Annotated in this window: 54 protein-coding genes and 2 tRNA genes; 22 read left to right on the top strand and 34 right to left on the bottom strand. The window is 60.6% G+C overall.

Annotated elements, in window-relative coordinates; genetic code table 11:
- Positions 1-244 precede the first annotated feature (244 nt).
- Both ACTHLA_RS07545 and ACTHLA_RS07540 read right to left on the bottom strand, forming a co-directional pair.
- Positions 245-964: a 4'-phosphopantetheinyl transferase family protein gene (locus tag ACTHLA_RS07545; protein ID WP_440186807.1), complete on the bottom strand. Its 720-nt coding sequence runs from the start codon at positions 962-964 to the stop codon at positions 245-247.
- 1 nt (position 965) lies between these two features.
- On the bottom strand, positions 966-1,496 hold the full coding sequence (locus ACTHLA_RS07540; protein ID WP_440186805.1) for a hypothetical protein: 531 nt from the start codon (positions 1,494-1,496) through the stop codon (positions 966-968).
- Positions 1,497-2,004: 508 nt separating this feature from the next.
- Between ACTHLA_RS07540 and ACTHLA_RS07535 the strand changes: the two genes are divergently transcribed.
- The 4 genes from ACTHLA_RS07535 to ACTHLA_RS07520 all read left to right on the top strand — a co-directional run bounded on the left by ACTHLA_RS07535 (position 2,005) and on the right by ACTHLA_RS07520 (position 7,076).
- On the top strand, positions 2,005-4,347 hold the full coding sequence (locus tag ACTHLA_RS07535; RefSeq protein ID WP_440186803.1) for a glycoside hydrolase family 31 protein: 2,343 nt from the start codon (positions 2,005-2,007) through the stop codon (positions 4,345-4,347).
- A gap of 17 nt (positions 4,348-4,364) precedes the next feature.
- Positions 4,365-5,906: a carboxylesterase/lipase family protein gene (locus ACTHLA_RS07530; RefSeq protein WP_440186801.1), complete on the top strand. Its 1,542-nt coding sequence runs from the start codon at positions 4,365-4,367 to the stop codon at positions 5,904-5,906.
- A gap of 118 nt (positions 5,907-6,024) precedes the next feature.
- Positions 6,025-6,747 carry a DUF6625 family protein gene (locus tag ACTHLA_RS07525; RefSeq protein ID WP_440186799.1) on the top strand — a complete coding sequence of 241 codons (723 nt, stop codon included), beginning with the start codon at positions 6,025-6,027 and terminating at the stop codon, positions 6,745-6,747.
- Positions 6,744-7,076 (top strand): transposase, encoded by a 333-nt coding sequence (locus ACTHLA_RS07520; protein WP_440186797.1) that lies wholly within the window; start codon positions 6,744-6,746, stop codon positions 7,074-7,076. Before ACTHLA_RS07525 ends, ACTHLA_RS07520 begins: the two co-directional genes overlap by 4 nt.
- A 416-nt stretch (positions 7,077-7,492) precedes the next feature.
- On the opposite strand, the gene ACTHLA_RS07515 is transcribed toward ACTHLA_RS07520, so the two are convergent.
- The 6 genes from ACTHLA_RS07515 to ACTHLA_RS07490 form a co-directional block, all read right to left on the bottom strand.
- The gene (locus ACTHLA_RS07515; RefSeq protein WP_440186795.1) at positions 7,493-8,749 is read right to left on the bottom strand and encodes a tyrosine-type recombinase/integrase; all 1,257 of its coding nucleotides are present in this window, start codon (positions 8,747-8,749) and stop codon (positions 7,493-7,495) included.
- Positions 8,750-9,066: 317 nt separating this feature from the next.
- Entirely contained in the window at positions 9,067-10,617 is a 1,551-nt protein-coding gene (guaA, locus tag ACTHLA_RS07510; RefSeq protein WP_440186793.1) for a glutamine-hydrolyzing GMP synthase, read from the bottom strand.
- 17 nt (positions 10,618-10,634) lie between these two features.
- Positions 10,635-11,936, bottom strand: coding sequence for an RsmB/NOP family class I SAM-dependent RNA methyltransferase (locus ACTHLA_RS07505; protein WP_440186791.1), 1,302 nt, complete (start codon positions 11,934-11,936; stop codon positions 10,635-10,637).
- A gap of 9 nt (positions 11,937-11,945) precedes the next feature.
- A complete protein-coding gene (locus ACTHLA_RS07500) occupies positions 11,946-12,338 on the bottom strand; it encodes an MAPEG family protein (protein WP_440186789.1) in 393 nt (130 codons plus the stop codon).
- Between the two features lie 21 nt (positions 12,339-12,359).
- Positions 12,360-13,817, bottom strand: a complete 1,458-nt coding sequence (gene guaB / locus ACTHLA_RS07495) for an IMP dehydrogenase (protein ID WP_440186787.1) — start codon at positions 13,815-13,817, stop codon at positions 12,360-12,362.
- Positions 13,818-13,916: 99 nt separating this feature from the next.
- Positions 13,917-14,642 (bottom strand): RlmE family RNA methyltransferase, encoded by a 726-nt coding sequence (locus ACTHLA_RS07490; RefSeq protein WP_440186785.1) that lies wholly within the window; start codon positions 14,640-14,642, stop codon positions 13,917-13,919.
- Positions 14,643-14,742: 100 nt separating this feature from the next.
- Between ACTHLA_RS07490 and ACTHLA_RS07485 the strand changes: the two genes are divergently transcribed.
- From ACTHLA_RS07485 to tgt, 5 genes are all read left to right on the top strand, one after another.
- Complete coding sequence (locus ACTHLA_RS07485) at positions 14,743-15,102, top strand: hypothetical protein (RefSeq protein WP_440186783.1); 360 nt, start codon at positions 14,743-14,745, stop codon at positions 15,100-15,102.
- Between the two features lie 70 nt (positions 15,103-15,172).
- The gene (locus ACTHLA_RS07480) at positions 15,173-15,640 is read left to right on the top strand and encodes a peptidylprolyl isomerase (protein WP_440186781.1); all 468 of its coding nucleotides are present in this window, start codon (positions 15,173-15,175) and stop codon (positions 15,638-15,640) included.
- 129 nt (positions 15,641-15,769) lie between these two features.
- Positions 15,770-16,180 (top strand): hypothetical protein, encoded by a 411-nt coding sequence (locus ACTHLA_RS07475; protein WP_440186779.1) that lies wholly within the window; start codon positions 15,770-15,772, stop codon positions 16,178-16,180.
- A gap of 31 nt (positions 16,181-16,211) precedes the next feature.
- Positions 16,212-17,270 carry a tRNA preQ1(34) S-adenosylmethionine ribosyltransferase-isomerase QueA gene (gene queA, locus ACTHLA_RS07470; RefSeq protein ID WP_440186777.1) on the top strand — a complete coding sequence of 353 codons (1,059 nt, stop codon included), beginning with the start codon at positions 16,212-16,214 and terminating at the stop codon, positions 17,268-17,270.
- Positions 17,267-18,388, top strand: coding sequence for a tRNA guanosine(34) transglycosylase Tgt (gene tgt, locus ACTHLA_RS07465; protein ID WP_440186775.1), 1,122 nt, complete (start codon positions 17,267-17,269; stop codon positions 18,386-18,388). The genes queA and tgt overlap by 4 nt, the downstream gene beginning before the upstream one ends.
- Here the strand turns inward: tgt and ACTHLA_RS07460 are convergent.
- A complete protein-coding gene (locus ACTHLA_RS07460) occupies positions 18,379-19,176 on the bottom strand; it encodes a hypothetical protein (RefSeq protein WP_440186773.1) in 798 nt (265 codons plus the stop codon). The genes tgt and ACTHLA_RS07460 overlap by 10 nt on opposite strands.
- A gap of 183 nt (positions 19,177-19,359) precedes the next feature.
- On the opposite strand from ACTHLA_RS07460, the gene ACTHLA_RS07455 reads away from it, so the two are divergent.
- Positions 19,360-19,436, top strand: a tRNA-Lys gene (locus ACTHLA_RS07455).
- 71 nt (positions 19,437-19,507) lie between these two features.
- On the opposite strand, the gene hspQ is transcribed toward ACTHLA_RS07455, so the two are convergent.
- Positions 19,508-19,840: a heat shock protein HspQ gene (hspQ, locus tag ACTHLA_RS07450; protein ID WP_440186771.1), complete on the bottom strand. Its 333-nt coding sequence runs from the start codon at positions 19,838-19,840 to the stop codon at positions 19,508-19,510.
- Between the two features lie 272 nt (positions 19,841-20,112).
- Between hspQ and ACTHLA_RS07445 the strand changes: the two genes are divergently transcribed.
- Positions 20,113-21,339 carry a Ppx/GppA phosphatase family protein gene (locus tag ACTHLA_RS07445; protein WP_440186769.1) on the top strand — a complete coding sequence of 409 codons (1,227 nt, stop codon included), beginning with the start codon at positions 20,113-20,115 and terminating at the stop codon, positions 21,337-21,339.
- Here ACTHLA_RS07445 and ACTHLA_RS07440 read toward each other — a convergent pair.
- Positions 21,329-21,634: an SCP2 sterol-binding domain-containing protein gene (locus tag ACTHLA_RS07440; RefSeq protein ID WP_440186767.1), complete on the bottom strand. Its 306-nt coding sequence runs from the start codon at positions 21,632-21,634 to the stop codon at positions 21,329-21,331. The two genes, ACTHLA_RS07445 and ACTHLA_RS07440, sit on opposite strands and share 11 nt — an antisense overlap.
- A 91-nt stretch (positions 21,635-21,725) precedes the next feature.
- On the opposite strand from ACTHLA_RS07440, the gene ACTHLA_RS07435 reads away from it, so the two are divergent.
- Entirely contained in the window at positions 21,726-22,919 is a 1,194-nt protein-coding gene (locus ACTHLA_RS07435) for an NAD(P)/FAD-dependent oxidoreductase (RefSeq protein WP_440186765.1), read from the top strand.
- A gap of 8 nt (positions 22,920-22,927) precedes the next feature.
- Here ACTHLA_RS07435 and ACTHLA_RS07430 read toward each other — a convergent pair whose 3' ends face one another.
- From ACTHLA_RS07430 to rplJ, 8 genes are all read right to left on the bottom strand, one after another.
- Positions 22,928-23,134 carry a helix-turn-helix transcriptional regulator gene (locus ACTHLA_RS07430; protein WP_440186763.1) on the bottom strand — a complete coding sequence of 69 codons (207 nt, stop codon included), beginning with the start codon at positions 23,132-23,134 and terminating at the stop codon, positions 22,928-22,930.
- Between the two features lies 1 nt (position 23,135).
- Positions 23,136-23,585, bottom strand: a complete 450-nt coding sequence (locus ACTHLA_RS07425; protein ID WP_440186761.1) for a hypothetical protein — start codon at positions 23,583-23,585, stop codon at positions 23,136-23,138.
- A 121-nt stretch (positions 23,586-23,706) separates the two neighbouring features.
- A complete protein-coding gene (gene rpoC / locus ACTHLA_RS07420) occupies positions 23,707-27,885 on the bottom strand; it encodes a DNA-directed RNA polymerase subunit beta' (RefSeq protein WP_440186759.1) in 4,179 nt (1,392 codons plus the stop codon).
- Between the two features lie 90 nt (positions 27,886-27,975).
- Positions 27,976-32,049 (bottom strand): DNA-directed RNA polymerase subunit beta, encoded by a 4,074-nt coding sequence (gene rpoB / locus ACTHLA_RS07415; protein WP_440186757.1) that lies wholly within the window; start codon positions 32,047-32,049, stop codon positions 27,976-27,978.
- Between the two features lie 348 nt (positions 32,050-32,397).
- On the bottom strand, positions 32,398-33,264 hold the full coding sequence (locus ACTHLA_RS07410) for a hypothetical protein (RefSeq protein WP_440186755.1): 867 nt from the start codon (positions 33,262-33,264) through the stop codon (positions 32,398-32,400).
- An 11-nt stretch (positions 33,265-33,275) separates the two neighbouring features.
- Positions 33,276-34,028, bottom strand: a complete 753-nt coding sequence (locus ACTHLA_RS07405; protein WP_440186753.1) for a hypothetical protein — start codon at positions 34,026-34,028, stop codon at positions 33,276-33,278.
- 165 nt (positions 34,029-34,193) lie between these two features.
- A complete protein-coding gene (gene rplL, locus ACTHLA_RS07400) occupies positions 34,194-34,580 on the bottom strand; it encodes a 50S ribosomal protein L7/L12 (RefSeq protein ID WP_440186751.1) in 387 nt (128 codons plus the stop codon).
- 51 nt (positions 34,581-34,631) lie between these two features.
- On the bottom strand, positions 34,632-35,150 hold the full coding sequence (gene rplJ, locus ACTHLA_RS07395) for a 50S ribosomal protein L10 (protein ID WP_440186749.1): 519 nt from the start codon (positions 35,148-35,150) through the stop codon (positions 34,632-34,634).
- A 555-nt stretch (positions 35,151-35,705) separates the two neighbouring features.
- Between rplJ and ACTHLA_RS07390 the strand changes: the two genes are divergently transcribed.
- Positions 35,706-36,320: a tRNA-(ms[2]io[6]A)-hydroxylase gene (locus ACTHLA_RS07390; RefSeq protein WP_440186747.1), complete on the top strand. Its 615-nt coding sequence runs from the start codon at positions 35,706-35,708 to the stop codon at positions 36,318-36,320.
- Here the strand turns inward: ACTHLA_RS07390 and ACTHLA_RS07385 are convergent.
- Positions 36,284-37,657 (bottom strand): MFS transporter, encoded by a 1,374-nt coding sequence (locus tag ACTHLA_RS07385; protein ID WP_440186745.1) that lies wholly within the window; start codon positions 37,655-37,657, stop codon positions 36,284-36,286. The two genes, ACTHLA_RS07390 and ACTHLA_RS07385, sit on opposite strands and share 37 nt — an antisense overlap.
- Before the next feature lie 121 nt (positions 37,658-37,778).
- On the opposite strand from ACTHLA_RS07385, the gene ACTHLA_RS07380 reads away from it, so the two are divergent.
- A complete protein-coding gene (locus ACTHLA_RS07380) occupies positions 37,779-38,675 on the top strand; it encodes a LysR family transcriptional regulator (protein WP_440186743.1) in 897 nt (298 codons plus the stop codon).
- A gap of 59 nt (positions 38,676-38,734) precedes the next feature.
- Here the strand turns inward: ACTHLA_RS07380 and rplA are convergent, their stop codons facing one another.
- From rplA to ACTHLA_RS07340, 8 genes are all read right to left on the bottom strand, one after another.
- A complete protein-coding gene (gene rplA / locus ACTHLA_RS07375; protein WP_440186741.1) occupies positions 38,735-39,421 on the bottom strand; it encodes a 50S ribosomal protein L1 in 687 nt (228 codons plus the stop codon).
- A 10-nt stretch (positions 39,422-39,431) separates the two neighbouring features.
- Positions 39,432-39,860, bottom strand: coding sequence for a 50S ribosomal protein L11 (gene rplK / locus ACTHLA_RS07370; RefSeq protein ID WP_440186739.1), 429 nt, complete (start codon positions 39,858-39,860; stop codon positions 39,432-39,434).
- A gap of 136 nt (positions 39,861-39,996) precedes the next feature.
- Positions 39,997-40,581: a transcription termination/antitermination protein NusG gene (gene nusG, locus ACTHLA_RS07365; protein ID WP_440186737.1), complete on the bottom strand. Its 585-nt coding sequence runs from the start codon at positions 40,579-40,581 to the stop codon at positions 39,997-39,999.
- Between the two features lie 22 nt (positions 40,582-40,603).
- Entirely contained in the window at positions 40,604-40,897 is a 294-nt protein-coding gene (secE, locus tag ACTHLA_RS07360) for a preprotein translocase subunit SecE (protein WP_440186735.1), read from the bottom strand.
- A 114-nt stretch (positions 40,898-41,011) separates the two neighbouring features.
- Positions 41,012-41,087, bottom strand: a tRNA-Trp gene (locus tag ACTHLA_RS07355).
- Between the two features lie 115 nt (positions 41,088-41,202).
- Complete coding sequence (locus ACTHLA_RS07350) at positions 41,203-42,411, bottom strand: endo-1,4-beta-xylanase (protein ID WP_440186733.1); 1,209 nt, start codon at positions 42,409-42,411, stop codon at positions 41,203-41,205.
- Between the two features lie 54 nt (positions 42,412-42,465).
- Positions 42,466-44,466 (bottom strand): DUF3857 domain-containing protein, encoded by a 2,001-nt coding sequence (locus tag ACTHLA_RS07345; RefSeq protein ID WP_440186731.1) that lies wholly within the window; start codon positions 44,464-44,466, stop codon positions 42,466-42,468.
- A 110-nt stretch (positions 44,467-44,576) separates the two neighbouring features.
- Positions 44,577-45,404 (bottom strand): GIN domain-containing protein, encoded by an 828-nt coding sequence (locus ACTHLA_RS07340; protein WP_440186729.1) that lies wholly within the window; start codon positions 45,402-45,404, stop codon positions 44,577-44,579.
- Between the two features lie 152 nt (positions 45,405-45,556).
- Between ACTHLA_RS07340 and ACTHLA_RS07335 the strand changes: the two genes are divergently transcribed.
- The gene (locus ACTHLA_RS07335) at positions 45,557-46,375 is read left to right on the top strand and encodes a carbonic anhydrase (protein ID WP_440186727.1); all 819 of its coding nucleotides are present in this window, start codon (positions 45,557-45,559) and stop codon (positions 46,373-46,375) included.
- On the opposite strand, the gene ACTHLA_RS07330 is transcribed toward ACTHLA_RS07335, so the two are convergent.
- Both ACTHLA_RS07330 and ACTHLA_RS07325 read right to left on the bottom strand, forming a co-directional pair.
- Positions 46,372-47,262 carry a hypothetical protein gene (locus tag ACTHLA_RS07330; protein ID WP_440186725.1) on the bottom strand — a complete coding sequence of 297 codons (891 nt, stop codon included), beginning with the start codon at positions 47,260-47,262 and terminating at the stop codon, positions 46,372-46,374. The genes ACTHLA_RS07335 and ACTHLA_RS07330 overlap by 4 nt on opposite strands.
- Before the next feature lie 61 nt (positions 47,263-47,323).
- Positions 47,324-48,127 carry a hypothetical protein gene (locus ACTHLA_RS07325; RefSeq protein WP_440186724.1) on the bottom strand — a complete coding sequence of 268 codons (804 nt, stop codon included), beginning with the start codon at positions 48,125-48,127 and terminating at the stop codon, positions 47,324-47,326.
- 200 nt (positions 48,128-48,327) lie between these two features.
- On the opposite strand from ACTHLA_RS07325, the gene trmFO reads away from it, so the two are divergent.
- Positions 48,328-49,752 carry a methylenetetrahydrofolate--tRNA-(uracil(54)-C(5))-methyltransferase (FADH(2)-oxidizing) TrmFO gene (trmFO, locus tag ACTHLA_RS07320; protein ID WP_440186722.1) on the top strand — a complete coding sequence of 475 codons (1,425 nt, stop codon included), beginning with the start codon at positions 48,328-48,330 and terminating at the stop codon, positions 49,750-49,752.
- Positions 49,753-49,774: 22 nt separating this feature from the next.
- Complete coding sequence (locus ACTHLA_RS07315) at positions 49,775-50,500, top strand: DUF1353 domain-containing protein (protein ID WP_440186720.1); 726 nt, start codon at positions 49,775-49,777, stop codon at positions 50,498-50,500.
- On the opposite strand, the gene ACTHLA_RS07310 is transcribed toward ACTHLA_RS07315, so the two are convergent.
- From ACTHLA_RS07310 to ACTHLA_RS07300, 3 genes are all read right to left on the bottom strand, one after another.
- Positions 50,497-51,168 carry a squalene/phytoene synthase family protein gene (locus tag ACTHLA_RS07310; protein WP_440186718.1) on the bottom strand — a complete coding sequence of 224 codons (672 nt, stop codon included), beginning with the start codon at positions 51,166-51,168 and terminating at the stop codon, positions 50,497-50,499. The two genes, ACTHLA_RS07315 and ACTHLA_RS07310, sit on opposite strands and share 4 nt — an antisense overlap.
- Positions 51,169-51,246: 78 nt before the next feature.
- Positions 51,247-53,460: a S9 family peptidase gene (locus ACTHLA_RS07305; protein ID WP_440186847.1), complete on the bottom strand. Its 2,214-nt coding sequence runs from the start codon at positions 53,458-53,460 to the stop codon at positions 51,247-51,249.
- 134 nt (positions 53,461-53,594) lie between these two features.
- Complete coding sequence (locus ACTHLA_RS07300) at positions 53,595-53,837, bottom strand: putative signal transducing protein (protein WP_440186716.1); 243 nt, start codon at positions 53,835-53,837, stop codon at positions 53,595-53,597.
- Positions 53,838-53,981: 144 nt separating this feature from the next.
- On the opposite strand from ACTHLA_RS07300, the gene ACTHLA_RS07295 reads away from it, so the two are divergent.
- From ACTHLA_RS07295 to ACTHLA_RS07275, 5 genes are read left to right on the top strand one after another with little or no spacing between them, the layout of a single operon-like run.
- Positions 53,982-54,887, top strand: a complete 906-nt coding sequence (locus ACTHLA_RS07295) for an ABC transporter ATP-binding protein (RefSeq protein WP_440186714.1) — start codon at positions 53,982-53,984, stop codon at positions 54,885-54,887.
- Positions 54,887-55,129, top strand: coding sequence for a hypothetical protein (locus tag ACTHLA_RS07290; RefSeq protein ID WP_440186712.1), 243 nt, complete (start codon positions 54,887-54,889; stop codon positions 55,127-55,129). Before ACTHLA_RS07295 ends, ACTHLA_RS07290 begins: the two co-directional genes overlap by 1 nt.
- Before the next feature lie 60 nt (positions 55,130-55,189).
- Positions 55,190-55,606 carry a hypothetical protein gene (locus tag ACTHLA_RS07285; RefSeq protein WP_440186710.1) on the top strand — a complete coding sequence of 139 codons (417 nt, stop codon included), beginning with the start codon at positions 55,190-55,192 and terminating at the stop codon, positions 55,604-55,606.
- A 1-nt stretch (position 55,607) separates the two neighbouring features.
- Positions 55,608-56,087 (top strand): DUF2975 domain-containing protein, encoded by a 480-nt coding sequence (locus ACTHLA_RS07280; RefSeq protein ID WP_440186708.1) that lies wholly within the window; start codon positions 55,608-55,610, stop codon positions 56,085-56,087.
- On the top strand, positions 56,087-56,323 hold the full coding sequence (locus tag ACTHLA_RS07275; protein WP_440186706.1) for a helix-turn-helix domain-containing protein: 237 nt from the start codon (positions 56,087-56,089) through the stop codon (positions 56,321-56,323). The genes ACTHLA_RS07280 and ACTHLA_RS07275 overlap by 1 nt, the downstream gene beginning before the upstream one ends.
- Before the next feature lie 187 nt (positions 56,324-56,510).
- Here ACTHLA_RS07275 and ACTHLA_RS07270 read toward each other — a convergent pair.
- A partial coding sequence (locus tag ACTHLA_RS07270; protein ID WP_440186845.1) for a hypothetical protein occupies positions 56,511-56,581 on the bottom strand: 71 nt, incomplete at its 5' end.

Below are 56,581 nucleotides of genomic sequence, written 5' to 3'. Positions count from 1 at the left end.
GATTGGTATGTCGGCGTTGACATCGCTGTCAAGGGCAAATCTCATCCTTTGATTGCAACCGAAACAAAATTCAGCTTTAAATTTTATATCCATTTGAAATTTGTAAGATTTTTTGCGCCAATTTCTTGTCAGAAATGGCCGAGCCGGTTGAATGAATGTGTGCCGCTGGATTCAAATATTTTACGAATAAATCGTCAGCGTAAGTGAATTCATTAATGAAATCAGAACTTAAAGAATTCGGACATTATTGTTTGTAACAGACCACGCCGGCCAGGACTCCTCCCCCTACGGCTTCCCATCGCCCGTCAAAGCGGTATTGCAGCGGCTTTCGCCAGTTGGGTAAATCGAAGTGTAAAGATCGCCTGCAGGCCACGTCGATAGCAGGCGAGCCAAATCTGACACGCACATCATGAAAATCCAGGAAGCTCCCGAATATCGGATACCAGGCCTTGAAAAAGGCCTCCTTGGCGCTGAAAATAATTCGAAGCGCTAATCCGTCGTCCTTCAGAATTTCCGACGCAAGGACAAGTTCATCGCTCGTACTGACATATCTCTCCAGATGTTCACCTTCGATGGGTGCGAATTCCACATCCAATCCGATGCTCATCAAATCACCCTTCTTGGTGACAACCGCCGCGCATACCTCACCGGAATGACTGATTGAACCCGCGATACCGTCCGGCCAGACCGGCGTTCTATCCGCTCGCATTGAAATCGCGCAGTTGTCGACACCGAACGACGTCATAGCCTTTCTTGCAAGGTGGCGGCCCGCTGCGAATTCAAGGCGTCGCTTTAAAGAAGCGTTTCTCAGTGCCAGCTCCTCTTCCGGAAACAGTGGCCCCTGGAATTCGACAATGCGACCGGCGGCGACAACGACCTCCTTAGGGAATAATGCCCCAGATTCCAGCGCCGCTATCACAGCGCCCGGACCATTACCGATAGTTTCCCTGCGAAGAGATTCCACGTCAGGCAACCGTTCCGACCCCGATAGCCTCCAAAGGATACTTGCTATGTCGCGTCAGCGGTTCAATCGCATAAATGAAATCAGCGCCATCAAGCTCGCGGCGGGCAAATTCGGCCTGCGCCTCCTCATGCTCCACCATGTGATCGCATACCGCGGCCTCGCCCAAGGCGCCGCGTAACCGGGCCGCTTCAGCATATCTCCGGTAGTGCGGCAGCAGGTCTTCTGTCGCAATCTTGAAAATAACCTCCATGCCTTCGCGCCAGGACATTGCGTTCATCGTCGCCGCCAAAGATGCCCCCATTGTACGAATCTCCTCGAGTTCAACTATGCTCATGCCGACGGCGAGCAGGTGCCGACGCAGCCAGGCCTTTGTTTCCGTCTCCAATTGAAGAAGGTATGAAAGCTTCAATTGAATATCAGGCATGTTCGTGGATGCGATAAGAGCGGAATAAACAGCTTCACCCAGAACCTCGCCATTGTAAAACATCTCCAAACCTTCTTTGTACTCGTACGTCCGAAGCTTTTCTTCCATTAGGTTCCCCTGTCCTTTTAGTTACTTTTGTTCAATCCCCTCAACCTGTTAAGCCGTTCAGATGTCATGACGGCTTCAGGTAATTCCGGCATCCATTTTAGGAGCCGTATTACACTAATGCAATTTTGCATATGAATATTATTTTTACAAACAACCGCCCCGCACATAGTAGAAAAACCGCCTTCGGCGGATATCGCTTAACGACAAAACTTAAGTACTTATGCCTTAATAAGCGTGATAATCATTCGAAAGAGCCAAGAAAAATGAACTCACAGTTCTTTCTGGCAGCTTAATATATATTATTTCTCAAATTAATACAGAGAAATATATGCACAATACATACCTTTACACAAATTTATTTTCCTGATTTTTTTTCACATTTAAAAATTAGCGCCTTGACCTTTTATAAGGGGCGTAGAATTTAGAATTTATATGATTACATCTTGACGGCAAGAGCGTGCCGGATAAATTGCAAAAAAATGATAACGCTATCAGCGGGAGAAGTTCCATGCGTCACGTAAAAACCGCCCTGTTCGGGCTGGCGTCCTCACTTGCGCTGGCCGCCGCCGCGCACGCCGCGCCGATCGCGACGCTGGACCGCGACGGCGCCTGGGTCAGCGTTGAGGCTTACGGCCCGAACGTGATCCACGTCACCATCGCTGTTAACAAAGACGAGGCGCTGGAAGACCCCGGCTACGGCATCTTGGCCGACCACGCCGACAATGCAGACTTCAAGGAGACCAGCGACGCCAATGGCGATTCGTTCGCGTCGAGCGCCCTCACCCTGCACGTCAATCCTGCGCCCGCGCCGCATGTGCCAAGTACAATGGAGACATTGTTTTTTCCGACTCTCTCCCCTGTAGGGTTGCAGGTAGCGAATGCCAAGGGAACGACGATCCTCGACATGACCGGCTGGGAGATGGCGCCGCACGACGTTAGCGGCGAACACACCTATCAGGTCGGTGCTGATTTCAGCGCACCCGCCGACGAACATTATTACGGCATGGGCCAGAACCAGGAATCGCTTGGGTCGCTCGATCTGCGCGGGCGGGTCATCGACTGCAAGCACTGGTACGACGCGCCGGCGGGTGAGCAGGTGTGCGTGCCGTTCATGGTGTCGTCCAAGGGGTATGGGATCATCTGGGACAACCCGTCCGATACGCGCTTCATTGCTGGAATCAACGGCAAGATGAAGTTCCAGTCCAATGTCGGCGAACGAGTCTCCTTCTTCGTCGTGGTCGGCGATACGCCCGAAGAGATCTATTCGGCCTATGCGCGCGTCACCGGCAAGACGCCGATCCCGCCCAAGTCCGCCTTCGGCCTGATCCAGTCCAAGGCGCGTTACGATAGCCAAGCTGAGATTTTACGCGTCGCCAATACCTACCGCCAGAAGGGCTATCCGCTCGATATCATGGTGCAGGACTGGTTCTACTGGACGCGCATGGGACAGATGGATATCGACCCGGCGCAGTTCCCCGATCCTGACGCCATGAACAAGCAGTTACACGATATGGGCCTGCAATCGGTCGTCTCGATCTGGCCTCGCTTTCAGACCTCCGGGCGCTATTACAACCGACTGGCCGCCAAGGGCTATTTCCTCGAGGACAAGGACGGCAAGCCGGTCGATGGCCTGCCCTTCCGTTCCGACCGCGCCGGCGCCTTAATCGATTCGACCAATCCAGACGCCCGCAAATGGTTCTGGGATCATGCGCGCGACAATATTCTGTCGCACGGTTACGATTACCCGTGGCTGGATGAGACCGAGCCGGACCTCGTGCCGGATGGCTATTTCTATTCCATCGGATCGGGCGATCGCTATCACAACGTCTTCCCACTTCTGCATGTCGAGGGATTTGAGGAAGGCATGCGCCAATGGAAGCCGAACAAGCGCGTCCTGATCCTGGCGCGCGCCGCCTATCTCGGCTCGCAGCGCACCGGCGCGCTCTTCTGGTCGTCTGACGTTGACGCCACCTGGGAGGCTCTGAAGCGTCAGATTCCGACCGGGCTGAACATGACCGCGTCCGGCATCGCCTATTGGGGTAATGATATTGGTGGCTGGCAAAACCTGCCCGCCACCTCCAGCGCGACGAAGCCGTTGCTGGTCGATCCCGCCGGAGCAGAAGATGTGATCGGCAAGGACACGGAATATCCCGAACTTCTCACACGATGGTTCGAATACGGCACCTTCCTGCCAACCTTGCGTCTGCACGGCAGCCGCAAGCACACGGAAATATGGGCCACCGGCCCACAGGCCGAAGCCATCATGGCCAGGTATGACAAGCTACGCTACGAACTGTTGCCCTACATCTATTCCAGCGCCAAACACACCTATGATACGGGCGCGCCCTTCATGCGCGCCCTGTGGATGGACTTCCCGAACGATCCCAAGGTCGCTGATATCGGCACCGAGTACATGTTCGGTCCGGCCTTCCTGGTCGCACCGGTGACGGAACAGGGTCAGACGGAGAAGAACGTCTACCTGCCTGCCGGAACCGACTGGTACAATTACTGGACCAATGAAAAGGTTACCGGCGGTCAATGGGTGAAGGTCGCCTCGCCGATTGATGAGATCCCGCTGTTCGTCAAGGCCGGTTCCATCATCCCGTTCGGTTCCGACATTCCCTCAACCGCAACAAAGCAAAGCATCACATCCTTGAAGGTCTATCCGGGCACCGACGGGACGTTCAGCCTCTATGACGACGACGGCCACACCTACGACTACGAAACCGGTAAAGGGACGATGATCACGACCCTGACCTGGGACGACGCCAAGGGTGTTTTGTCGGCAACCGGCACCGACAAGATATTTGCCAAGAACGCGCCGGGACTGACGCAGATCATGGCAAAATAACAATAAGGGATGTGACGATGAAATACCTATCCACAACGGCGCTCATTGCCGCTTGTATGACCTTCCTTACCGGCGCATCAGCTTTCGCTGGTCAACCAACTGATCCGATTGCGGTAACTGGAGGTCAGATTGTTGGATCGGATGACGGCGCTCTGAGAACCTGGCTCGGGATTCCTTTCGCGGCCCCACCGGTTGGAAAGCTACGCTGGCGGGAGCCCCAACCTGTTGTGCCCTGGACCGGCATCAAGACCACGCAGACCTTTTCACCGGCTTGCGCGCCAAATGCGGACTGGCTTCCCAATGCGAAAAGCGAAGATTGCCTATATCTGAACGTATGGGCGCCGGAAAACGCAAAGAATTTGCCCGTCATCGTCTGGTTTCATGGTGGCGGCTACTACGGCGGCACTGCTGCACAACCCGTTTTTGACGGCGCAAATCTGGCGAAGCACGGGGCCATAGTTGTGACGCTCAACTACCGTCTCGGCATTTTCGGCTTCTTTTCCTATCCGGAATTAAGTGCTGAGTCACCTTACAAGACCTCCGGCAATCAGGGAATAGAGGACCAGATCGCGGCGCTCAAGTGGGTCAAGGCCAATATCGCCGCATTTGGGGGCGATCCCGAACGCGTCACGATTATGGGCGAGTCCGCCGGCGGTGAAACCGTTGGCATTCTGGTCGCCTCGCCCGAGGCGAAAGGTCTGTTCCAGCGCGCGATTGCCGAAAGTGGCAATGACGCATTGCCCATTGACCCTAGTGAAAACGATCAGTTCGATCTTAGCGTCGCTGAGAACAAAGGTGTCGACTTCGCTTCTGCTGTCGGCGCTAAAAGCTTGTCCGACTTGCGCGCGATGAGCGTGGAGGATTTGAAGAAACAAGCCTGGTCTCCGCGCACGGTCGTCGACGGCCATGTTTTGAAAGAGGATTTGACAACGGTCTATCGCCTCCACCATCAAAACGACGTCCCGCTTTTGGTCGGGTGGAATGCCGAAGAAGGAAAGGATCTCGCGCCTGAAATCTTGGGAACCAGCGAGTTCACCGCAGCCAACTTCCACGCTCTCGTCAAGAAGCTTTTGGGCTATGAACCCAACCAGGCCCTGCTCGCCGCGTATCCGGCTCAAACGGACGCTCAAGCCAAAGCATCGTTAAATCAACTCACCAACGACTGGTGGGGCTGGCGCATGTGGTATTGGGCCGGTCTCCAGGCGAGATATGGAGCATCCAAGCCCTATATCTACTATTTCGCCCATTATCCCGCTCAGGCCGAGCCCTGCTATTACGGATGCGGGATCGGTCATGGCGCGGAAATCCAGTATGTGTTCGACCATCTGGACTGGGAACAACGCCCCTGGACCGCACAAGACCGCAAACTGGCGTCGCAACTTGCCCAGACATGGGTCACCTTCGCAGCGACCGGAGCGCCCGATGCAGAAGGTTTACCGACCTGGCCGGCCTTTGATGGTTCAGACGCCTCGATTTTCAGAATTGGGGGCGAGCAGGATTTGGCGAAATACGGAAAGTTGCCGGAATTTTCATTATTCCCGCAACCGGCCGAGAACTGATCCGCACTGACGGGATGGTCCTTAGAGCATATCCGGGGCCATCCTCAGCGCGCTGACGTTGTCACTCAACCAGAACATTTGAAATGATCGACCCCATAGGCGCGATCAAGGAGGGGGCATGAAATCTATCATCGTAAAAATCGACTATTTCGGGCGGTTTCCCGACTGGTTCCCGCTTTTTTTGGAATCTTGCAGAACCAATCCGAGTCTCTCTTGGCATATCCATACCGATTGCCCGCTGCCCGAGGTCTATCCCCCCAACGTCAAGTTCACGACCATGTCCTATGACAGCTATTGCGAAATGGTCAGCGATGTCCTGGGAGTGAGGTTCAAACCTTACCATCCATACAATATAGTCAGCTTGAAGCCAATATTCGGCACCATTCACCGAGATATTGTAAGCGGATTCGACTTTTTCGCATGTAGCGATATCGATTTAATATATGGAGATATCCGAAAAATCTATACGGATAACGTCCTTACTCATAACGTCATATCGAGTCACGCCGGTATCCTAAGCGGCCACTTTGCATTATTCAAAAACGAGGCGTGGATTTGCGAGGCGTACCGTCGCATTCCGCGCTGGCGTGAAATCCTCGAAAATCCATATTACGTCGAATGGAAAGACTTGATCGACGAAGCGCACATGACAGCGATGTTTTCCTCAAATGCGAAAACCCGAGAGGACTTTTTTAAGCTCTGCGGCACTGCGGCGCCCAATGCAGAATATTACGAGAACAACTTCTTTCAGGAACAGTGGTCCACCCCCTTTACTGTCAAGGGCGGAGCAAAAGTCTGCCACCGGGGCGGCGTAAAAGTAGGCCCACAGGCAAGAAGGTGACCGTTGGCGAAGACAAGGCCTATGACGCTGCAGCGCATGGCGAAGCCTTACGTAAACTTGGCGTGGAGCCGCATGTCGCCCGCAATAACGCCACGACGAAAACTGGCAAGACGCGAACGACGATCATCGACGATGCTACGGCAAAAAGCGACGGTTACGGCATGTCACAGATGCGACGAAAGATGATCGAGTGTATGTTTGGTTGGGGCAAACAGCACGGCACCATGCGAAAGACTAAGCATCGCGGAATTAAGGCCGTAGCTGGAGACTTTCTGCTTAATCTCATAGCCTACAACCTGATCCGCATACCCACATTGGCAAAACTGTAGGAGAAGTCTGACCGAAATCAGGAAAACAAACGACAACCTCGAAACAGCGGGCAAATGAAAACCGCCCAATGAGCCTGACCACCGCGTAAAAACGTGAAAAGCCAAAGGCAAATAGCTTTTTCAGCAGACTGCTAGAGCAGATTTCTATCGGTTTGAATCATCACCGTTCTTAGCCTAGCGTCAAACGGCCAGACAGAAGGCCAGATCACCAAGCTGAAGCTTGTGAAGCGCCAAATGTACGGCCGAGGCAAGATCGATCTTCTTCAGGCGCGGTTGGTGGACGCCTATTGAACGCAACCTGTACCAAAATTGCGTCAGAGCCCTTTTTGCACGCCGATCCACAGATACAATGCCGAAGGGGCCGATGATTACGGATGAACTTACCCAAAGAATCACCGAACATCTGACGCATTCGGTCAATCGTACGTCCCCGGCGACAACAACTCCATCGTGGGCGGAAAGATTGTCGGCGCGTATTTTTGTCCGGCAATCCAGGCGTCAACAATATTGGACCATTCCTGCATCATGTGCCGTCGTTGGTGCTCGTATTCCGCTTTGTTGTAGACGCCACGCGACGAGCGACCGTCTTCATGCGCCAGGCATTTTTCGATCCAGTCGCTGTTGAACCCCAACTCGTTCAGGAGCGTCGAGCCGGTTCGCCGCAGATCATGCACCGTGAAAGGCTCGAGCGACAGGCCTTCCTTCTTGGCCCTAACCACAACGGCAGTCGTGATCCGGTTGAAGGTTGCACGCGACATGGGCGCGTCGGCATCGTAGCGAGATGGCAACAGGTAGCGCGAATTGCCAGAGCAAGTCTTCAGCGCGATCAGAATGTCCAGCGCCTGCTGTGACAGATAGATGTTGTGCGGACGGGACCGCTTCATCCGTTCCTTCGGGATAGACCAGACAGCATTCTCGAAATCGACCTCATCCCAGACGGCATCCTGCAATTCGCTTTTGCGGACCATCGTCAAGAGAAGCAGCTTCATGCCGAGGCGGATGGTCGGAAGGGTTGGGACATGTTCCAACTGACCGAACATGATCCGGATTTCCGATGGTGACAGCGAACGATCACGGGCGACAAACTGAGCAATCGATGCCGGACCAACATCATCGGCGGGATTATGGACTTTCTCGCCATGAAGGATCGCGAAGGCATAGATCTGTTTGACGATGTCGCGGACGTGAATTGCCACCGCCGGTGCGCCGCGTTCCTTCACTTTCGTGCAAAGCGCCCGCAAATCTTCAGCCGTGATCTCTGTCAGAAACCGCTTGCGAAACTTCGGTAAGATGTCTCGTTCGTAGATGGCGCGACGCATGGCTTTGGTACTCTCGGCCATCCGGCCTTCCTGGAGCCATCGTTCGCCAAATTCGCCGAAGCTCCTGGCTTCCTTCAATTTCCGTTTCGCGCTCTGCTTCTCGATTGCCGGAGAGCGCCCCTCCTGAACGGCCTTTTTGGCTTCGAGGAGCTTTTCGCGAGCCCGCGCCAGTGACACTCCGGCTGGCCCGTATCGCCCGATGACGACCGTTTCGCGGCGACCGTTCAGACGGTAGTCGAAGCGGAATGTCATCGTCCCCGAAGGCTGGACCAATAGGTACATTCCATCCCGGTCCGTCACCTTGTAGCTTTTATCTTTTGATCTCAATGACTTGATAGCTGCATCGGTCAACATTTCGGCCTCCTGAATCCGGTAAAACAAGGAGGAAAACCACCAAAAAGTCCGTCAGCACTTTTTGAGCCCTTTTCCTGAAAATATTTTATTTATTTTCAATGAGATAAGATCAAAAAAAGACCGTCAGCGGCTTCCATTCCGCTGACGGTACTTTCAAAAGGTCAATTGATCAAGCGTAGGCAGTCCGTCGGAAAGTACGTCACTCGTGACGCTTACCCCTCGATAGTCCGCGAAAGTCGATGACAGAATTTTCGTTTTATATCATTGACTTAATGGATATTCCAGCGTATCGTAGGGTATGTTTGAGTGGGCCTGAATCATTCCCACTCAATCGTGCCGGGGGGCTTAGAGGTCACGTCATAGACGACGCGGTTGACGCCGCGGACCTCGTTGACGATGCGCGTAGCGCAGCGACCCAGCACGGGCCAGGGGAATTCATAGAAGTCGGCGGTCATGCCGTCCGATGAGGTGACCGCGCGCAGGGCCAGCACGTCCTCATAGGTGCGCGCATCGCCCATGACGCCGACCGTCTTGACCGGCAACAGCACGGCGAAGGCCTGCCATATCTGATCGTAGAGGCCTGCCTTGCGGATTTCCTCAAGATAGATGGCGTCGGCGTCCTGGAGTGTTTTGACCTTCTCCGGCGTGACCGCGCCGGGGATGCGGATGGCCAGGCCCGGTCCTGGGAACGGATGGCGACCGACAAATTGTTCGGACAGGCCCAGTTCACGGCCCAGCGCCCGCACCTCGTCCTTGAACAGTTCGCGCAACGGTTCGACCAGTTTCAGCTTCATATAGTCGGGCAGGCCGCCAACATTATGGTGCGACTTGATCACCGTCGAAGGTCCGCCGTGCGGCGACACGCTTTCGACCACGTCAGGATAGAGGGTGCCCTGCGCCAGAAATTCAGCGCCCTCTATCTTGGCGGCCTCGGCGTCGAACACGTCTATGAACAGCTTGCCGATGGTCTTGCGCTTGGTTTCAGGATCGGCCACGCCCGCCAGCGCGCCGAGGAACAAGTCCTGCGCCTGCACATGCACCAGCGGGATATTGTAATGATCGCGGAACAGCGACACGACCTGCTCGCCTTCGTTCTTGCGCAACAGGCCGGTATCGACGAACACGCAGGTCAGTTGCTCGCCAATGGCTTCGTGGATCAGCACAGCGGCGACCGAGGAATCGACCCCGCCGGACAGGCCGCAGATCACCCGGCCCGTACCGACCTGAGCGCGGATCTTCGCCACCATCTCTTCGCGGAAGGCGGCCATCGACCAGTCGCCCGCAAAGCCCGCGATCTCAAACAGGAAGTTGCGGATCATGTCCGTGCCGCGCGCCGTATGCACGACTTCGGGGTGGAACTGCACGGCGTAGAATTTGCGCGTCTCATCCGCGATGGCGGCGAAGGGCGCGCCTTCGGAGGTGGCGATGACCTCGAACCCTTCGGGAATAGCGGTGACACGGTCGCCGTGGCTCATCCAGACGGTTTCGCTTTCGCCCGGCGCCGACAGGCCCTTGAACAAGGGCGACCAGGATTTGACCTCAATCTCGGCGCGGCCGAATTCGCGGTCGTGGCCGGACTCGACCTTGCCGCCCAGCAGTTCGCACATCAGTTGCTCGCCATAGCAGATGCCGAACACAGGCAGGCCCTTGGCGAACAGATCACCGTCGATGCGTGGCCCTGAGTCCACCACGCTGTGCGGGCTGCCCGACAGGATGACGGCCTTCGGTCGCAGCTTTTCAAGCGCCTCCGCAGCCTTGGTGAACGGGTGGATTTCGCAATAGACGCCGCATTCGCGCACCCGGCGCGCAATCAGTTGCGTCACTTGCGATCCGAAATCAATGATCAACAGGGCTTCATGGTGTGACATGAGTTGACTTTCGTAGCTTACTGGCGTCGCCAGGCGGACAGGAAGAAGCCGTCCGTATGCGTCTTGTGCGGGCTGAGGCTGAGCCTATGCCCCATAAAATTGAGATGTGTCGAGTCGAAAGCGCGCGCATCGGCCAGACCTTTGAGATCAAGCGGCGTAAAATCGGCATGGCCCACCTCGAACGCGTCGGCGCTTTCCGCGTTTTCGTCGTCCAGCACCGAGCAGGTGACATAGACCAGCCGTCCGCCGGGTTTTACGCAACGGGCGGCGCGGTTCAGAATTTGCACCTGCAAGACATGCAGGCGGCGCACCTCATCCTCGGTCAGGCGGTGCGCTTCTTCCGGGTGACGCCGCCAGGTGCCGGAGCCGGAACAGGGCGCATCGACCAGCACGAGGTCGGCGCCCTTCAGCGGCTCCAGCAGGCTTTCGTCGCCGGGGTCGCTGAAATGCACGAAATGGGCGCTCTGACCGGCGCGCGCCAGACGCGGCTCGATGGCGCGCAGGCGTTTTTCAACGACATCGCAGGCCCATATTTCGCCATTTCCCGCCATCATTTGCGCTAAGGCAAGCGTCTTCCCGCCCCCGCCCGCGCAAAAATCCACCACCTTTTGCGCACCCGGCAGCACGCCCGCCCCTGCGATAAAGGCGGCCAGTTGCGAGCCTTCGTCCTGAATTTCAACGAGGCCGCTCTGATAGGCGTCGAGCTTGACCAGATTGGGCGGCGGCTCGGATGGCAGGCGTATGCCAAAGGTCGAAAACGGCGTCGGCTCCGGCGATAGCCCTTCCGCGCGCAGGGCTTCCAGCATGGCCTCGCGCGTCGTACGCAGCCCATTGACGCGTAAGTCGATAGGGGCGCGTGGCGACATCAGCGCCGTTGCCTCCGCCGCCCAGTCATCGCCGAACTGGCGCTGGAAGCGTTCGACCACAAACTCTGGCAGGCCAGACCGAACCCAGTCCGGCGCATCGCCCTCGCCCGCCGTCAGACGCTTGCGCTCCGCATCGGTCAGCGGCGCCGGACCATAGCCCTGCCCGCTGAACAGGGCTTCGATCTCGTCCATCGGCAGGCCGTCAATAAGGGCCAGCGAGCCCAGCACCATAGCACGGCCCGCCCCCCGCTCCGAGACCTGCATCGCCCACAACAGGCGTTGCTTGGCGCGCAGGCAGCGATAGACCCTGTCGGCGATCGCGCGTCGGTCCTTGGAGCCTGCATAGCGGTTGGCCTGTCCCCAGCTTTTCAGCATCGCCTCGGCGGTGGCGCGCGTACCCGCAAGCTGGTCGAGGATCTCGGCGGCGGCTTGTAAACGGGCGGCTGGAGTCAAACGAAAATCCTAAATAAAAATAGCCAAAAGGCACATGACGACACCCGCCAAGGACGCCATCCAGACCAGGGAACGGACGCCGACAACGCCAAAGGCGTAGAGCGGGATATAGAGGATGCGCGCCGCCAGATAGAGACGCGCGCCCCAGAGAGACAGGTCCGAAGACCTGTGCATAAAGGCCAGAGCGATCACCGCCACGGCGAAAATGATGAAGGTTTCTCGGAAATTGGCGAAAGCGCGCTCAAGCCTCCCGGCTAGCACGCCCTTATCGAACGGCGTATCGCGCGGGCCGGCGTTCCACATCAGATAGCCTTTGCGCGACGCCGCCGCCATGGGCGGCAGGACGAGCATGACGAGGCCCAGAACAGCCGCCCAGACCAAAACCCAGAGTTCATACGTCATGCTCATCTCCATTAAAAAAACCTATTGGCGGTAGTTCGGCGCCTCCCGCGTGATCATCACGTCGTGGACATGGCTTTCGCGCAGGCCCGCACCGGTGATGCGCACGAAACGCGCGCGCTTCTGAAACTCTTCAACGGTCGGCGCGCCGACATAGCCCATAGCGGCGCGTAAACCGCCGACAAGCTGATGCACGACCGGACCGATTGGTCCCTTGTACGGCACCTGCCCCTCAATGCCTTCGGGCACCAGCTTCATGGAATCGCGCACCTCTTTCTGGAAGTAGCGATCTGCCGAGCCCGACGCCATCGCGCCGACGCTGCCCATGCCGCGATAAGATTTGTACGAACGGCCCTGATAAAGGATCACCTCGCCCGGCGCTTCTTCTGTGCCCGCGAACATCGAGCCCAGCATAGCCGTCGAAGCGCCCGCCGCGATGGCCTTGGCCAGATCGCCCGACAGCTTGATGCCGCCGTCAGCGATGATCGGCACGCCCGAGCCTTCCGCCGCGCGCACGCTGTCCATTATGGCGGTCAGTTGCGGCACGCCAACGCCTGCGACCATGCGCGTGGTGCAGATCGAACCCGGCCCGATGCCGACCTTGACCGCATCGGCGCCTGCGTCGATCAGGGCGCGCGTCGCCTCGTAGGTCGCGACATTGCCCGCGACGATCTGGACCTTATTGGTTTCCTTGCGCAGGCGCATGACCGCCTGCGACACGAGGCTGGAATGGCCATGCGCTGTGTCGATCACCACCACGTCGGCGCCCGCCTCGACCAGCGCCATCGAGCGCTCGAACCCGGCGTCGCCGACCGTCGAGGCGCCGCCGACCAAAAGGCGGCCCGACGAATCCTTGGCGGCCAGCGGATAGGCCTGCGCCTTCTCCATGTCCTTGACGGTGATCAGGCCGACAGCGCGATAGGCGTCATCGACGACAATGATGCGTTCGATGCGGTGGCGCGCCATCAGGGCGCGGGCTTCTGACTGATCGACGCCTTCACGCACCGTAATCAGGTCGTCCTTCGTCATCACCTCGGCGGCGGTCTTGGAGCCATCGCTCTCGAAGCGGATATCGCGGTTGGTCAGAATGCCGACCAGCTTGTTTGTGTCGCGCTCGACCACCGGAAAACCGGAGATCGAGCGGCGGGCGATAATGTCGCGCACCTCGGCCAGCTTTGTGTCCGGGTGAATGGTGATCGGATTGATGACCATGCCCGATTCAAAGCGCTTCACCGCGCGGATCTCGTCGGCCTGCTGCTCGTTGGTCAGGTTGCGGTGAACGATGCCAAGACCGCCTGCCTGCGCCATGGCGACAGCCAGGCGCGCCTCGGTCACCGTATCCATAGCCGAGGACACCAGCGGAATGTTCAGATTGAGCGTGCGGGTAAAGCGGGTTTTCGTATCGACCGAGGTGGGCACCACATCCGAGGGACCGGGCTCCAGCAAAACGTCGTCGAAGGTTAAGCCTTCGCGTATATCCATAAGGGACTCTCCATTTTGCGGGTTGTTCCTATGGGAATCGACCGGACAGGTAAAGACCCGGCGGAAAAATAATTGTTTCAGACGGTAAGAATAGCGCGATCAGCCCTTAAAGCCTGTCGCCACGATATAGATTTCGGATGAATCGGCGCGGCTCGATTTTGGTTTGAAGTGCTTGACCGCTTCGAACCGCAGTTTCAATTTGAGCAACAGGTCTTCGGTCTCGCCCCCCTGAAACGCCTTAGCCGCAAAGGCGCCGCCGGTCTTGAGGTTGTCGAGCGCAAAATCAGACGCCAACTCCAGCAGGCTCATGATTTTCAGGTGATCGGTCTGGCGATGCCCGACCGTGTTGTGCGCGAGGTCGGACAGCACCACATTCGGTTTGTCGCCCAGCATCTGCATCAGGCGTGGTCCGATGGCGGGATCGGTGAAATCGGCTTCGATCAGTTCAGCCCCCGGCACCGGATCGACGGGCAGGAGATCGACTCCGACAACCCTGGAGGCGCCGCGCTGGATCGCCACCTGCACCCAGCCGCCCGGCGCGCAGCCGAGATCGACGACCTTGGCGCCGCGATGCAGCAGGTGAAAGCGCTCATCGAGTTCGATCAGCTTGAAGGCCGCGCGCGAACGCCAGCCCTCGGCCTTGGCCTTTTGCACATAGGGGTCGTTCAGTTGCCGCTCCAGCCATTTGGCCGAGGACGCCGTGCGCGTCTTGGCGGTCTTGACGGCGGTGTGGCCCTTGGCGCGACCGGACAGATTACCGCCCGTGGGCGGCTTAATCATACGGCGGCGCGGTTCATCTTCGGCTGAGGGCGGTTTGTTACTCATACGCCACTCTATACCGGCAATTGTCGTCACAGCGCAAAACAGAATTTCGCCAGAGGCTGCGATAAGGTAGGCTGTTATGCAGCCGTAAGGAGAGTCGCGCATGAGACGCACCGCCCTGATCTTAGTCGCCGCGACCTGTCTGACCTTGACCGCCTGTAATGGAGCGCCCGCCGACCAGCCCTCGCAGGCCGTCGCGCCAGCCGCCGCCAGCGCAGCGACAATGGACGAAGCCGCGCCGCTTGCGGTCTCCACCTCTTCGGCGTCGATGGCGGGAACCTGTCAGGCGCAGATCGGAGACGCCGCCGCGCAAAGACTGGTCGAGCGCTGCCTCGCCGTCTCGCCCGCCACGCATCCGCCCTGTAATGCACAAAACACCTGCGAGATAATCCAGGGTGAGATCGACCGCGCCTGCGCCCTGTACGGACCGGACGAGACAAAGCCCAAGGAATGCGCGGCTTGACGCTTAGGGTTTGTTTTCGGACATAGGATCGCCTATGTGAGGGCGACACGCTTTCCCAACAGGAGTTTCCATGTCCGAAGATCCCGAAAACACCCTGATCCTGACGCTCGACACCGGCCCGGTGACGATCCGCCTGCGCCCGGACCTGGCGCCCAACCACGTCGCGCGCATCAAGGAGCTGGCGCGCGAGGGGTTCTATGACGGCATCGTCTTCCATCGCGTCATCCCCGGCTTCATGGCCCAGGGCGGCGACCCGCAGGGTCAGGGCTTCGGCGGTTCGGGCAAGAAGCTCAAGGCCGAATTCAACAACGAGCCGCACGTACGCGGCGTCTGTTCGATGGCGCGCTCGCAGAACCCGGATTCCGCCGACAGCCAGTTCTTCATCTGCTTCGACGACGCGCGTTTCCTCGACCGCCAATATACGGTCTGGGGTCAGGTCACCGACGGCATGGAACATGTGGACGCCCTGCCCAAGGGCGAGCCGCCGCGCACCCCCGGCAAGATCGTCAGCATGAAGGTGCAGGCGGACCTGGCTTAAGGCTTGAAGCGGGCCGGTCGCGACAGAACGGCCCGCTTCCCTTACCAAATCCATTGCGAAAGGCCAGCTAACGGCGCGTTAAAGACTTTTGTGAGACTATGCTTCTCCACAAATGAAGTCAGCCACGCCATGTCCTTGCGTCCCCGCGTCAGCCTGTCCGTCGACAAGACTTTGAACATCCTGACCCTTCGTTATATCGGCGATCTGGATGGCGCCGCCCTGTATGCGCAACTGCTTGAGCAGTTTCTACAGCTTGGCGATCCGTGGATCTATGATTTGATTGTCGATTTTTCGCGTTATGACGGCGTCATGACGGCGCATGACAGCGAAAGCTTCGCCAAGATATGGGCGAACCTTGCCCGCGGCCGCGATGCGGGTCGGCTGATGGCGATTGTGACGCGCGATCCGCTTATTGCGGCGCGCCAATCCATACGCGCCAGCATATTTCCGAATTTCCTCATCGACGTTTTTAACGATTGCGCCGAAGCGCAGAGTTGGATTCGCCAGTTTCGCAATCCCCCGCGCGCGGTTTGCGCTTGACCTAGGCAGCGTTTACGCGTTTGACGGCGCGATGCGCATTTCCGACTTCGATTTCCACCTGCCTGAGGACCGTATAGCCCTGCGCCCGATGCAACCGCGTGAGGCTGCGCGACTGCTGCGCGTCGATGGCGATAACCTGACCGATGCTCAGATTGGCGATATTGGCGGCTTTTTACGGCCCGGCGATTTGCTGGTCGTCAACGATACGCGCGTCCTGCCGGTGCAGTTGCACGGCCGCCGCGTCCGCGAAGACGGCGGCGTTGCGCTGGAGGCAACCCTGATCAAGGCGCTGGACGGCGCGCGATGGCAGGCCTTCCTGAAGCCCGGACGACGGGTGAAGTCCGGCGACCGCGTGACCTTCGGCGATGCGACTTGCGACTTGCAAGCCGATGTCGAGACCAAGGGCAATGACGGTGTTTACACCCTCGCCTTTCGCCATACCCCAGACGTCGTTCTGGAGCGCCTGCATACGATCGGCACCATGCCCTTGCCGCCCTATATCCGCTCAAAACGGCGCGAAGACGAGCAGGATAAAACCGATTATCAGACGGTGTTCGCGCGAGAGGAAGGCTCCGTGGCGGCGCCGACCGCAGGCTTGCATTTTACAACTGAACTTCTGAAAAGGCTTTCAGCACAAGGTGTTGGGATCGAACATATCACCCTGCACGTTGGCGCAGGCACCTTCCTGCCCGTCAAGGTCGAGGATACGGACGATCACCTTATGCACGCCGAATTCGGCGTGGTGAGCGCGGACAGCGCCGCCCGCATCAACGCCGCGCGCGCTGCGGGCGGTCGCATTATCTGCGTCGGCACCACCTCTTTGCGCTTGCTGGAATCGGCCTGCGATGACCAGGGCGTCATTCATCCATTCGCAGCGGAGACATCCATCTTCATCACGCCGGGCGTGCGCGTGCGCTCGTGCGACCTGCTGATGACCAATTTTCACCTGCCGAAATCAACCCTGTTCATGCTGGTGTGCGCGCTGGCGGGAACAGACATCATGAAACTCGCCTATGCGCACGCGATTGCAACCGGCTATCGCTTCTTCTCCTATGGCGACGCCTGCCTGCTGACGAACACATCCCGATGAGTAGCTTTCCTTTTGAAATTCACGCCTCGCAAGGCCAAGCGCGCACGGGCGTTCTGAAAACCCCGCGCGGCGATGTTCCGACTCCTATCTTCATGCCGGTCGGTACGGCGGCGACGGTCAAGGCGCTGACGCTCGACATGGTGCGACAGGCGCATGCGAAAATCATCCTCGGCAACACCTATCACCTGATGCTGCGCCCCGGCCCAGAGCGCGTGGCGCGGCTAGGGGGGCTGCACAAATTCATGGGCTGGGACGGGCCGATCCTGACCGATTCCGGCGGCTTTCAGGTCATGAGCCTGTCGAACATCTCGAAAGTCACGGAAGACGCCGTCGCTTTTCGCAGTCATATCGACGGCTCGAAGCACATATTGTCGCCGGAGCGTTCTATCGAAATTCAGGCTGACCTGCTCGGCTCGGATATTGTGATGCAGCTAGACGAATGCGTATCCTGGCCCGCCGAGGAAAAGCGCGCTCAGGAAGCGCTGCAATTATCGGCGCGCTGGGGCCTGCGCTCAAAACAAGCGTTTGGGACGCGCGATGCGCAGGCCCTGTTCGGCATCCAGCAGGGTTCGACATTCGAGCATCTGCGCCGCGAATCGACGGAACGCCTGCTCGACATCGGCTTTGACGGCTACGCCATCGGCGGCCTGGCGGTCGGCGAAGGCCATGAGGCGATGTGCGACACGCTCGACTATGCCGCCCCGCTGCTGCCGTGGGAGCGTCCGCGCTATCTGATGGGGGTCGGCAAGCCGCTCGACCTGCTTGAGGGCGTGGCGCGCGGTGTCGATATGTTCGACTGCGTCCTGCCGACGCGCTCAGGCCGCCACGGTCAGGTCTGGACCTGGGACGGACCGATCAATATCAAGAATGCGCGTTTCGCGGAGGACGATTCGCCGCTCGATCCAGCCAGCGACTGCCCGGCCAGCCGCGACTATTCAAAAGCCTATCTTCACCATCTGGTGCGCGCTGAGGAGATCCTGGGCCAGGTGCTGCTGTCCTGGCACAATATCGCCTTCTTCCAGGCCCTGATGATCCGCATGCGCGCGGCGATTCGCGAAGGGACGTTCGATACGCTGCGTCGCGATCTGAAAGCGCGCTGGCAAACCGATCAGCGGTAGCGGCGCCGGGTCGGCTTACGCTTTTTCTCCGGGTCGGGCTGCGTGGTCGGCGCGGGTTGCGCCTGCTGAGCGTCCGTATAGGTCTGGACATAGACGCGCGGCTTGAACCAGGACGGCGCGGCGGGCGGGGCGCAATTCTTGTTCATGCCGACCCCTTTGAGATAGGCGCGCCGCACCTTACCGGCCTGAATCGCCGTATCGACCTCACGCTCATGCCGTTCGGCGCCGGTCATTTTGCGCACAATGCCGCGAAAAGGAATAATGCTGCGGCTGGCGCTGCGCACAGCGCCGACGGCGGCGTCTCCGGCCATACGCTGACCTTTTTCGGTCATGCTGGGATCGCCTTTCGGCGTTGGCGGCTCGTCAAAATCGGCGCCAAGCAATGTGTCCAGTTGCGCCACCTCGCCCGCAATGGCCTCGCAGGTGTCAAGGCCGGTCAGATCATAGGGCTTGGTGATCGCGCTTTGCAGAATCGCAGGGATCGCCTGCCGCTTCAGGTTCAGGTCTTCCAGCGGTGCGGTAAAGGCGTCGCCCCAATTATTGTCCTGCTGGGTGCTGGAGCGCATCGTCCCTTCTTCACTACCGCTTTCGGCGTCCGGGGCGCTTGTCGCCTGTGGCGCTGCGGGTGATTCGTTAATTCGATAATGGGGTTTTGACGCGCAGGCCGACATCGCGACCATGCTGACCAGCGCCACCGAAAACAAGCCGATGCGGACAGCGCCGTAACTCAGGCTGCGCGCCGCATCGTGCATTTTCCATCCCCCAACGCTCTCAGGCCTAAAGCCCATGCACCGCCTCCGGCCAATCATGCGTCTGTTATACCGCAGGTTCAGCGTAAAAAAGCAATATCCAAAATTTAGGGGATTTTGCTATCCCGCGCTTGCGAAACAGAAAAATCCCCTCTATGTCGTCCGTCACGCCCTGTTGAGCGCGGCTCTGACCGCATCGGAAGGCGCTATCGTCCTTGCTGTGAGCCCGTAGCTCAGCCGGCTAGAGCATCTGACTTTTAATCAGAGGGTCCTGGGTTCGAGTCCCAGCGGGCTCACCAAGGACAGACCTTCCAGATAATTTTTGTCCATACCGGCGTGGCCAAATCATGGCCATTGCATGTCGTCAGCGTCAATTCGACAAGCGGCTCTTGGGCACGTAGCGACCTTCGCAGAAACGCTCGAACAGCAGGCCGACCTGCGGATGCTCCAAAGGCTTGCCCGTTTCGTCAGGACTGAGATTGCCTTCCGAGGCATAGGCGACGTAGGCGCTTTCGCCATTGACGGCCAGCAGATGATAAAAGGGCTGGTCCTTTTCGGGTCGTACGCTCTCTGGAATCGCCTGCCACCATTCGTCGGTATTGGCGAACTTCGGATCGACATCGAACACGACGCCGCGGAATTCGAACAGGCTGTGCTTGACCACCTGACCGATTCCGAACTTGGCTGCGCGCTGTTCTGTCATGCCTGTTTCACTCCCTTGACGCCGCCATCATGACCACAGGCCTGGCGGCGCGCACCGCCCTTCCCCCTTCGGTTGTCGTCTTTACAGCTTTTCGTGCGCCGCCTGAGAGACAGCTTATGGCCTCTCGTCCACAGTCGTCGGAATTCATGGCGAATTTTCGGTTGGCAGCGCGGCGCGCACGACCTAGAGTGACTTGGAAAGCAATCCGACCGAGCGCCGGTCAACGGTCTTATGCCGTCAGAGATTGCGTAAGAATCAGCGGGGTATGAGCCATGTCCGGGGCTCCCTCAAAGCGACGACGGCGTCGAGGCGCCCGGCGTCCAGCGGTCGCCGTTCAAACGCGCGACGCCATCGCATCGTCGTCTCCGACGCCGCATGTCGCCGAATCGAATCAGCCGGTTTTTGCCGCGCTCGATCTCGGCACGAACAATTGCCGCCTGATGATCGCCGCCCTGCACAATGGCCATTTCCGTATTGTCGAGGCTTTTTCACGCATCGTCCGGCTCGGTGAAGGTTTGACCCACAGCGGTCAACTCAGCGAAGCCGCCATCGAGCGCGCGCTCAGGGCGCTCAAAATCTGCGCCGAGAAAATCGAGAAGCGCGGCGCCGTCCGCGTGCGCGCCGTCGCGACTCAGGCCTGCCGCATCGCGCGCAACGGCCAGCCGTTTCTCAACCGCGTCGAGCGCGAGACCGGTTTGAAGCTGTCGATCATATCGCCGCAGGAGGAGGCGCATCTGGCGGTCATGGGCTGCGCCTCGCTGCTGGAGCCGCATGAGCTGCAACCTGCGCCCAAGGCGGCGCTGGTGATCGACGTCGGCGGCGGATCGACGGAACTGAGCTGGGTCGAGATCGACGCGCCGCGCGCCGACCTGCCATTGCATGGCGTCTCGGCGCAAAAATCGGCGCAGATGAACGCCCTGCGCGCCGTGCGGCGTCCGCCGCGTCCGCGCTACTGGATTTCCATGCCCGTCGGCGTCGTGACCCTGGCCGAACGCTTCCCGGAGCCCGCCGACGGCGCGTTCCAGGACTGGTTTGAAGCCATGGTGGCGGCGGTGACGCGCGAAATTCAGGATTTCACCGCGCCGGAGCCGCTGCGACCGCATTTCGACGCCGGGGCGGCCTATATTATCGGCACATCGGGCGCCATCACCTCGCTGGCGGGACTGCACCTGCAATTGGAGCGCTATGATCGTTCCAGGGTCGATGGCCTGTGGATGCAGCGCGCTGAGGTGCAGACGGTGATCGACCGGCTTTTGCGGATGGGTCATGCCGGACGCGAACAGGAGCCGTGCATCGGACGCGATCGCGCCGATCTGGTGCTGGCGGGGGCCGCCATTCTGGACGCTGTGGTGCGACTATGGCCCTGCGAACGTCTGCGCGTCGCCGACCGGGGCCTGCGCGAAGGGCTGCTCCTGTCGATGGCCAGACGCAACCCCAAGCGGCGCCGCCGGCGTAAACCGGCGGCGCGTCAGGTCGCCGAGGCGGAGATCAGCTCTTGAACAGAGGCGCCAGACGCTGCGCCACACTGAGGTCGCCCTGGATTTTCATCTTGCCGGTCATGAAGGCCATCATCGGGTCCAGAGCGCCGGCGGCCAGCGCCTTCAGATCGTCCATGGTGATCTGGATCGTGGTGTCGGCGGGGCCGTCTTCGTTGGAGACGATGTTCGGCACCTTGGTGGCGTCGATCAGGATCTTGCCCGCGTCGCCGAAATCGACCTTGACGGTCTTGCCGAGGCCGGAATTTTCACCGACGGCGGCGGCGATTTTCTGAGTAATGGTTGCGAGATCGGACATGCGCCTCTCCTGTTGAGCGTGAAATGTGATAGCTGACCTTAACGTAAGTTTTTAGTCGGGCAAGTTGATTGCGGCGACATGAGGCGAAAATATGGTGACCGAAGCAAAATTCGACGTCGTCGTGATCGGCGCCGGCGCCGCCGGACTGATGTGCGCCATCGAAGCGGCGCGACGCGGACGCCGCACGCTGGTCATCGACCATGCCGCCAAACCGGCGGAAAAGATTCGCATCTCCGGCGGCGGCAAGTGCAATTTCACACATCTGGAAGCGACGCCGAAGACCTATCTGTCCCAGAATCCCGCCTTCTGCATCTCGGCGTTGAAGCGCTTTACGCCCTGGGACTTTCTCGACCGGGTCATTCGACGCGGCATTCCCTATTACGAAAAGACCAAAGGGCAGTTGTTCTGCGAGCGTGGCGCGCAGGATATTATTGACATGCTGCTCGATGATCTGCGCAGCGCCGGAGGCGTTCTGTGGCTCGCGACGGCGGTTGTGCGGGTCGGACGCGAGGGGGGCGGCTTTCGCTTGCAAACTGCACGCGGTGACGTGCGCGCCGAAAAACTGGTCATGGCCAGCGGCGGATTGTCCATCCCTAAAATGGGCGCCACCGGCTTCGCCTATGATATTGCGCGCCAGTTTGGACACGAGGTTGTCGAGACGCGCGCCGGACTGGTTCCGTTTATGCTCGGCGAGGATTGGCTCAGACGTTTGAACGGCCTTTCGGGCGTCGGACTTGACGCCGAGGCCCGCGCAGGCGGGACGGCGTTTCGCGACGGTTTTCTGTTCACCCATCGCGGCTTGTCCGGTCCGGCTGTCCTGCAGATTTCAAGCTACTGGCGACCCGGCGAGAGCGTCGCCATCGACCTGACACCCGGCGTCGATGCGGCGCAATGGCTGCGGGCGCGCAAGGCCGAACGCCCTAAGGCCGCGCTGGCCACCATCACCGCCGAGGCCTTGCCGAACCGGTTGGCCGAACGCTGGCTGGAGATTTTCGACCTGCCCGCTCAGGCGCGCATGGCCGACCTGCCGAATGCGACGCTTGATGCGTTCGCAGGCGCGCTGAACCGCTGGACGTTGACGCCCATGGGCACGGAAGGTTATCGCACGGCGGAAGTGACGCTGGGGGGCGTCGATACGCGCGCCCTCTCCTCGCAAAGCATGGAGAGCCGCATCGTTCCGGGCCTCTATTTCATCGGCGAATGCGTCGATGTCACCGGTTGGCTGGGCGGTTATAATTTCCAGTGGGCCTGGTCGTCAGGCTGGGCGGCGGGTCAGGCGGTGTAACGGCGGTCTCAATCGTCATCTTCAAGATAGAACAGGTCTTCGACGGCGACGGCGAAGACCTGCGCCAGTTTCAGCGCCAGCAGGGTTGACGGCGTGAACACCTCGTTCTCGATGGTGTTGATCGTTTTGCGCGACACCTGCGCCATGACGGCCAGATCGGCCTGAGTCCAGCCACGCGCTGCGCGATGGTCCTTCAAACGGTTACGCAGCCGCACATCAGTTCCTGTAAAATAAGCCGTAGGTCAGGGACGGCGCGGCGACGCCGAGCGCCATAAGCGCCAGCAGGGCCTGCCGCAGGTCGATGGCTACAAACCAACTGAGCGTATAGAGGGCGGCAAGCGGAAGCAGCAACAGCCAATACCCCGTCTGAAAGGCGCGGATCGTCAGCCCCTGCGTCCGCTCGTCGTCGATTAGCGCGCCCAGATCGCGACGGCGGCGCGCATGGCGGATGGTCCACAGGATCGCCAGGAGGCTGATCAGCCAAACCGAGAAGGCCGCCGCCTCCTCCAGCAGCCATAGGCCGCGATGCGCCTGATCGGTCTGGCCGCTTGTCATGCCCATACCCAGCATCCAGCCCGCATAGCATAGGGCGTTGACGATCAGCGCCGCGCGGCGGAAATTCGCCAGCCGTTCAGCTTGATGCAGCAATGTCTCATTATCGGACATGGCGTTCTCCATAAATATCACCCATGGGTTACATGTAACCTATAGGTGATATATCGTCAAGCATAAGAAAACCCCCGAAGCCGAGGCTTCGGGGGTTTTCTATGATTAGCCTTTTGCGTGTTTACTCCGCCGAAGGCGCTTCCAGCAGTTCCGCCGGGAGCGGCTCCATCGCTTCTTCGCGCTGATGCGACAATTGTTCGTCGCGCTTCAGGGCGATGCGTTGCAGCGAGCGCAGGTAGGCGCCGGTGCCCGCCGGGATCAGGCGGCCCACAATGACGTTCTCCTTGAGGCCGTCCAGAGTGTCGATCTTGCCCTGCACCGAAGCTTCGGTGAGAACGCGCGTCGTTTCCTGGAACGAGGCCGCCGAGATGAACGAACGGGTCTGCAAGGACGCCTTGGTGATGCCGAGCAGGACGGGCTGCGTGAGGGCCGCACGACCGCCGCGCTTTTCCGCCTTGAGGTTCTCAGCGTCAACCTCGGCCTTGTCGAGATGGTCACCCTTGATCAGGCCGGTGTCGCCCGCATCGAGGATTTCGACCTTTTGCAGCATCTGGCGCACGATGACTTCGATGTGCTTGTCGTTGATCGGCACGCCTTGCAGACGATAGACCTCCTGCACCTCGTTGACCAGATATTCGGCCAGCGCCTCGACGCCCTGAATGCGCAGCAGATCGTGCGGATCGGGGTTGCCGTCGATGATGTAGTCGCCTTTCTGGATGTAGTCGCCGTCGTGGACCGAGATGTGCTTGCCCTTCGGGATCAGGAACTCGACCGCTTCCGAACCGTCTTCCGGCGTGATCTTGATGCGGCGCTTGTTCTTGTAGTCGCGACCGAATTCGACGCGGCCATCCATTTCGGCGATGACGGCGCAATCCTTCGGACGGCGGGCTTCGAACAGTTCGGCGACGCGCGGCAGACCACCGGTGATGTCGCGGGTCTTGGCGCCCTCGGTCGGCATACGGGCCAGAATGTCGCCCGGCTTGACCTCATCGCCGTTGCCGACGGAGAGAATAGCCCCGACCGGCAGCATGTAGCGGGCGTCACCGCCGTTAGACAGCTTCTTGTACGCCCCCGCCTCATCGACCAGGCCCATCGCCGGACGCAGCTCAGCGCTGCGCGACGAGGCGCGGTAATCGACCACGACGCGGTTGGAGATGCCGGTCGCTTCGTCGGTTTCCTCGCGGACGGTGGCGCCGTCATTGAGGTCTTCGAAGCGCACCTTGCCGCCGACTTCCGTGATGATCGGCGTGGTGTACGGATCCCATTCGACCAGACGCTGACCCTTCTTGACCGACGCGCCGTCCTGGACGCGCAGGCGACCGCCGTAAGGGGCCTTGTAGGTTTCGCGATCCTTGCCGTCGACCACGATCGTGATGATCAGGTTGCGCGACATGGAGATCAGGTCGCCATGCGAGCCGCGCACGGTCGGCGCCGCCGACAGCTTCACGACGCCGTCCGAGGTGGTTTCGTAGAAGGACTGCTCGGCCACCGAAGCCGTGCCGCCGATGTGGAAGGTCCGCATGGTGAGCTGGGTGCCCGGCTCGCCGATCGACTGCGCCGCAATGACGCCGACCGCTTCGCCCATGTTCACGCGGGTGCCGCGCGCCAGGTCGCGACCATAGCAGGCCGCGCAGGTTCCGATTTCAGCTTCACAGGTCAGAACCGAACGCACCTTGACCGACTGCACGCCGGACGCTTCGATCACGTCCACAACGTCTTCGTCGATATAGGTGTCGGCGGCGACCACGACTTCGCCATCAGCGGTCTTGACGTCTTCCGCCGCGGTGCGGCCGAGGACGCGCTGACCCAGCGAGACGAGGACGTCGCCGCCTTCAACCACCGCCTTCATGGTGATGCCGCGGGTGGTGCCGCAGTCCGTCTCCATGATGATGCAGTCCTGCGCCACGTCGACGAGACGACGGGTCAGGTAGCCGGAGTTGGCGGTCTTCAGCGCGGTGTCCGCGAGGCCCTTACGGGCGCCGTGGGTCGAGTTGAAGTATTCCAGAACCGACAGGCCTTCCTTGAAGTTGGAAATGATCGGCGTTTCGATGATCGAGCCGTCCGGCTTGGCCATCAGACCACGCATCCCGCCGAGCTGCTTCATCTGGGCTTGCGATCCGCGGGCGCCGGAGTTGGCCATCATGTAGATCGAGTTGATCTCGGCTTCGCGACCGTCCGTGGTCATCAGCTTGCGGCTGATTTCCTTCATCATTTCGTCGGAGACGCGGTCCGTAGCCTTCGACCAGGCGTCGACGACCTTGTTGTACTTTTCGCCCTTGGTGATCAGGCCGTCGGCGTATTGCTGCTCGTATTCCTCGACCAGCGAGCGCGTCTCATCGACAATGCCCTTCTTGGTTTCGGGAATAACGATGTCGTCCTTGCCGAAAGAGATGCCGGCGCGGGCGGCTTCCTTGAAGCCCAGCGCCATCATCTGGTCGGCGAAGATCACCGTCGCCTTCTGGCCGCAGTGGCGATAGACGATGTCGATCAGATTGCCGATTTCCTTCTTGGTCAGGGTCTTGTCGAGGACGCGCAGACCGATGGAGGCGTGGTGCGGCAGCAGGGCGGCGATCTTCATGCGGCCCGGCGTGGTGTCCACGACCTTGGTGCGCACGACGCCGTCCGAATCCATCTGGGTGAAGCGGCACTTGATCTTGGCGTGCATCGACACCGAACCGTTGTCCAGCGCCTGCTGGATTTCGTTCAGGTCGCCGAACACCATGCCCGCGCCCGGCTCATTGTCCTTGACCAGCGACAGGTAGTAGAGGCCCAGCACGATGTCCTGCGACGGCACGATGATCGGGCGACCATTGGCGGGCGACAGGATGTTGTTGGTGGACATCATCAGCACGCGCGCTTCGAGCTGCGCTTCCAGCGACAGCGGCACGTGAACGGCCATCTGATCGCCGTCGAAGTCGGCGTTGAAGGCCGAACAGACCAGCGGGTGAAGTTGGATGGCCTTGCCCTCGATCAGCTTCGGCTCGAACGCCTGAATGCCGAGGCGGTGCAGAGTCGGGGCGCGGTTCAGCATGACCGGGTGTTCGCGGATCACCTCTTCGAGGATGTCCCAGACCTGCGGCTGCTCGCGCTCGACCATGCGCTTCGATTGCTTGACGGTGCCGGACAGGCCCTTGGCGTCAAGGCGCGCATAAATGAACGGCTTGAACAGCTCCAGCGCCATCTTCTTGGGGATGCCGCATTCGTGCAGTTTCAGCTCAGGGCCGACCGTGATAACCGAACGACCGGAATAGTCGACGCGCTTGCCGAGCAGGTTCTGGCGGAAGCGGCCCTGCTTGCCCTTGAGCATGTCGGCGAGCGACTTGAGCGGACGTTTGTTGGCGCCGGTGATGACGCGACCACGGCGACCGTTGTCGAACAGGGCGTCCACCGATTCCTGCAACATGCGCTTTTCGTTGCGGATGATGATGTCCGGCGCGCGCAGTTCCATCAGGCGCTTCAAACGGTTGTTGCGGTTGATGACGCGGCGGTAGAGGTCGTTGAGGTCGGAGGTCGCGAAACGACCGCCATCCAGCGGCACCAGCGGACGCAGTTCCGGCGGGATGACCGGCACGACCGTCAGGATCATCCATTCCGGGCGATTGCCCGATTCAATGAAGGATTCGATCAGCTTCAGCCGCTTGGAGAGCTTCTTGCCCTTCATTTCCGAGGTGTTGTCGACCAGATCGGCGCGGATCTTCTCGGCGATCTCGTTGAGGTCCATCGCCATCAGCATGTTGCGCACGGCTTCGGCGCCGATTTCGGCGGTGAAGCTGTCATCGCCGAACTCTTCCTGACAACGGAAGAATTCGTCTTCACTGAGAAGCTGGTTCAGCTTCAGCGAGGTCAGGCCCGGCTCGGTGACGATGTAGTTTTCAAAATACAGGACGCGCTCGACATCCTTCAGCGCCATGTCGAGGATCATGGCGATGCGGGACGGCAGCGACTTCAGGAACCAGATGTGCGCGACGGGCGCAGCCAGTTCGATATGGCCCATGCGCTCACGGCGAACGCGCGACAGTGTGACTTCGACGCCGCACTTTTCGCAGATAATGCCCTTGTACTTCATGCGCTTGTACTTGCCGCACAGGCATTCGTAATCCTTGGTCGGACCGAAGATACGGGCGCAGAACAGGCCGTCGCGTTCCGGCTTGAACGTGCGGTAATTGATGGTTTCCGGCTTCTTGATTTCGCCGAACGACCACGAGAGGATCTTTTCCGGCGAGGCCAGGGTGATGCGGATCTGGTCGAAGGTCGGGGCGACCTGGACCGGATTGAAGATATTGAGGACTTCCTGGTTCATATGAATTCCAGCTTTCCAGTGTGCCTAAGCACGAAAATTAGACAATTCTGACGAGTTACGGGGTGCGCGAGGGGCCCCTGGCCCCTCGCATTAAGATTGTCCGTTCTCCAATTCCACATTCAGACCCAGAGAGCGCATTTCCTTGATCAGGACGTTGAAGCTTTCCGGGATACCAGCTTCGAAGCTGTCGTCGCCGCGGACAATGGCTTCGTACACCTTGGTGCGGCCCGCCACGTCGTCGGACTTGACGGTGAGCATTTCCTGCAGGGTGTAAGCGGCGCCATAGGCTTCCAGCGCCCAGACTTCCATTTCCCCGAAGCGCTGACCGCCGAACTGCGCCTTGCCGCCCAGAGGCTGCTGGGTGACGAGCGAGTATGGCCCGATCGAGCGCGCGTGGATCTTGTCATCGACCAGGTGGTGCAGTTTCAGCATGTAGATAATGCCGACCGTAACCGGACGCTTGAACTGTTCGCCAGTCAGACCGTCGAACAGCACCGATTGACCCGAACGGTTGAGGCCCGCCGTCTCCAGCATATCCTCGATGTCGTTCATGTGCGCGCCATCGAAAACCGGCGTCGCGATCGGCACGCCGCGCGACAGGTTCTTGGCCAGTTCGATCAGCTCTTCTTCGCTGTCGGGAAGCTCCTGATCCTTGCCATAGACGGCTTGCAGATGTTCGATCAAAGCCTGCTTCTGACCGCCGTTCTGCCAGTCTTCCAGCATCTGGGCGATCTGACGACCAACGCCCGCGCAGGCCCAGCCCAGGTGGGTTTCGAAAATCTGACCGACGTTCATACGCGACGGCACGCCCAGCGGGTTCAGCACGATATCGACATGGGTGCCGTCCGCCAGGAAGGGCATGTCTTCGCACGGCAGAATCTTGGAGATAACCCCCTTGTTGCCGTGACGACCGGCCATCTTGTCGCCCGGTTGCAGCTTGCGCTTCACCGCCACGAACACCTTGACCATCTTCATGACGCCCGGCGGCAGTTCGTCGCCGCGTTGCAGCTTCTCGACCTTGTCCTCGAAGCGGCGGTCGAGGCGCTTGCGCGCGTCCTCGAACTGACGCTTCATGGCTTCGAGTTCGCCCATGATCTTTTCGTCTTCGAGCGCGATCTGCCACCACAGGCCGCGCGAAACCTCGCCCAGCTTGTCCTCGGTGATCTCGCCGCGGCCCATGCCCTTAGGGCCGGACACGGCGGTCTTGCCGACCAGAATCTCTTTCAGACGGCCATAGATGTTACGCTCCAGGATCGACAATTCGTCGTCGCGGTCCTTGCCGAGGCGTTCGATCTCGTGACGCTCGATGGCCTGAGCGCGCTCGTCCTTCTCAACGCCGTGGCGGTTGAAGACGCGCACTTCGACGATGGTGCCGGCGACGCCGGGCGGCAGGCGGAGCGAGGTGTCGCGTACGTCGGACGCCTTTTCACCGAAGATGGCGCGCAGCAGCTTTTCTTCCGGCGTCATCGGCGACTCGCCCTTCGGCGTCACCTTGCCGACCAGGATGTCGCCCGGCTGGACCTCGGCGCCGATGGCGACGATGCCCGCTTCGTCGAGATTGCGCAGCGCTTCTTCACCGACGTTCGGAATGTCGCGGGTGATTTCTTCCGGCCCGAGCTTGGTGTCGCGGGCCATGACCTCGAATTCTTCCAGGTGGATCGAGGTGAAGATGTCGTCGCGCACGATGCGTTCGGAGATCAGGATCGAGTCTTCGAAGTTGTAGCCGTTCCACGGCATGAAGGCGACCAGCACGTTGCGGCCCAGGGCCAGATCGCCCAGATCGGTCGAAGGACCATCGGCGATGATGTCGCCCGCCGTCACCTTGTCGCCGACTTTCACGATCGGGCGCTGGTTGATGCAGGTGTTCTGGTTGGAGCGCTGGAACTTCGACAGGCGATAGATATCGACGCCCGGCTTGTTCGGATCGGTTTCCTCGGTGGCGCGGATAACGATGCGGGTGCCATCGACCTGCTCCACGACGCCGGTGCGGCGGGCCGACACCGTGGCGCCGGAATCGCGGGCCACGACCTCTTCCATGCCGGTGCCGACCAGCGGCGCGTCGGCGCGCACCAGAGGCACGGCCTGACGCTGCATGTTCGAGCCCATCAGGGCGCGGTTGGCGTCGTCGTTTTCCAGGAACGGGATCAGGGCGGCGGCGACCGAAACGACCTGCTTGGGCGAGACGTCCATATAATCGACGGTCGAGGCCATTTGCAGGCCCGGCTCGCCATTGACGCGGCCCGCGACCAGATCGTTGACGAACTTGCCGTCCGAAATGGCGACGTTTGCCTGGGCGATGACGTGCTTGGACTCTTCCATGGCCGACATATAGACGACTTCGCCCTGCGGCGTGCCGTCCACGACCTTGCGGTACGGCGATTCAATGAAGCCGTACTTGTTGACGCGGGCATGGGTGGCCAAGCTGTTGATCAGGCCGATATTCGGGCCTTCCGGCGTTTCAATCGGGCAGATGCGGCCATAGTGGGTCGGGTGAACGTCGCGGACTTCAAAGCCCGCGCGTTCGCGCGTCAGACCGCCCGGCCCAAGCGCCGACAGACGACGCTTGTGGGTGATTTCCGACAGCGGGTTGGTCTGGTCCATGAACTGCGACAACTGCGACGAGCCGAAGAATTCGCGCACCGAGGCGGCGGCGGGCTTGGCGTTGATCAGGTCGTGCGGCATGACCGTGTCGATATCGACGGACGACATGCGCTCCTTGATCGCGCGCTCCATGCGCAGCAGGCCGACGCGGTACTGGTTTTCCAGCAGCTCGCCCACCGAACGCACGCGGCGGTTGCCGAGATTGTCGATGTCGTCGATTTCGCCGCGGCCGTCGCGCAGGCCGACGAGAATCTTGAGGATCTTCAGGATGTCGTCCTTGCGCAGGGTGCGCTCGGTGTCGGCGACGTCCTGCTCCAGACGCATGTTCATCTTGACGCGACCGACGCTGGACAGGTCGTAGCGCTCCAGTTCGAAGAACAGAGAGTTGAACATCGCTTCGGCGGCTTCGATCGTGGGCGGCTCGCCCGGACGCATGACACGGTAGATGTCGAACAGGGCGTCTTCGCGCGAATTGTTTTTATCGACGCGCAGGGTCGAGCGCATGTACGGTCCAACCGTGACATGGTCGATGTCGAGGACGTCGATCTTGGTGAAGCCCTTGTCTTCCAGCAACTGCACCGTGGCGGCGTCGAGTTCGTCGCCCGCCTCGGCGTAGATTTCGCCGGTCTCGAAATTGACTTCATCGCGCGCCAGATATTTAGCGTTCAGAGCGTCCTGCGACAGCAGCAGGCTCTTGACCGTATCGCCCAGCTTCTTAGCGTTGCGCGCGGAAATCTTGACGCCCGCCTGAGCGACCACTTCGCCGGTGTCGGCGTCGATCAGGTCGAATTCCGGCTTCACGCCGCGCCAGCGTTCGGGCTTGTACGGCGTGATCCAGCCATCGCCCTTCTTCTCATACGGCACGACGTCGAAGAAGGTGGTCAGGATTTCCTCGCCGTCCATGCCCAGCGCATAGAGGAAGGTGGTGGCGGGCAGCTTGCGGCGGCGGTCGATGCGCACATAGACAATGTCCTTGGCGTCGAATTCGAAATCGAGCCACGAGCCGCGATACGGAATGATGCGGGCGCCGAACAGGAGCTTGCCCGACGAATGGGTCTTGCCCTTGTCGTGATCGAAGAACACGCCCGGCGAACGGTGCATCTGCGAAACGATGACGCGCTCGGTGCCGTTGACGATAAAGGTGCCCTTGTCGGTCATGAGCGGGATGTCGCCCATATAGACGTCCTGCTCCTTGATGTCCTTGACCGAACGCGCGCCCGTATCTTCGTCCGTTTCGAACACGATCAGGCGCAGCTTGACTTTAAGCGGCGCGGCGTAGGTGATGTCGCGCTGAATGCACTCATCGACGTCGTATTTCGGGTCTTCGAATTCATACGACACATATTCCAGCGTGGCGCGATCGTTGAAGTCCTTGACCGGAAAGACCGATTTGAACACGGCTTCCAGACCGTCATCGCGGCGCTCCGACGGGCGCACGAAACGTTGCAGAAACTGCTCGTAGGACGAGCGCTGCACTTCGATGAGGTTGGGCATGCGGATGGCTTCAGGGATGCGGCCGAACGACTTGCGGATCCGCTTCTTCTGGGTGAACGACAGGGTCATCGTTGTTCCTTGCGTCAAAAACGCCTGAAATTGTGGTCGTGAGGCAGAGTAAACTGCGCGCGAAGGGGTCGGATTTCCAACAGGAAATCAGCCTTGCGCCTGCTCTTTTTTGGTCCGCAAAGACCAAAGACGCTGATGTCTGGAGCCATCTGTTCGGCTCGCCCTTCGCCGATGGAAAGAGCATAAGATCGGCCTGCGGGCCCCGTTTTCAGGACGCAATACGCCCAGCGGGGAGCGCTCATTAGCGCACTTATCCCCGCATGTAAACAGGGCGCGCACAAGTTTTCTCAAAAAAGTCAAGAGGGGAATTTCTACGCCTGTTTTGACGGAAATTCCCCTCTGGCGGTCCTACTGGTCCATATGGAACTGAATGCTGAGCGTCTGGCTGTTGTCGCCGTTCTCAACCGATTGTCCGACCGACACGACCTGCAACAGGGCCGGGCCGTTCGGGCCGTTTTTAAGGCGTCCCAGTACGGGTTGGGCCTGGATCAGCGCGTCATGAAAAGTGACGGAGCGTTCCAGAGCCAGGGCCTGACGGGCGCGGCCTTCCGGCGTGAAAGCGTTGAAGCTGGCCGAGGCCACAACATTGACCACGCTCATTTTCCCTGTGGCTTCGCAGGCGTTGCGCGGCGCGCCGTCGGCGTAGCACGGCAGCTTGGCGGACAGGGTCTGCGCGACCTTGGCTGCGATATTGCGCCCGTTGGCCGATAAATTGGCGGTGTCGGCGTCGAACAGGTCAGCGGCGTTGAAGGTCAGTGTGCCATTGTCGATATTGGCGTTGCTGACGATCTTGTCTTGATCGAGATCATGCCCGACCGAGGTCATGAAGGCGGCGTTATCGGCGGCGGCTTCGAGTTGCGAACGATTTTGCGACGATTCTTTCGCGGTCTGCGCTGTATAGGCGAAGCAATGCTGCGCCGTGTCCGTAGCGCCCTGATCGACCAGAACCTGCCCTGGCACGCAGACGACATGGTTTTTATGGTCAACCTGAATGCCCGCCTGTACGGGCTGAAGCTGGTCTGCGACCTGCAACAGCGCCGTGGTCTGCGCGTCCTTGGCGCTGGTCAGATTCTCAGTCGTCTTATGGAAGTTGAGCGCCAGATAGGCCAGCATGATGATGAAGATAAACACCACCCCGACCATCAGATCGGTCATCGAGACGTAAAAGCTTTCGCCCTCTTCCACCTCTTCGTGGCGACGGTGCCGGAACTGCATGGAGCTTCCCCTTAGGCCGCAGGCTTGGCGAGCGCCTGCTCGATGCGGTTCAGCGTGCGCAACTGCTCGACCATCACCTTTTCCGGCGGCAGGAACAGCACGCAGGCGTCCAGCGCTTCGAACATCATCGCTTCCAGCGAGGCGATGCGTTTACGACGCTGACGTGCGACAAGCCGAAGGATAATCGAGGCTACGACGCCCGCGATCGAGGTCCAGAACTTGGTGGAAGCGATGGCCAGAAGGCCGATAATCGCCGTCTGCATGGCGTTGGAATCGCCCTTGCCCATGCCCGCCGTGGCTTCGCTCAGGGCTGCGACAATACCCATAAAGGTAATGGCCAGACCAATGGCGACGAGAATATTGGCCCACCATTCCAGCGCCCGCGCCGGCTCGTCGAGACGGTCGAATGTCTCCGCCGCCCGCGCCGACGTCGCATAGGTCCCCTCGCCCGTATCGGCCAGCAGGCTGCGGAAATTCGACCAGCCCAACACCAAAGCCGCCGAGCTGGCCGCGTTCGACATGACGCCGGAGAACCGTACGTCGATCTTGGCGAACTGATCGTGAAACTGCTTGCGGCCATCGGCGCCGCGCAAGGACGACAACAGGTTCCAGCGCTCGGTTAGTTCCTCGCGCAGGGACTTGTACTCGGTGAGCCCGGAATAGACGATCAGGCCAACGCCCGCGACCAGGATAAGGCCCGCCAGAATAAGCGCCGCGCCCGGCGTGGCGAAGATTGCGACAACGACAGAAGTGATCGGATCCAAAGCGCTAAGCCCCCTTCATATGTGACGCCACGCATCAAACGGCCAAATGGGACGAGATTGTGGCGAAAACAACAATTCCACATGTGGAAACTCACATGGAAAAAAGAAACGGGCCGGAACCCCATGAGGTTCCGGCCCGTCTGAAGATAATGGCGAAAGCCGAAATTACTTGATTTCGACCTTGGCGCCGGCGTCTTCCAGCTTCTTCTTGATGTCGGCGGCTTCTTGCTTCGACACATTTTCCTTGACGGTTTGCGGAGCGCCTTCGACCAGGTCCTTGGCTTCCTTCAGACCGAGTTCCGAACGGATGCCGCGGATTTCCTTGATCACGTTGATCTTCTTGTCGCCGCCGTCGGTCAGGACAACGGTGAATTCGGTTTGCTCTTCAGCGGCTTCAGCCGGAGCAGCGCCACCGGCGGCGGGAGCGGCAGCCATGGCGACAGGCGCGGCGGCGGAAACGCCCCACTTGTCTTCCAGCAGCTTGGACAGTTCGGCGGCTTCGAGAACCGACAGGGCGGACAGGTCTTCGACCAGCTTTTCCAGTTTGGACATGAGATTTCCTTAAACGATAGATGTGTTGATGGGAGAATGAATGATGGTGTTTTAGGCCGCAGCGTTCTTGTCGGCGTGGGCCGCGATGACGCGAGCCACGGCGCCGGCAGGCGCTTGCAGGACGCCGGCGATCTTGGTCGCAGGCGCCTGGATGAGGCCGATGAGCTTGCCGCGAAGCTCGTCGAGCGACGGCAGGGTGGCCAGAGCCTTTACGCCGTTCTCGTTGAGCACGTCCGTACCCATGATGCCGCCAACGATCTTGAGCTTGTCATTCTCTTTGGCGTACTGGGCGGAGATTTTCGCAGCGGTCACCGGATCGGCCGAATAGACCAGGGCGACCGGGCCCTTGAACATGGCTTCGCCCTGTTCGCCGACCGAGCCGTCCAGAGCCTTGATGGCCAGACGGTTCTTAAACACCTTCAGCACGGCGCCTTCCTTGCGGAGACGGGTGCGAAGTTCAGACATTTCCACAAAGGTCATACCCTTATATTGGGTAACAACCACGGCGCCGGAGCTGGCGAAGACGCTTTTCAGTTCTTCGATCGACTCGGCTTTATGTGCGCGGTCCATAAGTGGCCTCCATGGGATTTACCCTGAAAGATGATCTTTCAGGACGAACAAAACCCGAAGGGTCCGGCGAACCGGACCCGGCGGGGTTTCTGTCGATTGAGGGAGAGCTTGCCACCGATAAGGACATTGCGCTTCAATTAAGGAAACGCGTTAAATCCTTTGGCGTTGCGTCCCGTCTCAATTCGGCCTGGCGGGGGCTCCCGCAGATTATGGATCAGGCGGCCCCTGATCCCCGAAGGTCTCTGACAGAACGGTGCGAAGACCTGTGGCCTCCACGCCGGAGCGCGCCTCTTACAGACTTTGATGGGAAAAGGCAAGAGCGCGGCAGAAATATCTCAGGGAGAGCGGGAGGGGACGCGCCAACATCCCCTCCCCTTATTACCTGAGCTGCGGCAACCCGGAGAGGAAGTTCACTCAGATAAACCTGTTATGAAATTCTGCCCTCTCAAAATGCCGCTGCCCCGTCGTTAAGTCGAGTGAATTCGCGGTAATCTTTATGGGACTTGATTTTGCGCGCGGGTTTTGGCACGGACCCTGCCTGTTCAGGAGAGCGACGTGCTGGCCCCCATCTACAACTTCCTCGGCAGCGAAACCCCGCGCGCATGGACTAATGCGGCGCTGGACAATCTCGATCTTCTGCTGATCGACCACAAGAATTGCGAATACAAGGCCGCCTCCAACGCCATCAATCTGATGGCCAAGTACCAGGAGCGCGTCGAACTCATCAACGCCATGTCGCGGCTGGCGCGCGAGGAGCTTGTCCACTACGAGCAGGTGCTGAAGATCATCGCCAGGCGCGGCATAGTCTTGCGGCCGATCTCGGCGTCGCGCTATGCGGCGGACTTACGCAAACTGGTGCGGCGCTCAGAACCCGGCATGATGACCGATATTCTGGTTATCAGCGCCTTTATCGAGGCACGGTCCTGCGAACGTTTCGCCGTCCTCGCGCCGCATCTCGATGATGAACTTGGCAAGTTCTATTCCGGCCTGCTGCGATCTGAAGCGCGGCACTTCCAGAACTATCTCAAACTGGCGGAGCTGTATGGGGATAAGGACGACATCGCCCGTCGTATCGAGGCCATCCGCCCGGTGGAGCAGGCCCTGATCAGCGAATCCGACACCGATTTCCGTTTTCACTCCGGCCCGCCCGCTCCGGCCCCTGTTTCGTAGCGCGCCCGCGTGAGACTGATCAGCGCCGCCAATGCGGTGAAAGCGGCGGCGGCAAAGATCGCGATGCGCGGCGCGGTCTGCACCGGCACAAGGCTGAACATCACCGCCATCAGGATCGAGCCGAAGGTCTGACCGCTCAGGCGCGCCGTGCCCTGCATCGCTCCCGCCGCGCCGCTGCGGAGCTTTGGCGCGGAGAGCAGCAGGACGCGGTTATTGGGCGTCTGGAACAGGCCGAAGCCGACGCCGGCTATCACGCCGCCAATGATGAAGCTGGCAAGGCGCGCCTGTGGAAATGCGACAATGACAAGCAGTCCCAGAGCCAGCAATCCGCCGCCGGCGCCGCACAGCCACGCCGTGCGCACCCGGCTCGCCAGACGGCCCGAAATTGGCGCCAGTATGGCGACCGCGATCGGCCAGGGCATCATGTAAAGTCCGGTCTGCGCCGGACTCATATGCAGGTCGTGCTGCAAATAGAAGGGCATGGCGACAAAGCTCAGCATCTGGCCGGTAAAGGCGCACACCGAAGCGACCACGGCGATGCGGAACGCCGGCGCGGCGAACAGATCGACAGGGATCAAAGGCGCGGTCTTGCCGCGTTCGATCCGCAAGGTCACAACAAGACAGACAAGTGCGCCTGCGATGAACGCAGCGCCGCGCACAGGCGCGCGCGAAATCTGATCCGCGCCGTTGAAAAACAGGATGAACATCAAGGCATTCAGCGCAATGGCCAGCAGATTCAGACGCCTGTGCGTGCCTTGCGTATGCGCCAGCGCGCCGCCGCACAACAGCACCAGCGCCCCGATCGGAAGATTGACGGCGAACAGCCACCGCCATGACGCTACCGCCAGGATCGCGCCAGCCACCCCCGGCCCCGCCGCCGAGGATACCGCCACCGTCATCGCGTTCAGACCGATGATCACACCCAGCATCCTTTGTGGCGCGGCGAAGCGCAGGTTCATCATGGCCAGGGCCATGATTGCGCCGCCGCCCAGGCCCTGAACGAAGCGCGCCGCCACCAGCATGGGCAGACTGACCGCAAAGGCGCACGCGGCCGAGGCGGTTATGAATAATGCGACTCCGCTCAGATAAACGCGGCGCGGCCCGAATTTTTCACCCAGGGCGCCGCAAGGCAATAAGGCAATCAGCACGGCCAGTTGGTAGGCCGAGACGACCCATACCGCATCCGCTTCAGGCGCGTGAAACGCTGCGGCGATGCTTGGCAGGGCGACATTGGCGATCACGCTGTCGAGCACGACCAGCACCAGAGCCGTCAGGAGGACGGCGATGGCCATGACGCGTCGGGTTCCCGTCAAGCCATCCTGTTTGGCGTCTTGCATTGTGCGCACCTTTTATCTTTCGCTTCAGGGTCTTCATATAGCGCGGCCGACGTTTTGCGCCATACGCAACCCATGCAAACCTCTCTTGCGTCAAACGCCCTACGTGTTCACAAACAGGGCTATGAATGACGCCGATCTGAATCTGCTATCCGCTCTGGACGTCCTGCTGACCGAGCGCAGCGTCACGGGCGCCGCCAGACGTCTGGGCTTGAGCGTCTCCGCAATGAGCCGCACCCTGGCGCGCCTGCGCGAGCTGATGAGCGACCCGATCCTGGCCCCGGCCGGTCGCGGCATGGTCCTGACGCCCTATGCCGAAAGCATCGCGCAGGAAGCGAATGAGCTGAACGCCCGCGCCCGCGCCCTGCTGCGTCCTTCACCCTCTGTAGACATCGCCAGCTTGCAGCAAAGCTTCACCATCCGCGCTAACGAAGCCTTTGTCATGATCCACGCCGCGCGCCTGAGCATGGCGGTCGCCAGGACGGCGCCCGGCGTGCGATTGAATTTCACGCCCAAGCCCGACAAGGACATACGCGCCTTGCGCGATGGCGGCATTGATCTGGACATCGGAGTCATTTCCGGCGAGGCTGGCGAGCTGCGCGCTCAGACCCTTTACCGCGACAGCTTTGCCGGTATGGCCCGTATTGGTCACCCGCTTCTGGACACCCCTGTGACGCCGGCGGCCTTCATTGCCTGCGGCCATGTCATGGCGGCGCGACGCCATCGTCACAGTCAGCACGGACCGATTGACGCCGCCCTGGCCGAGCGTGGTCTGAGCCGCGATATTCGCGTCACCGTGCCCAGCTTTCCCGCGGCTCTGGCGCTTGTCGCCGCTTCTGATCTGATCGGTGTCGCGCCGCGCAGCTTTATCGAGGCGATGCAGGGAACCGGGGTGCGCGCCTTCGACCTGCCCTTTGATGCGCCGGGCCTGACCATTTCGCAGATCTGGCATCCACGCATGGATGCGGATGCCGGACATAGGTGGCTGCGCAACCTGATCTTCTCAGCCTTTCGGACCTAAAAAAGCCGCTCCGGCGAACCGAAGCGGCTTTTTGTAACCGATGTGGCGTAGCGGACCGCTTAGGCCGCGGTCGAAGTGTCGACCTTCACGCCCGGTCCCATCGTGGACGAGAGGGCGATCTTCTTGACGTAGAGGCCCTTGGCGCCCGACGGACGCGCCTTGACCAGCGCGTCAACCAGCGCGCGGGCGTTGGCTTCGAGCTGTTCGACGGTGAAGGAGGCCTTGCCGATGCCGACATGGACGATACCGGCCTTTTCGACGCGGAACTCGACCGCGCCGCCCTTGGCGTCCTTGACGGCCTGAGCGACGTTCGGGGTCACGGTGCCGACCTTCGGGTTCGGCATCAGGCCGCGCGGGCCCAGCACCTTACCCAGACGGCCGACCAGGGCCATCATGTCCGGCGACGCGATAACGCGGTCGAAGTCCATGAATCCGCCCTGGATCTTTTCGACCAGGTCTTCGGCGCCGACGACTTCGGCGCCCGCGGCCAGAGCTTCCTCGGCCTTCTTGTCCTTGGCGAACACGGCGACGCGAACGTCCTTGCCGGTGCCCGACGGCAGGCTGACCACGCCGCGGACCTGTTGGTCGGCGTGACGCGGATCGACGCCGAGATTCACGGCGATTTCGATGGATTCGTCGAACTTGGCCTTGGCGTTGGCCTTAACGACGTTGAGAGCTTCGGTCAGGCTGTGCAGCTTGACGGTGTCGGCGTTCCACGCCTTGATGCGCTTGGCGATCTTGGTCATATCAATCCCCTTAATCGACGATCTTCAGACCCATCGAGCGCGCGGAGCCCTCGATGATCTTGGCGGCGGAATCGACGTCGTGCGCCGACAGATCCTTCATCTTCTTCTCAGCGATATCCTTGAGTTGCTGGCGCGTGATCTGGCCAGCGGAATCGCGACCCGGCTTCGAGGAGCCGGACTTCAGGCCCAGGGCCTGCTTGATGAAGAAGGTCGCCGGCGGCGTCTTCGTCACGAAGGTGAACGACTTGTCCTGATAGACGGTGATGATCGTCGGAAGCGGCGTGCCCTTTTCGACGTTTTCAGTGCGGGCGTTGAATTCCTTACAGAAACCCATGATGTTGACGCCGCGTTGACCCAGGGCCGGGCCGATGGGGGGCGAAGGCGTGGCGCTGCCGGCCTTCACCTGGAGCTTGATATAGCCCAGGATTTTCTTAGCCATTGGATATCTCCATATAACGCTCCGGGGAGCGTATTGTGAGCCGTGGTGCGCATCTCTGCTCCCACGGATTTAACTTCGTCTCTCGACGAAGATCGGGCGCTATAGCGGGTTTGGCCGCTACAGGCAAGTCTTACAGTCAGGCCGTCTTTTCCACTTGCGCATATTCCAGATCGACCGGGGTGGCGCGACCGAAGATCGACACCGAGACGCGCAGACGGGCGTGTTCCTGATCGACGCTTTCGACAACGCCGTCGAACGAGGCGAAGTGGCCGGAGGTGATCTTGACCTTTTCGCCGATGTCGAAGGACAGAACCGGGGTCGGACGCTCGACCGAGGCCGCCGAATTGCCGAGGATGCGATCGACCTCGCGCTGCGACACCGGCATGGGCTTCAGGCCCGAACCGAGGAAGCCGGTGACCTTGGGCGTGTCCTTGACCAGGTGATAGGCTTCGTCGGTCATTTCCATCTTCACCAGCACATAGCCGGGGAAGAATTTGCGCTCCGAATTGAATTTGCGCCCGCGGCGCACCTCGACCACCTCTTCGGTCGGCACCAGGATTTCAGAGAACCTGTCTTCAAGCCCGCGCGATTTGGCCTGTTCGCGCAAGGATTCGGCCACCTTCTTCTCGAAATTGGAATAGGCGTGGACGATGTACCACTTGTGGTTCGGATTAGAGACAACCGCGTCGGTCGAAGCAGCGTTGGGAGCAGCGTTTGACATAGATATTTGTCCTTATCCGGTCTTATTGTCCGAGCTTGGTCAGGAAGCTGGTCAGATAGCCCAGCGCGCCATCGACCACATAGAAGAAAACGCCAGCCAGAATGACCATGATCAGCACCATGACGGTCGTAATCCAGGTCTCCTTGCGGCTCGGCCAGGTGATCTTGCGGCCTTCCTGACGGACCTCGGTGAAGAATTTGGCGGGGTTGAACGGCTTTTTCGGCTCTTTCGCTTCGACGGCGCCAGCGGCGACCTTGACAGGCTCGATCTTGCCGACGGCGGTTCCGCGCGCAGGCTGTACGGTCTTTGTCTTCACGTCAGGTTTCTTCACCGGATCAAGGCCTATTCAATTGCGTCGCGCCGAAAGATCGCGACTCCCGAACAACAGAAATGAGGCTCGAAAACGGGTTTTCAAGCCTCAAAGAAAAGATGGCAGGGGCAGAGGGACTCGAACCCACGACTTCCGGTTTTGGAGACCGGCGCTCTACCAGCTGAGCTATACCCCTGAAGGGCGTCTGGTTTTACCCTGACGCGCTGTGAGCCGATGCCTGTATCAGCGGTTTGCGCAAAGGGCAACAGGGCAACGGAATTTTTTGGTGTACGAAACAGGCCCGCGCTTCCTCATGGTGTAAAGGTCGGATCGACCACGGCCCAATATGCCGATTTCGGATCGCCGTTCGTATCGAACAACAAAGGGTAATTGGCGCGCGTCACCGGCCAGGTATCGAGCCAGGTATGATTATCCGCCACGCCCCAGGTGGTCACCGATTCGACGCTGGGATGGGCAAGGAACAGGTTATACAGGCTGCGGTACAGGAGGGCCTGCGCTTGCAGCGCGTTATTATAGGCTTGCGTACCGGGATTGATCTGCGCGGCGCACCCGGTTTGGGAGGCTAAGCAACTGCCGGGATCATTGTAAAATGAGACATCAAGCTCGGTAATATGATTGATAAGCCCCTTCGCCTCGACATCGTTCAGCGCCGCCTCGACAGCGGCGGCGGTCGTCGATGTGGTGGAAATGTGCAACTGATGCCCAACCCCATCAATCGGAACGCCCTTGGTCAGTAGAGTTTGCACAATGTTCAGCAGGCGCGCGCGCTTATCGGCGTATTCCGTGGAATACTCATTGATGAACAGCTTGACGGACGGATCGGCGGCGCGGGCGGCGCGGAAGGCGTATTCGATATAGTCGGGCCCAAGCGTCTGATACCATTTGGAATTACGATAATCGCCGGATGAGTCGTCGCTGGCGACCTCATTGACGACGTCCCAGCAATAGACCTGACCTTTAAAATGCGTCACCACGTCCGTTACATAGGTTTCCAGTCTTTGCCGGACCAGAGCCTTGTAAGCCGTCATATCGCTCTGGTCGCCCGCAAAAAACCAGTCTGGCGCCGTCTTATGCCAGACCAGGCAATGACCGCGCACCGCAATGCCATTCGCCTGCGCAAAGGCGATCAGGGCGTCGGCCTGCGTGAAATCATACACGCCTTCGGAGACGCCGATCGGATCGGCCTTCATAACGCTTTCAGCGGTGATCGAACTGGCGTGTTTGAGCAGAAGGTCGTGCGTGATCGTCTGGGACGTCAGGCCGGGATTCACCGCCATGCCTACCTTGAACTTGCCAGCAAAAACGGTCTTGAGCGCCGACGCCGTTGACGGATCGGGCAGAGCGGGCGGAGGAACGGACGATGAAGACGATGAGGAGGATTGGCTGGATGACGACCCGCCGCCATATCCGCCTCCCCCGCTACCGCCGCCGCAGGCGGCGAGCAGCGTGGAGGCCGCCGCCGTCATAAACAGCGCGCGGCGCGTGACTTTCGATTGCATATCCATATTCCCAACCCGTTATGATTATTAGTTTTTCTGAGAATGGCGGGAATTTCACTTAACTGTCAATCGCCAGACCAGCCATATAATCACACCCAGAGTCGGTATTCCGCCCCAGACCGACAGCCGCAACAGAAATCCCGGCAGCCACAGGGCGGCGGCGCGGCCTGGCATGTGCAGGCTCAGACGGTCCCACAGCATCAGCTCGCCATGGGCGTCGTCGAGCGCGCGCTTTTCCTGCGCCCACAGCCACGGGCGCGTGACCATATAGGTGCGGACCGCTTCGTAAACGCCTGCGCGTCTCCGGGTCGCCACCTCCAGGCGCACGCCGCCAAAATCCCAGTTGCGCTTTGCAAGCGGCCAGGCCAGATTGCGCTTCGTCTCCACCACCGTGGTCACCCGCCCCTGCCGGACATCGCCCATATCGTAAGGGAAGCGGCGCGCGCCCTCCGGTTCGCCCACGACATAGCCGAACGCCGATTCCGGGCTGAAAATGACCCGTCCCCCGCCCGCGTCGGTGATATGCCACGGATTGTCCGTCGTCACATGGGTGGTGATGATGATTTCGTTCAGCCTTCGGTCGTCCGTCATCTGCGGGATGGCGCACATATTCATGCCGTAAATATAACTGAACAAAGCGCAGCGGTCCTCGACATATGAGGTCAGGCTCTGATGACGCAGATCGCTGCGCACCGCGTCGGCGCGCGCGCCGCGATAGACATAGTCGATCTCGATCAGCGTTTCCTCACCGGCCTTTTCCGGCAGGTGGATGACTTCGCGCACCTCATAGTCAAGCTGCGGCGTCTTCTCCATCATCCGCTCAAGCCCGCCGCCAGGTTTCAGGACCAGAGCGTAGCCCAGATCGGTCTGAGCCAGATGCGCCAGATCGCCGCCCTGCGCGACGTTGATCGTACCCTCGAACCAGTAGGCGCGGCCTTCGTGATAGCACATGGCGATGCAGTGATTGAAGGCGCCGAGCCGCGGCTGGGTATTGGCCAGATCGAAGCCGCGCCGTGTATCGACCAGGGCTGGCCAGGCTTCGACGCCCATCTTTGTCAGCATGGCGCAGATCAGCTTGGAGACATCCTTGCAGTCGCCGATGCGGTCGGCGAAGATGTCGCGTAAAGATCGCGGCACGAAGCCGCCCTCGCCAAACGAGAAGGCGAAATAGCGGATATTCTCCTGGACCCAGCGGACGACGGCGACGATACGATCCTTGGGATGCGCATGGTCACTCTCCAGTTCCGAGATAACTTGCAAAAGGCCATCGGGATAATCCTCGTCGCCCTCAAACCCCGCGCGCATCACATCATTGACGCGCTCCCAGCTATTCAATGACGATGCGAAGACGCCGCGCGCCGGCATGACCCAGCCCGGCATATCGGTTTCATAAGCGCAGGCCGGAACCGGCGATTCATCGAAGCGGATTTCGCTGTAGCCATCCGCCAGCGCGCTGACCTGCGGCTGCGCGCCACCCGCCGGAAATGGCTGCACATAGATTTTGCGGTCGGGCGGCAGCAACAGGCGCGCATGGCGGCGATGCCAGTGGACCACGTTCTGCAAAGGGACGGGGATGGTGAACTCGCCCTGAAAGCACGCGGGGTCGCCGCTCAGCGTCATCGCCATGTCGATGATGTCGCCCACGCGCACGTCCGGCAGGGCGACGGTCAGGGTCCAGCGCCCGTCCAGCACCAGCCGCTCGAATTCGCGCTCGCGGCGCAGCACCAGAAAGCGGCTTTCGACATCGACCTCAATGATCTGATCGCCGCGCAGGACGCGGACATGATGGATGCTCAGCTCGTCATGATACGGATTGAACGGCACGCTGACATTGGCCAGTTCCTGCAGGGCCGACAGGTTGACGACTTCTTCGATCGTTCGGTTATAGCGCTGCGGCCGGACATCCAGCCGCGCCTGATCATCCATTAGCCAGGTATAGAAGCCCCATGGGGCGAGCGACGCGTCGAGCTTTTCCGGTCTGACGAAGGCCTGCGTCCGCACCCAGTCGGGCGCGGGCGCAAAGCGGATACGTCGCCTGACCTCTTCCTCGAACACCCCAGCCCCCCTCGCCAAAATCTCCGGCAGGCGGACCTGCCGGAGATCATGGTTAACACAGGCGCTTTCTGCGTAAAAGAACGATTCCGCATCAGGCGAACTGACGCCGCCTACTGGCCGATAATCACCTTGCCGGACCCCATGATCGAGCGCGACACATTGCCGGTGACCGCATGGACGCGCACATCGCCGGAGCCGACGATATTGACCTCAAGATCGCGCACCGTACCGCCGTGGCGCACATCGCCAGATCCCGCGATATTGACCTCCAGTTTCGGCGACTGGCCGGAATCGATCTTCACATTGCCCGAACCGCCGATATTGACCTCGACCGGCCCGTCAACGCTGTTGAGGGAAATATCGCCATTGCCGCCGATATTGGCTTCCAGCGCCTGCGCCGCGCCGCCGTAAAAATTACCGGAGCCGCCGATATTGACCTCGGCGTCGCCCATCTTCCCCGCCGTGACGTCGCCCGAACCGCCAATGCTGATCTCGGCCTTGCCAGAGACGTCGCCGACGGTCCATTTGCCGCAACCGCCTTCGCCGAGGTCGAGCGACTGACTGGCGCGCACCTCGCCCCAGGTCGCGCCGCCCGCCGACACCTTGGCGTCCATGGGCGTGCGGATATAAACTGTCGGCAGATCGGCCATCGCTACGAAGCCGAGCCCCGGCACATTGGCGCCGTCAACCTTGCAGTTGACGCCGTGATTGCCGAGCTTGCCATCGGCCACCAGTCGCGAGCCTTCGCTATGCACCATGATGACCGGAACCTTGGCCTTGCCATAGACGACGCGCAGATCGACGTCGGACCGGTTTTCTGGAATCACCACGACGCGCGCGGCGATGTTTTTGAGGCTGACCTCGGTATGAGCCTGCGCCGCGCCTGCGCCGGTGACGGCGGTGATGGCGGCGGCGGCGATGAAGAGAGTCTTGGACATGAGATAATCCCCGCAGAAGTTATGGCCGGATTGTGGCTACCTCGGCCCCATCGGGCAACTTAATTGCGTGTCATGAAGCGTTTGTAATCTCAGCGCTTTAATCTGAGGGATGACCTTAACCTCCATTAACCATTTTGCGGCAAGGTTTCGCCATGCACAAGATGAGTCGCCCCCTGTCCATAAGTCTGAATCTGAGTTGCGCTCTGGTCTTCGCCTTGAGTCTGAACGCCTGCGCGAAAAAGCATGACGCGCATGATGCGGCGGGCGGGCATGCCGATTCCGGTCCGGTGGCGAAATGGACCTATGACGGCGACACCGGACCCGATCACTGGGCGTCGTTAGGCGGGGGCTCCAGCGTCTGCGGCACAGGCCAGCGCCAGTCGCCGGTCGATATTTCCGGCCAGGTCAAGAGCCAGACCGGCAAGGTAAGGCTCAACTACAACTCCGCGTCCGCCACCATCCAGAACACCGGCAAGACGGTCCGCATCGTCCCGCAGAACGGCGGCGGTCTGGTGCTGGACGGCGATCAGTACGATCTCAAGGCCATAGAATTCCATTCGCCAAGCGAACATGCGATCAATGGCCATCATTCGACGCTGGAAAGCCAGTTCATCCACGAGGACAAGCAGGGCCACAAGGTGATTGTGGCGGTGCTGTACGATATTGGCGTCGCAGATCCGATGCTGGCCTCGCTGTGGACCTATCTGCCCAGCGATCCGGGCCAGCCCGTGCCGATGTCCGATCTGCTGATCAACGCGCAGGACTTGTTGCCCGGCACAGAGGATTTCTATGTCTATGCCGGTTCGCTGACCACCCCGCCCTGCACCGAGGGCGTGACCTGGATGATCTATTCGTCGCCGCTCAGCATTTCGGCGGAGCAGGCCGACGCCTTCTCACGGCTGATCGGCCCCAATGCCCGCCCCATCCAGCCGCAGCACGACCGCAGCTATTTCCACCTGACGGGCTATTAAGCGGCTGTCGCCGGTTTGCCCAGAGCGCGTATCTGCCGGTACGCCGCGATCGGCGCGGCCATCAGAATGCTGGCGGTCAGCGGCGACATGACGCCGCCGGTCAGAAAGAGATAGAGAATTACGGATGGCTGGCCGAGCGCCGCGAGACTGCTCATATCGAGGCCATCAGCGCCCTTTGCCGAAGTCATGCCGCTGGCCAGCACCAAGGCGCCATCGACAACCTGCATGCACAGGAACATCACCACCAGCGCCAGACCAAAGGCAGTCGCGTAGCCAACGAACAACGACCAGAAGCGGTCGCGGGTCAGCTCGAAACTGCCCCAGATGTTCAGGCGCGCCTCATCAAAGGTCTGGGCGGCGTTGAGCGACAGGCGCAAGCTTAGCCAGCCCGCAAAGCCAAGTCCCGCCAGCGAAGCCAGCGCCGACAGCCCTTCGCCCGCCGCGCCCGGCAGGGCCTGAACGCTGGCCTCGCCCAGAACGACAAAGCCGACCATGGCAAGGACGCGCACGAACAGCATGACGATTTCAACAGCGATCAGAAGGACTTCATGCTTGCCGAAGCGCAGAAAGCCAAAGCGCTCGTCAGACTCGCCCTCTACGGCGCGGCAGATCGCCGCCGTCATGACGGCGGAGGTTAGAATGTAGACGGGCATGCCTGCTGCAAGCGCAGGCGCGATTTGCGTCATCAAGGCGATTGTGGTCTGCGGGTCCGGCGACTGAACGGCGACATGCGACAATTCCGCCAGCGCGGGCCCCGCCATCACGGTCGTTATGACGGCGATCAGACTGTTGCCGATCAGGGTGAGCAGGCCCCAGAACAGGATCAGCTTAGGTCTCTGCCGGATCAGGCGAAACCCCTCAAACGCGAAGTCCAGCGACAGGTTCATGCGTGTGGTCAAATCCCGGCCCCGAATCCACGGCCTAAGCGCCGTCTTGTTGCGGATTCGACTATTTAGCCTGTCCCTGCCGCATCTGCCTATAGGCGGAAGCGAAAAATCCGGCGCTCAAAGGTAAAATCACGGCGACCGCTATCAGGCTCAGCGTGATATGCGCGACCATGGCGGCGTCGGAGGTCGCAAAGTAATGCAGCATCAGGGCCGCCGCTGGCGCTGGCGCTACGACCAGCAAGACGCCGAACAGCAGTTTAAATCCTGCGCCTTCGCTCAGACCAAGCGCATTAAGCGTCACAATCCGACGCTCCGCGACGCTGGCCACGTACATCAGCGACAGGCGCACGCTGAGTACGAACAGCAGCAGAACCGCTAAACCCGCATAGACGATGAAGGCCCAGTCCAGCCCCTGCGCGCGCTCAAACACCGCCGAAACAGCGCTCATCGTATCGACATAGCCATTCCCAAGCCCGGAAAGGCTGAAGGCCAGCATGAAGACCATGACCAGGGTCGCGGCGATCAACAGGAGAAACAGCATCATGACGATCTGCGCGATCAGCAGCCGCAATTCCGGCCTGCCAAGCTGTACGCCGCCCAGTCCCAGCCCCTCAATACGCGCCGCCTGAGCGAAAGCGGCCACTCGGTAGAGCGCGCCCAACGCCATCAGTTTCAATAGCCAGAGCAGAGCCAGCAGCCCCGTCGCCGCAACAGCCGTCGGCGCATAGTCCAGCGCAAACGGCGCCGAAATCATCGCCGCCAACATGGCCAGCAGGACCAGCCATGCGCCAGACCACGCCGTCGGCAAGAATCCGACCGACTCGATCAGCGCCTTTTTGAGCGAAAATGCCGCCTTGTGCCCCATCTGTCTCCCCGCGCGCCCGATTGGCGGGCCTATAACACCCTTAACCTCTATTTGAGACAAATCCCTTCGCCTGAGAAGCTTATTTCGTTAACGCGCGGCGTTTTACAGCAAGGCACGGCAAACGCGCCACATCTTACCAAGACCACATCTTACCCAGGCCACATCTTCACAGCGGCGCACGCATGATGTACAGCCGCCGCATGTCAAATACCCTTTCTCCCGTACACGTTATCGGCGGCGGTCTGGCCGGTTCCGAAGCCTGCTGGCAAATCGCTTCCGCAGGCGTTCCCGTCGTCCTGCACGAAATGCGCGGCGCGATCCGCGATGGCGCGCCTATCAAAACCGACGCCCACCAGACCGAGGACTTCGCCGAACTGGTCTGCTCCAACTCGTTCCGTTCGGACGATTGGGAATATAACGCCGTCGGCCTGCTGCACGCCGAGATGCGGCGCGCCGGGTCGCTGATCCTGTCCTGCGGCGATGCGCATCAGGTGCCGGCGGGCGGCGCCCTGGCCGTGGACCGCGACGGCTTTGCGCAGGCCGTGACGGAGGCGCTGTCGCAACACCCGCTGATTACCGTGGTGCGCGAGGAGGTCACGCGCCTCGACGACAAGCCGTGGGAAAACGTCGTCTGCGCCACCGGGCCTTTGACGTCGGAAAGCCTGTCGCGCTTCGTGCTGGATGTCAGCGGCGAAGGCCAGTTGAGCTTTTTCGACGCCATCGCGCCGATCATCCACTACGACTCCATCGACATGTCGAAGGCGTGGAAACAGTCGCGCTACGACAAGGAAGGCCCCGGCGGCGACGCGGCGGCCTATATCAACTGCCCGATGGACAAGGACCAGTACGAGGCCTTTATCGACGCCCTGCTGAACGGCCCGAAGGCCGAGTTCAAGGACTGGGAGCACGTGCCCTATTTCGACGGTTGCCTGCCGATCGAGGTCATGGCCGAACGTGGGCGCGAGACCCTGCGCTATGGCCCGATGAAGCCGGTCGGCCTGACCAATCCGCACAATCCGACAGTTAAACCTCATGCCATCATTCAGTTGCGTCAGGACAATGCGCTGGGCACCCTCTACAATATGGTCGGCTTTCAGACCAAGCTGAAGCACGGCGCGCAGGCGGATATCTTCCGTATGATTCCGGGGCTGGAAAACGCCCAGTTCGCGCGTCTGGGCGGTCTGCACCGCAACACCTTCATCCAGTCACCAAAAATCCTCGACCGGAATCTGAGACTGAAGGCGCTTTATCCTGAAAAATCCGTGCGTTTCGCCGGACAAATCACAGGCGTTGAAGGCTATGTCGAAAGCGCGGCCATCGGCCTGCTAGCCGGGCGTTTCGCCGCCGCGCAGGCCCTGGGGCGGGTCTTGCCGGAACCACCGGAGACGACGGCGCTGGGCGCCTTGCTGAACCATATCACCATCGGCCATCTGGAGGGCGGCGCCTTCCAGCCCCAAAACTTCCAACCTATGAATATCAATTACGGTCTGCTGCCTCCGCTTGAAGCGCCGAAGCACGATCAGGACGGCAAGAAAATTCCCGTCAAGGATCGCGGCCGCGCCAAGAAGCGCCTGATGTCCTTGCGCGCCTTGCACGACTTTGACGCCTGGCTCAATATCGCCTGAATGTCACGATAAACGCCCCGTCATGCGCCGCATCCTGCCTCTCGCCCTCGCCGCCCTGCTCATGCTTAGCGCCTGCGCCAGCGAAACCACGATCAAGACCGTCTATGTGCCGGTCGAAGCGCCGGTGACGCCGTCCTCGCTGACGCCGCAGCCGATCATGCTGTTCAACCAGACCAAGCAGGGCCGCAAGCTGTTCACACTCGATGCGGAGTTCCCCTATTGCGACCCGGTGACCGGCTGGGTGATCGTGGTGCCGAAATGGTATGTCACCGACTTCGCCTCGGTGCCGTGGTACGGCCAGAGCCTGATCGACCCTCAAGGCCCGACGGCGCGCGCCGCCATCGTGCACGACTGGCTTTACACCATCGGCGAGCCGGGCAAGCGCGAGGTTGCGGACGCCATCTTCTACCGCGCCATGCTCAAATACGGCGTCTCCGACTTACAGGCGCGTATCGCTTATAACGCCGTGCGCACTGGCGGCGACGCCGGATACGGTCTGGCCTCGGATTGGGTGTTCATCGACCCGACGCGGCAGGATGTGCGCCAACCGCCGCCCTTCGCCAAGCCGAGAACCGGCGCGGTGCGAATCATGCCCGGATGTAAGGGCTTCGATCAGTTGATTGCCAGCGGCTGGCGCGCCTATCCCGACAAGCCCGTGCAAATCGCCGTGCCGCAGCCCACTGTGGTGACCGAAACGCCGCTCGACAAGCTGACCCAGAGCCTGCCGTGGGAAAAGAAGAAGAATTAAATCCTTCCGGTAAGAAACGCCGTCAACATTTTGATACGCTTAATCAAAGGACCGGACGTTTGACCCCGCCACAAGGCCGTCGCGGTGACGGCCGGAAGGGCCAGCGGCATCAGCGAGGCGGGCAATTTACGTGCGACGGATGCGGCCTCGCGGCGCAGGTGCGCCAGTTCGGCCTCGCCGCCATCGCTTAAACCGCGCCGCGCCTTCAACTCCGCCATGCCGTAAAGCCGCGCGACGTGAAGCAAGGACGACGCCTCAGCGTCCGCATCCATCCGTTGCGCCGCCAGCCGGGCCACGATGACCTCGCCGCGATCCACAATCTCAAGCGCCGTCCCGGTCGTCAGAGCGCCCTTGTCGAGCAGCGGCGTCTGGCCTTCGATCAGGTCGTAAAAGGCGCGCGGCGCAAGGCCCCACTCAAGGATCAGCGCCTTGATCGACTCGGTGAGCGGGTGATAGCGCACAGGCCGCCCCTGATCGATCTCCTCAATCGCCTCCCACCACCAGCGCAGCCGGATTTCGCCCATAAGCGGCTCGGTGACCCGCGCCGGAATGGCGCGCAGGGTTTCCAGAAAGGCAAACAGATCAAGGACGTCCGCGCGCGCCTTCTCATCGGGAATAAAGGCGCAGGCGAGGATCATGTCCTCTTTGGCAGGCAGGGAGTCAGACACGAAAGGCGCACCCGGAAAACAAAAATCCGGCGCAACCTAACGGATTGCGCCGGAGATAGAAACGCCGAGGCCGAAAAATCAATCTTGCGGCTTGAGCTTGCGGTTGAAGAAGTCGAGATCAAGCAGGAAGCGTTGCAGATTACGCTCATTGCCCTTCAGACCGTGGCGCTCGCCCGGATAGAGCATCAGCTCGAACGGCACGCCCTTCTTTTGCAGGGCCAGCATGACGCGGGTCGAATTGGCGAACTGCACATTGTCGTCGGCCATGCCCTGCATCAACAGCAAAGAGTCCGGTTTCAGATTGTCGATACGGTTCAGCACGTCCGACTTGGCGTAGCCGGTCGGATTGTCCTGCGGCGTGGACATATAGCGCTCGGTATAGGCGGTGTCGTAAAGCGCCCATTGGGTCGGCGGCGCGCCCGCACGTCCCGCAGCGAACGGCGTATCCTTGGCCGTCAGCGCCATCAGAGTCACAAAACCGCCCTGCGACCAGCCCTCGATGCCGATATGCGCGGCATCGACGTAAGGCAGGGTTTGCAGCCACTTGGCGCCCATGATCTGATCGTCGATGTCCGGGCCGCCGAACTGCTTGTAGATGCTGCGCGTGAACTTGACGCTGCGCCCCGGCGTGCCGCGATTATCGAGTGAGAAGACGATATAGCCCGCCTCCTGCAACAGACGCAGTTGCGGCGACACCCAGGTCTTGGTGACGGTCTTGGCGGCTGGTCCGCCATAGATGGAGACGATGACCGGATATTTCTTAGCCGGATCGAAGCCCTTGGGCTTGAGCATATAATACTCAAGCTTTTCGCCATCCGCCGCCGTCAGTTCGCCAAATTGCGGCGCGCTGTATTCGTCCTTGTAAGGGTAATACGGGTGCGAGGCGTCGAGTTTGTTTTCCTCGATCCAGCGCAGACGCTTGCCGTTACCGTCATAGAGCGCGGTCTGCGGCGGGGTCTGCGGATCGGAATAGGAACCGATAAACGCCTTGCCGCCGCCGGACACCGAGGCGTTCCACCAGCCACCCGCCGGGGTCAGGGCCACCGGCTCGCCCGGATGCTTGTAATTGACCTTGTAGAGACGGTGTTCGGTCGGCGTGTCCTTGCAGGCGGTGAACCAGATGTCGCCGGTCTTTTCGTTGACATCCTCCAGCGCATCCACCGGCCAGTCGCCGTGCGTGATCTGACGGATCAGCTTGCCGTCAGCGCCGTAGAGGTAGAAGTGCTTCTCGCCGTCGCGTTCGGACGGCCAGATAAAGCTGCCGTCGGACAGCAGGCGGAAATCGTCATAGACCTCAACCCAGGTCGGCGAGGTTTCGCTGAGGACGACGTTCGACTTGCCGGTCGCCGGGTCGACGCGCAGCAGGTCCATGGTCTTCTGATCACGGCTCAGGCGCTGCACATAGAGCGCCTTGCCATCCTTCGACCAGTTGACGCGGGCCAGATAGATGTCGGGATTGTTGCCCAGATCGACCTTGACCGGTTGATCCTGCCCCAGCGTCTTGATGTAGAGTTCCACGACCGCATTGGGCGTGCCGGCGAACGGATAGCGCTGATCGGCCGTGGTCACGCCGTCGCCGCCGATCTCGACGCGCTCGGCGACTTTGACGCCGCTTTCGTCGGATTTTTCATAGGCGATCTGCCTGGCGGTCGGGCTCCACCAGTAACCCGTGTAGCGGCTCAACTCTTCCTGAGCGATGAATTCCGCCGTGGCATAGGAGACGGCGCCCTCGCCCTTCGGCGTCACCTGCGTTTCGGCTCCGCTGGCCAGGTCGCGGACATAGAGGGTCTGATCGCGCACATAGGAGGCCGATTTGCCATCGGGGGACAGCTTGGCGTCCACCTCGTCGCCCGGCGTGTCGGTCAGACGTTTGACGGCCTTGGTGGCGCGATCGACCATATAGATGTCGCCGTCCAGCGGCACAAGAATGGATTTGGAATCGTCCGACCAGTCATAGGCCACCACGCCGCGCGCCGAGACGCGCATGCGTTCGCGACGCGCCTTTTCGGCCTCGGACAGAGCCTTGTCGGGGGAAGACAGGCTGTCGGCGTCGATCAGGCGATAGGGCTCTCCGCCCTTGACCGGCACGGCCCACAGATCCTGGATATGGGCATTGTCTTCCTTGGGCTTGAGGAAGGTCAGAAGCTCGCCGTCCGGCGACAGTTTGACGCCGACCGCGCGCGGGCCGCTCAGGTCAGGATCGGCGAAGACGCGCTGCGGGGTCAGGGGCGTGGCCTCGGCGGGCGCGTTTGCGGCGGCGGGCGCTTGGGCCATTGCGACTCCGGTCATCATGGTGGTGGAAAGAAGAAAAGCGCCGAAAACGACGGCGGAGGCGCGCCTGATGGACATGAACAGCTCCCGATTAAGACGCGCGACGCTAGAACGCACAGGCGGAGCCGTCAAGGCGGTTGCAGGCGCAACCAGGCTCAATCCCAACCGTTGGATTTCAACGGCCTGAGTTCCGCTTCAAGACCCGCATCGGTCAGCCAGCGGCGCGCCTTGTCGTGATGGTCATCGGGCACAAGCACACGTTTGGGAAACATGCCGATAGAGCCTTCGGCGGAGCTGATTGCCTGATCGGCGACGAAATAGGGGATGTCGGCCTCCTTGAGCAGCGATTCCACGAAGGAGATCAGGGCGGGATTATTGGTGCGGATCAGGTCTTTCATAGGCGAAGCCTAACCCGATGCGTGAAGGCGGGGAAGCCGTATTTTTCTGTCCGCCGCCCATCCAATCGCAATATAAATTTTAATTAAGACTTTAAATATGGACTTTAATTCAGACTTAAATATTTTAGCGGCAGGAGACGACACATGCCCCCCTGCCCCGCGATTATAACCCATGGCCTGAACCGCCGTTTCGGCGCCTGGAGCGCCGTGACCGACGTCGATCTGACGGTGGAGGCCGGACAGATATATGGCTTTCTGGGCCATAATGGCGCCGGCAAGACGACAACCATTCGCCTGTTGCTGGGGCTGTTGCGCCCAAGCGGAGGCAAGGTGCTGATCTTTGGCCACGACCTGGCGCGTGAACGCCGCGCCGCCGCGCGCCTGACCGGATCTCTGCTCGACGCCAGCGCCGCCTATCATCATCTGACTGGATATGAGAATCTCGACCTGACGCGCCGCCTGCTCGATCTGCGTCCGGCCGAGATCGACCGGGTCCTTGAGATCGTCGATCTGACAGCGTCCGCGCAGCGTTATGTGCGCAACTATTCACTGGGCATGCGCCAGCGTCTGGGTCTGGCCAGGGCTCTGCTCGGCAATCCCCGACTTCTGGTTCTGGACGAGCCGCTGAACGGGCTGGATCCGGACGGGATACATGAGATGCGCGCCATCCTGCGCCGTCTTTGCGACGCGGGCGTCACCCTGTTCATGTCCAGTCACCTGCTGTCCGAGGTCCAGCAGACGGCGACCCATATCGGCTTGATGCAGGATGGCCGCCTGGTTGCGCAGGGCGCCGTTACGGACCTTCTGGAACGCCTGCCCAGCGATTTGATCATTCGGGGGAAAGGGCCCGTGGACTCCGTACTGCGACAGGCGGGCTATGCCCCGCAGGACGAAGACGCAAGCTGGCGGATTGCGTTGACGGGCGGTCCTGAGCAGGCGGCCTCGATCAATCGCCGCCTCGTCGAAGCGGGGTGCGATATTTCCGAAATATCCATCCGCCGCGCGACTCTGGAATCCTTCTATCTTCGCAATCAGGGAAAGGTCCACTGATGCTGCGCGACCTCATTATCGAATACGCCAAACTCAAACGCACCCTGGCTGTGGCGCTCTGTCTTGTCGCGCCAAGCCTTGCCTCGGCGCTTCTTGTGCTGATCTGCCTCAGAAGCGCCGGGACGCCCTGGATCGGGGTGATCATGAATGTCACCGCCATCTGGGCCTTTTTTGTCCTGCCCATGACGCTGGCCGCCCTGAGCGCGCTGCTGGGTCAGATCGAACACGGGCCGCAGATGTGAGACCATATTCTGTCCCTCCCCGTCCCGCGCTGGCGCTTGTTCACCGCCAAGGGCATGGTGATGATCGGTCTTATCGCGCTCATGTCCGCCCTCTTGCTGATCGAGGTCGTCGCAAGCGGCGCTATGTTGCGCATATTCGCCCCTCAGCACGCACCTGCGGGCGTCTTTCCGGGACGCGTGTTCGTCACCGTTTTGGTCGAGATCGCGGCGGCGGGTCTGTTCACGGCGATGATCCAGCTTTGGGTCGCCCTGGCGGCGCGCAGCTTTGTGGCGCCGCTGACGGTGGGGATCGCCGGCGCCTTTTTCGCCATTGGCGCCATGAGCGCCAAGGAAGCCATCTTCATTCCCTGGGTCATGCCGATCAAGGTGTTGCTCGATCACGGCGCGCACGCGATGCTGGCGGTCCAGCTCGGCCTGTGGGGCGGACTTGTGACCTGGCTGCTGATGATCCTGCACCTCAGCCATAAGGAGGCCTGATATGAACGCCGATGCGTTTCGCCGCAACAATCTCATCCTGAAAGGGACGGCCAGCCTCATCTTTATGGCGCTGGTCCTGATTATGATGATGTTTCCGCTCTCCATCCTGCTCAGCCCGCACATGACGACGGCCCTGGCGATTCGTCTGTCCGTGCCCTGGTTGCCTGGCCTGTTCTATGTCGCCATACTGTGGCGACTGCGCGGACTGTTCGCGGACCTTGCCGCGGGCGGCGCACAGTTCAGTCGCAGACTTATCGACGCGCTGGCCAGCGTCGGATGGCTGCTGGCGGCGGGCGCTGTGATGAGCCTTCTGGTCAATCCGCTTCTCAACCTGCTCTTGCCGCCGCACCGGATCGGCGGGCTGATGATCTTCGATCTGCCTGCGCTGGCCCTGGTCATGGTCGGGGTGACGCTGGTCCTGCTGGCGCGCATGCTGACGCGCGCCATAGCCATGCAGGATGAGCTGGAGAGCTTTATCTGATGCCGGTGCGTGTGAAGCTCGACGCCGTGCTGCAAAAGCGTCGCATGACCGCCCGACGACTGGCCGAACAGGTCGGTCTGTCGGAAACCCAGATGTCCATGTTCCGCTCCGGCAAGGTGCGCGGCCTACGCTTCTCGACTCTGGCTCGGATATGTTTCGTCCTGAAATGCGAGCCTGCCGACCTTTTGAGCTATGAGCGCGACGAAGCCGATATGACCAACGGCGACGAGGACTGACACACAAAACCCCTGCCGGTGTCCCGGCAGGGGTTTTGCTGAGTTAGTCGTGCAACCCATAAGAAAACTTACGGGTGCAGGGACAATGTCCGCCTTTCGCATGGCTCCGGGCGTTCGTCGCGGAAATCGAGACATTTAGTCTCGATTTGCATCCGGTTTGCGCTTGCGCGCAAACCGGCGCTCCTCACTACTCTACAATTTTCGAAACAACGCCGGCGCCGACGGTGCGGCCGCCTTCGCGGATGGCGACGCGCAGGC

Source organism: Asticcacaulis sp. (assembly GCF_051956075.1).
In the GTDB taxonomy this organism is placed as follows: domain Bacteria; phylum Pseudomonadota; class Alphaproteobacteria; order Caulobacterales; family Caulobacteraceae; genus Asticcacaulis.
Note: the sequence above shows the minus strand (reverse complement) of the source record. Positions and strands in the feature narration are given on the sequence as shown.

Excerpts from the sequence above, each read along its gene's own strand:
- ACTHLA_RS07540 (WP_440186805.1), bottom strand. The coding sequence starts at position 1,496 with ATGGAAGAAAAGCTTCGGACGTACGAGTACAAAGAAGGTTTGGAGATG.
- ACTHLA_RS07535 (WP_440186803.1), top strand. The coding sequence starts at position 2,005 with ATGCGTCACGTAAAAACCGCCCTGTTCGGGCTGGCGTCCTCACTTGCG.
- ACTHLA_RS07530 (WP_440186801.1), top strand. The coding sequence starts at position 4,365 with ATGAAATACCTATCCACAACGGCGCTCATTGCCGCTTGTATGACCTTC.
- ACTHLA_RS07525 (WP_440186799.1), top strand. The coding sequence starts at position 6,025 with ATGAAATCTATCATCGTAAAAATCGACTATTTCGGGCGGTTTCCCGAC.
- ACTHLA_RS07515 (WP_440186795.1), bottom strand. The coding sequence starts at position 8,749 with ATGTTGACCGATGCAGCTATCAAGTCATTGAGATCAAAAGATAAAAGC.
- guaA (WP_440186793.1), bottom strand. The coding sequence starts at position 10,617 with ATGTCACACCATGAAGCCCTGTTGATCATTGATTTCGGATCGCAAGTG.
- ACTHLA_RS07500 (WP_440186789.1), bottom strand. The coding sequence starts at position 12,338 with ATGACGTATGAACTCTGGGTTTTGGTCTGGGCGGCTGTTCTGGGCCTC.
- guaB (WP_440186787.1), bottom strand. The coding sequence starts at position 13,817 with ATGGATATACGCGAAGGCTTAACCTTCGACGACGTTTTGCTGGAGCCC.
- ACTHLA_RS07490 (WP_440186785.1), bottom strand. The coding sequence starts at position 14,642 with ATGAGTAACAAACCGCCCTCAGCCGAAGATGAACCGCGCCGCCGTATG.
- ACTHLA_RS07485 (WP_440186783.1), top strand. The coding sequence starts at position 14,743 with ATGAGACGCACCGCCCTGATCTTAGTCGCCGCGACCTGTCTGACCTTG.
- ACTHLA_RS07480 (WP_440186781.1), top strand. The coding sequence starts at position 15,173 with ATGTCCGAAGATCCCGAAAACACCCTGATCCTGACGCTCGACACCGGC.
- ACTHLA_RS07475 (WP_440186779.1), top strand. The coding sequence starts at position 15,770 with ATGTCCTTGCGTCCCCGCGTCAGCCTGTCCGTCGACAAGACTTTGAAC.
- queA (WP_440186777.1), top strand. The coding sequence starts at position 16,212 with ATGCGCATTTCCGACTTCGATTTCCACCTGCCTGAGGACCGTATAGCC.
- tgt (WP_440186775.1), top strand. The coding sequence starts at position 17,267 with ATGAGTAGCTTTCCTTTTGAAATTCACGCCTCGCAAGGCCAAGCGCGC.
- ACTHLA_RS07460 (WP_440186773.1), bottom strand. The coding sequence starts at position 19,176 with ATGGGCTTTAGGCCTGAGAGCGTTGGGGGATGGAAAATGCACGATGCG.
- hspQ (WP_440186771.1), bottom strand. The coding sequence starts at position 19,840 with ATGACAGAACAGCGCGCAGCCAAGTTCGGAATCGGTCAGGTGGTCAAG.
- ACTHLA_RS07445 (WP_440186769.1), top strand. The coding sequence starts at position 20,113 with ATGTCCGGGGCTCCCTCAAAGCGACGACGGCGTCGAGGCGCCCGGCGT.
- ACTHLA_RS07440 (WP_440186767.1), bottom strand. The coding sequence starts at position 21,634 with ATGTCCGATCTCGCAACCATTACTCAGAAAATCGCCGCCGCCGTCGGT.
- ACTHLA_RS07435 (WP_440186765.1), top strand. The coding sequence starts at position 21,726 with ATGGTGACCGAAGCAAAATTCGACGTCGTCGTGATCGGCGCCGGCGCC.
- ACTHLA_RS07425 (WP_440186761.1), bottom strand. The coding sequence starts at position 23,585 with ATGTCCGATAATGAGACATTGCTGCATCAAGCTGAACGGCTGGCGAAT.
- rpoC (WP_440186759.1), bottom strand. The coding sequence starts at position 27,885 with ATGAACCAGGAAGTCCTCAATATCTTCAATCCGGTCCAGGTCGCCCCG.
- rpoB (WP_440186757.1), bottom strand. The coding sequence starts at position 32,049 with ATGACCCTGTCGTTCACCCAGAAGAAGCGGATCCGCAAGTCGTTCGGC.
- ACTHLA_RS07410 (WP_440186755.1), bottom strand. The coding sequence starts at position 33,264 with ATGCAGTTCCGGCACCGTCGCCACGAAGAGGTGGAAGAGGGCGAAAGC.
- rplL (WP_440186751.1), bottom strand. The coding sequence starts at position 34,580 with ATGTCCAAACTGGAAAAGCTGGTCGAAGACCTGTCCGCCCTGTCGGTT.
- rplJ (WP_440186749.1), bottom strand. The coding sequence starts at position 35,150 with ATGGACCGCGCACATAAAGCCGAGTCGATCGAAGAACTGAAAAGCGTC.
- ACTHLA_RS07385 (WP_440186745.1), bottom strand. The coding sequence starts at position 37,657 with ATGCAAGACGCCAAACAGGATGGCTTGACGGGAACCCGACGCGTCATG.
- ACTHLA_RS07380 (WP_440186743.1), top strand. The coding sequence starts at position 37,779 with ATGAATGACGCCGATCTGAATCTGCTATCCGCTCTGGACGTCCTGCTG.
- rplA (WP_440186741.1), bottom strand. The coding sequence starts at position 39,421 with ATGACCAAGATCGCCAAGCGCATCAAGGCGTGGAACGCCGACACCGTC.
- rplK (WP_440186739.1), bottom strand. The coding sequence starts at position 39,860 with ATGGCTAAGAAAATCCTGGGCTATATCAAGCTCCAGGTGAAGGCCGGC.
- nusG (WP_440186737.1), bottom strand. The coding sequence starts at position 40,581 with ATGTCAAACGCTGCTCCCAACGCTGCTTCGACCGACGCGGTTGTCTCT.
- ACTHLA_RS07350 (WP_440186733.1), bottom strand. The coding sequence starts at position 42,411 with ATGCAATCGAAAGTCACGCGCCGCGCGCTGTTTATGACGGCGGCGGCC.
- ACTHLA_RS07340 (WP_440186729.1), bottom strand. The coding sequence starts at position 45,404 with ATGTCCAAGACTCTCTTCATCGCCGCCGCCGCCATCACCGCCGTCACC.
- ACTHLA_RS07335 (WP_440186727.1), top strand. The coding sequence starts at position 45,557 with ATGCACAAGATGAGTCGCCCCCTGTCCATAAGTCTGAATCTGAGTTGC.
- ACTHLA_RS07330 (WP_440186725.1), bottom strand. The coding sequence starts at position 47,262 with ATGAACCTGTCGCTGGACTTCGCGTTTGAGGGGTTTCGCCTGATCCGG.
- ACTHLA_RS07325 (WP_440186724.1), bottom strand. The coding sequence starts at position 48,127 with ATGGGGCACAAGGCGGCATTTTCGCTCAAAAAGGCGCTGATCGAGTCG.
- trmFO (WP_440186722.1), top strand. The coding sequence starts at position 48,328 with ATGTCAAATACCCTTTCTCCCGTACACGTTATCGGCGGCGGTCTGGCC.
- ACTHLA_RS07315 (WP_440186720.1), top strand. The coding sequence starts at position 49,775 with ATGCGCCGCATCCTGCCTCTCGCCCTCGCCGCCCTGCTCATGCTTAGC.
- ACTHLA_RS07305 (WP_440186847.1), bottom strand. The coding sequence starts at position 53,460 with ATGATGACCGGAGTCGCAATGGCCCAAGCGCCCGCCGCCGCAAACGCG.
- ACTHLA_RS07300 (WP_440186716.1), bottom strand. The coding sequence starts at position 53,837 with ATGAAAGACCTGATCCGCACCAATAATCCCGCCCTGATCTCCTTCGTG.
- ACTHLA_RS07295 (WP_440186714.1), top strand. The coding sequence starts at position 53,982 with ATGCCCCCCTGCCCCGCGATTATAACCCATGGCCTGAACCGCCGTTTC.
- ACTHLA_RS07290 (WP_440186712.1), top strand. The coding sequence starts at position 54,887 with ATGCTGCGCGACCTCATTATCGAATACGCCAAACTCAAACGCACCCTG.
- ACTHLA_RS07285 (WP_440186710.1), top strand. The coding sequence starts at position 55,190 with ATGATCGGTCTTATCGCGCTCATGTCCGCCCTCTTGCTGATCGAGGTC.
- ACTHLA_RS07280 (WP_440186708.1), top strand. The coding sequence starts at position 55,608 with ATGAACGCCGATGCGTTTCGCCGCAACAATCTCATCCTGAAAGGGACG.
- ACTHLA_RS07275 (WP_440186706.1), top strand. The coding sequence starts at position 56,087 with ATGCCGGTGCGTGTGAAGCTCGACGCCGTGCTGCAAAAGCGTCGCATG.